At 58.3% G+C, this 57,671-nt stretch carries 47 protein-coding genes and 1 tRNA gene (1 of these 48 running past the window's edge); 22 read left to right on the top strand and 26 right to left on the bottom strand.

What is annotated here, in order from left to right:
* Positions 1–720: the 5' portion of a leucine--tRNA ligase gene (gene leuS, locus GSQ80_RS21630; protein WP_158789712.1), read on the bottom strand. Its footprint begins 1,929 nt before the window's first position; 720 of the gene's 2,649 nt are visible here — the first part of the coding sequence; it begins with the start codon at positions 718–720; its stop codon lies beyond the left edge, outside the window.
* A gap of 114 nt (positions 721–834) precedes the next feature.
* Between leuS and GSQ80_RS21625 the strand changes: the two genes are divergently transcribed.
* Entirely contained in the window at positions 835–2,427 is a 1,593-nt protein-coding gene (locus GSQ80_RS21625; RefSeq protein WP_158789711.1) for a carboxylesterase/lipase family protein, read from the top strand.
* Between the two features lie 30 nt (positions 2,428–2,457).
* On the opposite strand, the gene GSQ80_RS21620 is transcribed toward GSQ80_RS21625, so the two are convergent.
* Both GSQ80_RS21620 and GSQ80_RS21615 read right to left on the bottom strand, forming a co-directional pair.
* A complete protein-coding gene (locus GSQ80_RS21620) occupies positions 2,458–3,255 on the bottom strand; it encodes a hypothetical protein (protein ID WP_158789710.1) in 798 nt (265 codons plus the stop codon).
* Positions 3,256–3,387: 132 nt separating this feature from the next.
* Positions 3,388–4,263: a deoxyribonuclease IV gene (locus GSQ80_RS21615; protein WP_158789709.1), complete on the bottom strand. Its 876-nt coding sequence runs from the start codon at positions 4,261–4,263 to the stop codon at positions 3,388–3,390.
* Positions 4,264–4,324: 61 nt separating this feature from the next.
* Here GSQ80_RS21615 and GSQ80_RS21610 point away from each other — a divergent pair, with 61 nt between their 5' ends.
* Positions 4,325–4,765, top strand: a complete 441-nt coding sequence (locus GSQ80_RS21610; protein ID WP_158789708.1) for a DUF6526 family protein — start codon at positions 4,325–4,327, stop codon at positions 4,763–4,765.
* A 66-nt stretch (positions 4,766–4,831) separates the two neighbouring features.
* Here the strand turns inward: GSQ80_RS21610 and GSQ80_RS21605 are convergent, their stop codons facing one another.
* The 3 genes from GSQ80_RS21605 to sppA form a co-directional block, all read right to left on the bottom strand.
* Entirely contained in the window at positions 4,832–6,031 is a 1,200-nt protein-coding gene (locus GSQ80_RS21605) for a sulfite reductase flavoprotein subunit alpha (protein WP_158789707.1), read from the bottom strand.
* 105 nt (positions 6,032–6,136) lie between these two features.
* Positions 6,137–6,496: an HU family DNA-binding protein gene (locus GSQ80_RS21600; RefSeq protein WP_158789706.1), complete on the bottom strand. Its 360-nt coding sequence runs from the start codon at positions 6,494–6,496 to the stop codon at positions 6,137–6,139.
* Between the two features lie 212 nt (positions 6,497–6,708).
* Positions 6,709–7,788 carry a signal peptide peptidase SppA gene (gene sppA / locus GSQ80_RS21595; RefSeq protein WP_158789705.1) on the bottom strand — a complete coding sequence of 360 codons (1,080 nt, stop codon included), beginning with the start codon at positions 7,786–7,788 and terminating at the stop codon, positions 6,709–6,711.
* A 236-nt stretch (positions 7,789–8,024) separates the two neighbouring features.
* Between sppA and GSQ80_RS21590 the strand changes: the two genes are divergently transcribed.
* From GSQ80_RS21590 to GSQ80_RS21575, 4 genes are all read left to right on the top strand, one after another.
* Positions 8,025–8,831, top strand: coding sequence for a dolichyl-phosphate beta-glucosyltransferase (locus GSQ80_RS21590; protein WP_158789948.1), 807 nt, complete (start codon positions 8,025–8,027; stop codon positions 8,829–8,831).
* Between the two features lie 349 nt (positions 8,832–9,180).
* Positions 9,181–10,341 carry a ferritin-like domain-containing protein gene (locus tag GSQ80_RS21585; protein ID WP_158789704.1) on the top strand — a complete coding sequence of 387 codons (1,161 nt, stop codon included), beginning with the start codon at positions 9,181–9,183 and terminating at the stop codon, positions 10,339–10,341.
* Between the two features lie 154 nt (positions 10,342–10,495).
* A complete protein-coding gene (locus tag GSQ80_RS21580; protein WP_158789703.1) occupies positions 10,496–11,425 on the top strand; it encodes a DUF1684 domain-containing protein in 930 nt (309 codons plus the stop codon).
* A 171-nt stretch (positions 11,426–11,596) separates the two neighbouring features.
* Positions 11,597–12,058 (top strand): VOC family protein, encoded by a 462-nt coding sequence (locus GSQ80_RS21575; protein ID WP_158789702.1) that lies wholly within the window; start codon positions 11,597–11,599, stop codon positions 12,056–12,058.
* A 33-nt stretch (positions 12,059–12,091) separates the two neighbouring features.
* Here the strand turns inward: GSQ80_RS21575 and GSQ80_RS21570 are convergent, their stop codons facing one another.
* Both GSQ80_RS21570 and GSQ80_RS21565 read right to left on the bottom strand, forming a co-directional pair.
* A complete protein-coding gene (locus tag GSQ80_RS21570; protein WP_158789701.1) occupies positions 12,092–12,805 on the bottom strand; it encodes a Crp/Fnr family transcriptional regulator in 714 nt (237 codons plus the stop codon).
* 164 nt (positions 12,806–12,969) lie between these two features.
* The gene (locus tag GSQ80_RS21565; RefSeq protein WP_158789947.1) at positions 12,970–13,698 is read right to left on the bottom strand and encodes an SDR family oxidoreductase; all 729 of its coding nucleotides are present in this window, start codon (positions 13,696–13,698) and stop codon (positions 12,970–12,972) included.
* Between the two features lie 61 nt (positions 13,699–13,759).
* On the opposite strand from GSQ80_RS21565, the gene GSQ80_RS21560 reads away from it, so the two are divergent.
* The gene (locus tag GSQ80_RS21560) at positions 13,760–14,206 is read left to right on the top strand and encodes a MarR family winged helix-turn-helix transcriptional regulator (RefSeq protein ID WP_254059842.1); all 447 of its coding nucleotides are present in this window, start codon (positions 13,760–13,762) and stop codon (positions 14,204–14,206) included.
* Positions 14,207–14,292: 86 nt separating this feature from the next.
* Positions 14,293–16,188, top strand: coding sequence for a PDZ domain-containing protein (locus GSQ80_RS21555; protein ID WP_158789700.1), 1,896 nt, complete (start codon positions 14,293–14,295; stop codon positions 16,186–16,188).
* A gap of 51 nt (positions 16,189–16,239) precedes the next feature.
* On the opposite strand, the gene GSQ80_RS21550 is transcribed toward GSQ80_RS21555, so the two are convergent.
* Positions 16,240–16,728: a cupin domain-containing protein gene (locus GSQ80_RS21550; RefSeq protein ID WP_158789699.1), complete on the bottom strand. Its 489-nt coding sequence runs from the start codon at positions 16,726–16,728 to the stop codon at positions 16,240–16,242.
* Positions 16,729–16,964: 236 nt separating this feature from the next.
* Here GSQ80_RS21550 and GSQ80_RS21545 point away from each other — a divergent pair, with 236 nt between their 5' ends.
* From GSQ80_RS21545 to GSQ80_RS21535, 3 genes are all read left to right on the top strand, one after another.
* Positions 16,965–17,693 (top strand): PadR family transcriptional regulator, encoded by a 729-nt coding sequence (locus GSQ80_RS21545; protein ID WP_371315752.1) that lies wholly within the window; start codon positions 16,965–16,967, stop codon positions 17,691–17,693.
* 3 nt (positions 17,694–17,696) lie between these two features.
* Positions 17,697–18,749 (top strand): hypothetical protein, encoded by a 1,053-nt coding sequence (locus tag GSQ80_RS21540; protein ID WP_158789697.1) that lies wholly within the window; start codon positions 17,697–17,699, stop codon positions 18,747–18,749.
* 933 nt (positions 18,750–19,682) lie between these two features.
* Positions 19,683–20,648, top strand: a complete 966-nt coding sequence (locus tag GSQ80_RS21535; protein WP_254059841.1) for a proline dehydrogenase family protein — start codon at positions 19,683–19,685, stop codon at positions 20,646–20,648.
* An 8-nt stretch (positions 20,649–20,656) separates the two neighbouring features.
* Here GSQ80_RS21535 and GSQ80_RS21530 read toward each other — a convergent pair whose 3' ends face one another.
* The 3 genes from GSQ80_RS21530 to GSQ80_RS21520 form a co-directional block, all read right to left on the bottom strand.
* The gene (locus GSQ80_RS21530) at positions 20,657–21,355 is read right to left on the bottom strand and encodes a DUF3106 domain-containing protein (protein ID WP_158789696.1); all 699 of its coding nucleotides are present in this window, start codon (positions 21,353–21,355) and stop codon (positions 20,657–20,659) included.
* A 55-nt stretch (positions 21,356–21,410) separates the two neighbouring features.
* Positions 21,411–21,935 carry an anti-sigma factor gene (locus GSQ80_RS21525; protein ID WP_254059840.1) on the bottom strand — a complete coding sequence of 175 codons (525 nt, stop codon included), beginning with the start codon at positions 21,933–21,935 and terminating at the stop codon, positions 21,411–21,413.
* A 78-nt stretch (positions 21,936–22,013) separates the two neighbouring features.
* A complete protein-coding gene (locus tag GSQ80_RS21520; protein WP_158789695.1) occupies positions 22,014–22,721 on the bottom strand; it encodes an RNA polymerase sigma factor in 708 nt (235 codons plus the stop codon).
* 302 nt (positions 22,722–23,023) lie between these two features.
* Between GSQ80_RS21520 and GSQ80_RS21515 the strand changes: the two genes are divergently transcribed.
* Positions 23,024–23,098 (top strand) — tRNA-Val (locus tag GSQ80_RS21515).
* 100 nt (positions 23,099–23,198) lie between these two features.
* On the opposite strand, the gene GSQ80_RS21510 is transcribed toward GSQ80_RS21515, so the two are convergent.
* The 10 genes from GSQ80_RS21510 to GSQ80_RS21465 all read right to left on the bottom strand — a co-directional run bounded on the left by GSQ80_RS21510 (position 23,199) and on the right by GSQ80_RS21465 (position 39,597).
* Positions 23,199–24,971 (bottom strand): ABC transporter permease subunit, encoded by a 1,773-nt coding sequence (locus GSQ80_RS21510; protein ID WP_158789694.1) that lies wholly within the window; start codon positions 24,969–24,971, stop codon positions 23,199–23,201.
* On the bottom strand, positions 24,968–26,305 hold the full coding sequence (locus GSQ80_RS21505; RefSeq protein ID WP_158789693.1) for a nitrate/sulfonate/bicarbonate ABC transporter ATP-binding protein: 1,338 nt from the start codon (positions 26,303–26,305) through the stop codon (positions 24,968–24,970). The genes GSQ80_RS21510 and GSQ80_RS21505 overlap by 4 nt, the downstream gene beginning before the upstream one ends.
* Positions 26,306–26,347: 42 nt before the next feature.
* Positions 26,348–28,549, bottom strand: coding sequence for an amylo-alpha-1,6-glucosidase (locus GSQ80_RS21500; protein WP_216850511.1), 2,202 nt, complete (start codon positions 28,547–28,549; stop codon positions 26,348–26,350).
* Positions 28,546–29,622 (bottom strand): glycosyltransferase family 4 protein, encoded by a 1,077-nt coding sequence (locus tag GSQ80_RS21495; RefSeq protein WP_158789692.1) that lies wholly within the window; start codon positions 29,620–29,622, stop codon positions 28,546–28,548. Before GSQ80_RS21495 ends, GSQ80_RS21500 begins: the two co-directional genes overlap by 4 nt.
* 5 nt (positions 29,623–29,627) lie before the next feature.
* The gene (locus GSQ80_RS21490) at positions 29,628–31,046 is read right to left on the bottom strand and encodes a hypothetical protein (protein ID WP_158789691.1); all 1,419 of its coding nucleotides are present in this window, start codon (positions 31,044–31,046) and stop codon (positions 29,628–29,630) included.
* 273 nt (positions 31,047–31,319) lie between these two features.
* Positions 31,320–32,606 (bottom strand): TolC family protein, encoded by a 1,287-nt coding sequence (locus GSQ80_RS21485; protein WP_158789942.1) that lies wholly within the window; start codon positions 32,604–32,606, stop codon positions 31,320–31,322.
* 22 nt (positions 32,607–32,628) lie between these two features.
* Complete coding sequence (locus tag GSQ80_RS21480; protein WP_158789690.1) at positions 32,629–33,288, bottom strand: bifunctional 4-hydroxy-2-oxoglutarate aldolase/2-dehydro-3-deoxy-phosphogluconate aldolase; 660 nt, start codon at positions 33,286–33,288, stop codon at positions 32,629–32,631.
* A gap of 44 nt (positions 33,289–33,332) precedes the next feature.
* Positions 33,333–36,494, bottom strand: coding sequence for an efflux RND transporter permease subunit (locus GSQ80_RS21475; protein ID WP_158789689.1), 3,162 nt, complete (start codon positions 36,492–36,494; stop codon positions 33,333–33,335).
* A 27-nt stretch (positions 36,495–36,521) separates the two neighbouring features.
* Positions 36,522–37,655 carry an efflux RND transporter periplasmic adaptor subunit gene (locus GSQ80_RS21470; RefSeq protein ID WP_158789688.1) on the bottom strand — a complete coding sequence of 378 codons (1,134 nt, stop codon included), beginning with the start codon at positions 37,653–37,655 and terminating at the stop codon, positions 36,522–36,524.
* A 142-nt stretch (positions 37,656–37,797) separates the two neighbouring features.
* A complete protein-coding gene (locus tag GSQ80_RS21465) occupies positions 37,798–39,597 on the bottom strand; it encodes an outer membrane beta-barrel protein (protein ID WP_254059839.1) in 1,800 nt (599 codons plus the stop codon).
* Positions 39,598–39,964: 367 nt separating this feature from the next.
* On the opposite strand from GSQ80_RS21465, the gene GSQ80_RS21460 reads away from it, so the two are divergent.
* From GSQ80_RS21460 to GSQ80_RS21440, 5 genes are all read left to right on the top strand, one after another.
* Complete coding sequence (locus tag GSQ80_RS21460) at positions 39,965–40,540, top strand: cadmium resistance transporter (protein ID WP_158789687.1); 576 nt, start codon at positions 39,965–39,967, stop codon at positions 40,538–40,540.
* Between the two features lie 298 nt (positions 40,541–40,838).
* On the top strand, positions 40,839–43,385 hold the full coding sequence (locus GSQ80_RS21455) for a protein kinase (RefSeq protein WP_158789686.1): 2,547 nt from the start codon (positions 40,839–40,841) through the stop codon (positions 43,383–43,385).
* A 13-nt stretch (positions 43,386–43,398) separates the two neighbouring features.
* Positions 43,399–43,716, top strand: coding sequence for a hypothetical protein (locus GSQ80_RS21450; protein ID WP_158789685.1), 318 nt, complete (start codon positions 43,399–43,401; stop codon positions 43,714–43,716).
* Positions 43,717–43,741: 25 nt separating this feature from the next.
* Positions 43,742–44,971 (top strand): YcaO-like family protein, encoded by a 1,230-nt coding sequence (locus GSQ80_RS21445; RefSeq protein WP_158789684.1) that lies wholly within the window; start codon positions 43,742–43,744, stop codon positions 44,969–44,971.
* Positions 44,964–45,638, top strand: a complete 675-nt coding sequence (locus tag GSQ80_RS21440; RefSeq protein WP_158789683.1) for a TfuA-like protein — start codon at positions 44,964–44,966, stop codon at positions 45,636–45,638. Before GSQ80_RS21445 ends, GSQ80_RS21440 begins: the two co-directional genes overlap by 8 nt.
* 55 nt (positions 45,639–45,693) lie before the next feature.
* Here GSQ80_RS21440 and GSQ80_RS21435 read toward each other — a convergent pair whose 3' ends face one another.
* Positions 45,694–47,433 carry a SpoIIE family protein phosphatase gene (locus GSQ80_RS21435; RefSeq protein WP_158789682.1) on the bottom strand — a complete coding sequence of 580 codons (1,740 nt, stop codon included), beginning with the start codon at positions 47,431–47,433 and terminating at the stop codon, positions 45,694–45,696.
* 240 nt (positions 47,434–47,673) lie between these two features.
* On the opposite strand from GSQ80_RS21435, the gene GSQ80_RS21430 reads away from it, so the two are divergent.
* Positions 47,674–47,871 (top strand): hypothetical protein, encoded by a 198-nt coding sequence (locus tag GSQ80_RS21430; protein ID WP_158789681.1) that lies wholly within the window; start codon positions 47,674–47,676, stop codon positions 47,869–47,871.
* A gap of 65 nt (positions 47,872–47,936) precedes the next feature.
* Here GSQ80_RS21430 and GSQ80_RS21425 read toward each other — a convergent pair whose 3' ends face one another.
* Positions 47,937–48,734: a hypothetical protein gene (locus GSQ80_RS21425; RefSeq protein WP_254059838.1), complete on the bottom strand. Its 798-nt coding sequence runs from the start codon at positions 48,732–48,734 to the stop codon at positions 47,937–47,939.
* 177 nt (positions 48,735–48,911) lie between these two features.
* Between GSQ80_RS21425 and dinB the strand changes: the two genes are divergently transcribed.
* From dinB to GSQ80_RS21410, 3 genes are all read left to right on the top strand, one after another.
* Positions 48,912–50,084 carry a DNA polymerase IV gene (gene dinB, locus GSQ80_RS21420; protein ID WP_254059837.1) on the top strand — a complete coding sequence of 391 codons (1,173 nt, stop codon included), beginning with the start codon at positions 48,912–48,914 and terminating at the stop codon, positions 50,082–50,084.
* A 125-nt stretch (positions 50,085–50,209) separates the two neighbouring features.
* Positions 50,210–51,802, top strand: coding sequence for a long-chain-fatty-acid--CoA ligase (locus GSQ80_RS21415; RefSeq protein ID WP_158789680.1), 1,593 nt, complete (start codon positions 50,210–50,212; stop codon positions 51,800–51,802).
* A 22-nt stretch (positions 51,803–51,824) separates the two neighbouring features.
* A complete protein-coding gene (locus tag GSQ80_RS21410; protein ID WP_254059836.1) occupies positions 51,825–52,400 on the top strand; it encodes a DUF2062 domain-containing protein in 576 nt (191 codons plus the stop codon).
* 280 nt (positions 52,401–52,680) lie between these two features.
* Here GSQ80_RS21410 and GSQ80_RS21405 read toward each other — a convergent pair whose 3' ends face one another.
* Positions 52,681–54,246 (bottom strand): hydantoinase B/oxoprolinase family protein, encoded by a 1,566-nt coding sequence (locus tag GSQ80_RS21405; RefSeq protein WP_158789679.1) that lies wholly within the window; start codon positions 54,244–54,246, stop codon positions 52,681–52,683.
* Complete coding sequence (locus GSQ80_RS21400) at positions 54,243–56,270, bottom strand: hydantoinase/oxoprolinase family protein (protein WP_254059835.1); 2,028 nt, start codon at positions 56,268–56,270, stop codon at positions 54,243–54,245. The genes GSQ80_RS21405 and GSQ80_RS21400 overlap by 4 nt, the downstream gene beginning before the upstream one ends.
* Before the next feature lie 25 nt (positions 56,271–56,295).
* Here GSQ80_RS21400 and GSQ80_RS21395 point away from each other — a divergent pair, with 25 nt between their 5' ends.
* Entirely contained in the window at positions 56,296–57,501 is a 1,206-nt protein-coding gene (locus GSQ80_RS21395; protein ID WP_174241374.1) for an MFS transporter, read from the top strand.
* Positions 57,502–57,671 lie beyond the last annotated feature (170 nt).

The raw sequence follows: 57,671 nt of genomic DNA, 5'->3' as shown, positions 1-57,671 counted from the left end.
CTTCTCAGGCCAGCCTGGCATCGTATCCAAACCATCCAGCAACTCATCAGCATACTTCGTGATGCGCAGAAACCACTGCTCCAACTCGCGCTGCTCCACGATCTGGTCTTCATGCCGCCAGCAACACCCGCCAATCACCTGCTCGTTCGCCAGCACCGTCGCGCACTGCGGACACCAGTTCACCTTGCTCGATCGCCGATACGCCAGCCCACGCTCCACCATCTTCAAAAAGAACCACTGGTTCCAGCGGTAGTACTCCGGCAGACACGTAGCGATCTCTGTCCCGGCCCAGTCATAGCTGTAGCCGATCCGCTGCATCTGCACCTTCATCTGCGCAATATTCTTCAGCGTCCACTCGCGCGGAGGCGTATTGTTCTTCAGCGCCGCATTCTCCGCCGGCAATCCAAACGCGTCCCACCCCATTGGGTGCAGGACGTTGTATCCGCGCATCCGCATAAACCGCGCCAGCGCATCGCCAATCGCGTAGTTCCGCACATGCCCCATGTGCAGCTGGCCGCTCGGATACGGCAGCATCTCCAGGCAATAAAACTTCGGCTTCCCACTCGTATGCGGCTCCGCAGCATAAAGATTCGGCTGCGCATCCCACTTCGCCTGCCAGCGCGGCTCTATCTCCGCTGGGTTATAGCGTTGCACTTCGTTCTTATCCGAACCGCTTCCATCCGAAGCCACAGCGGCTTTTGTTGTCCCTGACTCGTCCATACCTCATTGTAAAGAAAAATAAATCCATGGCCCCACCGCGCGAAGCAGCCTGCCGTCCGCGCAGGACCTCGCCGTCCACGTGGGACCATGGTAGCTTGTCTCTCTGGAGAAACCATGCGCTTGTCCTGCCGTCTACCCCTTGCACTCGCCGCTCTCACCCTCGTCACCAGCACCGCCTTCGCCTCCGACCCCCTCAAAATCAAAACCGACAAAGGCGGCGTAGAGGGCACCTATACCACCGACCACCAGGTCCGCGCTTTCAAGGGCATTCCCTACGCCGCACCGCCCGTCGGCGACCTTCGCTGGCAGCCGCCGCAGCCCGCCGCCAAGTGGTTCGGCACCCTCGTCGCCAAAGACTTCGGCCACCACTGCTACCAGACCAACCCCTACCCCGACATGACCTTCGCCGACGCCGGTCCCAGCGAAGACTGCCTCACCCTCAATATCTGGTCTCCCGCCAAAGCCGCGCCCGGCTCGCTCCCCGTCATGGTCTGGTTCCACGGTGGCGGCTACAACTCAGGCTCCGCCTCCGAGCCCCGCCACGACGGCCAGTTCCTCGCCCACCGCAACGTCGTCATCGTCACCCTCAACTACCGCCTCGGCATCTTCGGCTTCTTTACCCATCCCGACCTCGCCGCCGAATCGCCACACCACGCCGCCGGCAACTACGGCCTCCTCGACCAGGCCGCCGCCCTCGCCTGGGTCTCCCGCAACATCACCGCCTTCGGTGGCGACCCCAACAACATCACCCTCTTCGGCGAGTCGGCAGGCTCCTTCTCCGTCAGCGCACAGATGGCCTCGCCCCTCTCCAAGACCCTCATCGCTAAAGCCATCGGAGAAAGCGGCGGTGCCTTCCACTCCAGCGGCGTCCCCTATCCCAGCCTCGCCAAAACTGAGCAGGAGGACGCAGCCTTCGCGCAGACCGCCTTCAATGCCTCCACCATCGCCGACCTCCGCAAGATCTCCGCCGACGACCTCATCAAAGCCGCCAGCGCCCACACGACCCCGCCCCCGCCCCATTTCGGTCCCGACATCGACGGCTACTTCCTCCCTCAATCCGTCCCCGAAATCTACGCCGCCGGCAACCAGGCCAAAATTCCTCTCCTCGCCGGTTGGAACGCTGACGAAGTCCGCTCCATGATCACCATGAGCCCCGTCCCAACTACCGTCGCGACCTTCACCGCGCAAGCCACCAAAGACTTCGGCGCCCGCGCGCCTGACTTCCTCGCCGTCTACCCGGCTACTACTGATGCGGAAGCCGTCCAATCCGCCGGCGACTTCGTCAGCGACCGCTTCATCGCCTACTCCACCTGGGCCTGGCTCGAAGCGCAGGTCAAAACCGGCCAGGCCCCCGTCTACCGTTACCGCTTCGACCTCGCCGCCCCCGGCGACAAGTTCCATCCAGCCGGCACCGGCGCCTTCCACTCCGACGACATCGAGTACGTCTTCGGCACTCTCGACTCTCGCCAGCAAGCCACCATCCGTCCCGAGGACCGCACCCTCTCCGACCAGGTCCAGCAGTACTGGACCAACTTCGCCCGCAACGGCAACCCCAACTCACCGAACCTTCCCACCTGGCCGACCTACAAGCCCGCCACCGACTGGCAAGTCATGCACTTAAGCGTCCCCTCCGAGGCCAAACCCGACATCCAGCGCAACCGCTACCTCTTCCTGGACAGCGTCTGGTCCCAACCAGTAGCCCAATAACTCGCCCCGACCAAGCCCGTTACGAAGCACCTAGGGCTTGGTCGCGTTATCTACTGGCGGGTTCTGATCCACGATCTTGTACCCAGCCGGCGGCACAAACAAAGTAGGATCGGGCTCACCCTGAGTCAGTTCCTCAATCTCAAACGTCGTCTTCCCGCGCCTGGGATCATCCCTCATTCCAAGTAGAATCAGCCCAAGCTCTTTCGAATTCCACGTCTCACTCACGATCACCAGTGGAAGCTCATTGCCCTCCGCACCCGCAGGAATCGTCTGCGTCACTCTTGATCCGTGCGCGTCCACGCCTGCAATCGTTCTCATTCCAAGGTCTTCCCTCTTCGACGAATAACGCGGAGGTTGCTGCTGTGCGAATCTCTTCCGTTGCGCAGCCAATTCTTCCGCCGTCAACGGCTTCGGAGGATCCCCCATATGGAAAATCCGGACGACATCATCCGCACCGACGCCAATCTCCCAACTGATCGACACCCTCTTCGTTTGATCGATAACCCCCACACCGAACTTCGGTTGCGGCACACCGTTCTCGTCGCGTTGGCAGCCACGTTCTGATTCGGACATTGTCTTCCCAGCCGAATCGCGCGCCTGATGTGTCCGCACAGAACCGCGCACGTAACTGCCATCCGGCAGCCGCTGCTCGAAGCTCTGCTTCGCCGTCGCCGTATAGGGGCCGCCGTGCGTTCCCCCCGCGCTATAGACGGAATAGCTTTGAACCCCCACGGTGCATGCAGGCTCCGCACTCTGCGCCCCGGCCACGCCACCCAACACCATCACTCCGAGCACACCCACTACCCAACGATACGTCGCAGTTCGCATCGGTCGTCTCCGTAAAACTCAATAGCCACAGGTACGGTAGATCGCCCTCCACGATATCAAATTCCACCCAGCCTGAGCATCAACTTTCCCATCGACTTTCTACCCCGCCATGCGAAGCCACTGGCCGTCCGCCTAGGACCCCGCCGACAGCGCTCGCAACGCCATCACATTCCGCATCTCGTCCCCCGGATCATCCACCGGCGTCTCCGCAATAAACGCCGCATGCTCAAACCGCGCATCATGCAACAGCCGCTTAAACGCGGCCGCCCCAATCGTCCCCTCCCCGATATGTTCATGCCGATCCAGCTTCGACCCCATCGGCGCCTTCGCATCATTGCAATGCCACACCTTCACCGCGTCGAACCCCATCGTCTCTCCCACCTGCCGCATCGTCGCCTCATACCCTTCGGTCGTAACAATGTCATACCCGGCGACATGCGTATGACACGTATCCAGACAAACCCCCATCGGCGCGCAAGCCTGCAGCGTCGCCACCAACTCCGCCACCTGGTCAAAGCTTCCACCCAACGAGAACTCCGCCCCCGCAGTGTTCTCAATCAGGATCCTGAAGTTATGGTCCTGCCACTTCACCCCGCCGCCCAACGTTCCAATCGCACGCTCGATCCCTTGCGCCGCCAGCCTTAGCCCCTCCTCGCGAGTCAGTCCCTTCCAGCTCCCCGGATGCAGCACCAAATACTCCGCGCCCAGCGCCAGCGCCCGCTCCACCTCTCCCCGAAACGCGTCCACCGAATTCTCCCGCACGCTTTCCGTCTGCGAGCACAAATTAATCAAGTAACTCGCATGGATCGATACCGGGTTCACATCCAGCCGCGCCCGCGCCTCCCGCATCTTTGCGGCATCTTCTGCCTTTACCGGAGCCGCCTTCCACTGCCGCGGACTCGAGCTGAAGATCTGAAACGTATTCGCCCCCGCATCCGCCGCCCGCTGCACCGCCGTAAAACATCCCCCCGCCGTCCCTACATGCACGCCAATCCGTTTCTTTGCCATAAAATCAAGACTACCGCAGCAGGATGCAGACGATCACGCCCACCGCGCGCTATCATCGCCTATGGCTCAACCACAGTCTTTCAAGAATCACGCGCGATTCGACCCGCAGTTTCACTTCTTCATCATTCCACTGCTGTTGCTCAATTTGATCTTCTCAATCTACACGACCGTCCATTACTGGCCGCGCCACATGTACCACTACCTCTGGTGGATCGTGATGTCGATCGTGCTCTTCGTCATAGCTGGCCTCTGCCGCGGCTACGCCCTGAAGAATCAAGACCGCATCATCCGTCTGGAAGAGCAGCTTCGCCTCGCCGACCTCCTCTCCGAAGATCAGCTCGGTCTCATCGACACCCTCACCGTCGATCAGTACGTCGGCCTCCGCTTCGCCTCGGATGCCGAAGTCGCGGCCCTCGCTCAACGCGCCATCACTGAGCACCTCGACCGCAAGCAAATCAAGCAAGCCATCGTCACTTGGCGCCCCGACAACCAGCGCATCTAACCATCTCGCACCCAAAAACAAAGGCCGCCCACCCGGGCGGCCTTTGCTGTTGCCTTCCAATAATCTCTAGTACACGTCGCGCTGATACCGCTGGTCTGCCTTCATCTTCTTGAGATACTCAGCCGCCTGCTCTGGCGATCCATTGATCCCCTTGGCAATCGACTCGAGCAGCACCTGCTCAACATCCTTGGCCATCCGGCTCGCGTCACCGCACACATAAAAGTGCGCCCCGCGCTCCAGCCATGCGAAGAGCTCATCGCTGGCTTCGCGCAGACGATCCTGCACATAAATCTTCGTCGCCTGGTCGCGCGAGAACGCCGTCTGCAGCTTGGTCAACAAGCCGCTCTTCTGCATTCCCTCGAACTGATCCTTGTACAAGTAGTCCGAAGCCGCGCGCTGATCGCCAAACACCAGCCAATTGTCGCCCTTGTGGCCCCGCGTCTCACGTTCCTCAAGAAACGCACGGAACGGCGCAATACCCGTGCCCGGTCCAATCATGATCACCGGCAGATTCGTATCCACGGGCAAACGGAATTTGTCATTCTTCTCAAGAAACACCGGCAGCTTACCGTTGACCGGCGCGCGATGCCCAAGCAGACTCGAGCACACGCCCTGGCGATGCCGCCCGTGCGCGTCATACAACACCACGCGCACCGTCAGGTGCACTTGCCCCGGATGCGCTGTCTGGCTCGATGCAATTGAGTACATCCGCGGCATCAACCGCTGCAAAATGTTGAAGAGATCCTGCGGGTCTTTCACCACGCCCGGGAAGTCCGTCACCAGGTCAACAAACTCACGGCCCCACACATACGCCTCAGCCGCGACCTTATTCTCTGTCCCCAACAGCGCCTTCAGGCCTTCCGGAGTATTCTCGCCCGCCAGCTTCGCATACTGATTCACGGCGCCGCGCGCCAGCTTGCCAATACCCAGCTTTGAGGTCAAAGCCTCGCGCACCGTGATCTTATTGCCGTCCGTGCCCTTCACCGGCTCAATCACCGTCTCGTCGCCGCTGAATCCCAACGCCTTCAGCGCATCGTTAACGGCCTCTTCGCAATACGCCGGAACCACGCCCAACGCATCACCCGGCGTATACGTCATGCCCTCGGCGAGCTCCATCTCGATGTGGATGGTCTCCTTCTCCGACTGGGGCCCAGTGAGAAGATCATTCACCAACACGGTCGCAGGGTAGGGGTTAGTTTTGCTGTAAACGATAACCGTGCTATCGGTGGTGGTCTCTGGAGGGGCAGTCAACGTGGATTCGCTCATATTTCTAAAATTATAGTGAATCAGGCGCGGCGCGGTGTGACCAAAAACACCAACGCCCGATAAACGTTCCGCCAACATTAATCCCCGCTCTGTCGCCAGAAACGGCTACATCGCGGGAGGATGATGCGGATCAACGACATGCGCCTCGTGTGCGGCCGCCGTCTTCTTCTTCCCCGCGCCATTCGCTTCGCCCGGATTCACCAGGTCGCGAAGCTCTTTGCTCGGTTTGAAGTACGGCACCCGCTTGGCTGGCACCGCGACCGATTCCCCGGTCTTCGGATTGCGCCCAGTCCGCGGCTTGCGTTGCCGTGAACGGAAACTCCCGAATCCACGAACCTCAACCTTATCGTTGCTCTTCAATGCTTCGATGATGGAGTCGAACAGCGTCTCGACAATCACCTCGCCATCGCGGCGAGTAAGATCCCCTAGGGCAGTCACGTGATCGACTAATTCCGCTTTCGTCATGTACCCTCCTGCAGTAACGTGTTGGCACTAGCTCAACCTGTTGACGTGTGCCGTCCCCGGAAGGACGCGGCAAACTGGGAGAAACCGCATTCACTACCGCAAAGCCCGCATTTGCTTCACTATAGCACCATATCGTAACCCGACTATTCTGTCCTTCTGTGAACATTCCCCGCTACGACGTCCGTCCCTCTGCCGCCAATCGACGGCGCAGCCTATTTCCAGAGGAAATAAAAACCGGGCGAACGATTGAGCATCTGCGTAGGGTTTGTGAAGATTCCGTCCGCGTCATCATTCAGCAGACCCAAAACGCCCCGCTTCTCTTTAGACGGACGAACTACGTTTGGCTCCCCCGAAATTCCCACCGATCGTGCCGTATCCATTAACGCCATACGAAATCCACCCTGCGCGTCAATCAATCCCAGCGGCTGAGACTGCTGTCCCGTCCACACCTGGCCGGTCGCCAGCGGTGTAATCTTCGCATCCGTCGTGTGCCGTCCCACCGCGACATCATGCACAAACTGCCCGTACATGTTGTCCACCAGCGATTGAAAATACGCCTGCTCCTGGGGCGTCATATCGCGCGTCGGATCGCCCGCATCCTTCAGTTCTCCATGCGAAATCACCACCGGCTTCAGCCTTGCCCACTTCATCAGGTCGCCATAGTTGGTCCATTCCATGATCACCCCAATCGATCCCACCACCGACGCTGGATTCGCATAGATCTTGTCGCAAGCCGAAGCGATATAGTACGCACCCGAAGCCCCGACCGACTCCACCGACGCGATCACTTTCTTATGCTTCTGCTCCCGAATCCGCAGCACCTCGTGGTAAATCTCCTGCGACGCCGCCGCCCCACCGCCCGGCGAATCGATGTGCAGGATGATCGCCTTGATGCTGCCGTTGTTTCCGTACCGCTCCAACTGCTTGCTGATCTTCTCCGTGTCTGCATCGGTAATCACACCGGAGATGTCGATCACGGCAATCGAGTCATTGCCAAAATTCATATTGCTGCCGCCGGCATCCATATTGAAGGTCTTCGCCAGCGACGCAAAGAAGATGCTCAGGGCAATCAATCCTAGCGCGAAGATCCCGAGGGTGAGCACCACCCATGGCCACGCCGAGTTCCTCGGCGGATAGCCAGCCGGCACTCCCTGCCCATACGCATAGCCCGCCGGATACGGTCCGCGAAACTCCGGCCGCGGCGCCTGGTACGGCGTCTGATACGGCGCTTGGCCTTGTGTTTGGCGAGGATCCTGCTGCGGGGCTGGTGGCGGGGTGAACGGCTCCGACATGGCCTTGAGTCTATCAGTTACGCCGCGCCACCGTCCCGGCGTGCCACCCGCGCCACATATTTTCGACGCTCCCCACCCGTGCGCCCGTCTAACAAATATCATAGGATGGAAGGCGACCCGGGCTCAGTGTTCCAGTGCATCTTTTCTGTCGTGATCCCGCGGCTGCATGCCATCCGCCAACCGCCCGCAGAGGACATCGCATGGAACTCCCCCACCCGGATCGGCCACCCAACTCTATGCCTCCTCCGCGCCTCAGCATCGTCATCCCCGCCTACAACGAGAGCGCTCGCATCGAAGCGGCCCTCGCCAGTGTGCTCGCTTGCGTGGATGCCCGCTCCTGGGATGCCGACATCCTCGTCGTCGATGACGGTTCCACCGACAACACTCCAGCAATCGTCCAGCAATGGATGGCCTCGCACCCCCGCCTCCATCTCATTCAGAATCCCGGCAACCGCGGCAAAGGCTACTCGGTCCGCAACGGCCTCCTCCAGTCCTCCGGCGACATCGTCATGTTCACCGACGCCGACCTCTCCGCCCCCATCGAAGAAGCCGAGCGCCTCATCGCCGCAATCGACGCCGGCGCCGACGTAGCCATCGGCTCCCGCTGGCTCGACAAGCAAAAGCAGACCGTCCATCAGCCTCTCTACCGCCGCTTCTTCGGCCGATGTTTCAACTGGGTCACCCGCAAAGTAATGGGCCTTCCCTTCAAGGACACGCAGTGTGGCTTCAAGGCTTTCAAGCGTGACGCTGCGCAAACCATCTTCCGCCTTCAGACTATCGAGCGCTGGGGCTTCGACCCCGAAATCCTCTTCATCGCGCGCAAGCTCAAATACACCATCGTCGAAGTCCCCGTAACCTGGGGCCACGATGAGCGCAGCCGCATCAGCTACCTCAAAGACGGCACGCAGATGCTGAAAGAGATGGGTCAAATCCGCACCAACTCCGTCCGCGGCCGCTACGACGAAGCCATCGCCGCGATGAAAGACACCAGCAAGATGGTCACCGCGCCCGTAGAACGCGTAGACCATGCCGAAGCCAGCTAAACCTTCCACAGAACCGGGTGCCCCATTCTCGTCTGCCGGTCTTGACCGCCGGACAGGGTAGGTATCGCGCAAAGCGCGACCGCCCCGCCCCTCTCCATCCCCACCACAAAAACTCTCGCCGTCCGCGCAGGACCATCGTCAGCCTTGCCTTGGACGTAGAAAACTTCCGCCGCGATGACATAAAACGAATCAATTTATCGCAAATAAATCAGCTGGTTTTCACACGCGCGGAAAGACATTCGTTTGACATTTCCGCGACACGCACGGCTCTCTCGCGCGCCTATTGTGAACCGCGGGTCACTTCCAAAACAAGCGACTCGCTTCACAACATCACGACAGGCAGACACCGATGAAAAATTCAGTGATCAACACCAAGCGTCCAGTCGACCGCCGTTCATTTATGAAGAGCGGCATACTGGCAGGAGGCGCAGCAGCAGTGGGCGCCGGTTTGTTAACCAATGGAACTTCTGCTCGTGCACAAGAGCGCGGCAGACTCAATGAGGGGGACATCGCCATCCTCCGTTTTCTGGCGGCTGCAGAACTGATCGAGTCTGACCTTTGGACGCAGTATGCGGAACTCGGCGGCATCGGCAACAACCAGCCCATCGAGGTCAATCCAACCCCAACCCCGCCGCTCAACAACTATCAAGTCGCGTTATCGAACCTCGATACCGACGGCCCGCAGTACATCACCAGCAACACCCTCGATGAAGTCAGCCACGCTAATTTCCTCAATGCCTATCTCGAATCCAGGGGTGCCGAGCCCGTCAACCTCAGCCAGTTCGCAACCTTGCCAGGCAGCACCGCGCAAGGCTCCTCCCTCAAGCCGCGCCTCACCAACCTCATGCACCTCAATGTTGATACTAGCTGGTTCGTTCGCTACCGCAGCACAACCAATCCCGACCTCGGCGCCTCCTTTCCGCAGGCCATCACCCTCAACAACGTAACCGCCATCCCCAGAAACGATGCCGACTTCAATGGCGCAGCCAACTCCAACTTCCAAGGCAACGAGCACATCCAGGCCATCGCCAATGTAGCCGCCTTCCACTTCGGCATGATTGAACAAGGTGGATCGAGCCTCTACGCCGCGATGAGTCAAAAAGTGACTGACCCGGAGGTGCTGCAAATCACCCTCGGTATTGGCGGTGACGAAATCGCTCACTTCCTCGAATGGGTCGACTTCGCCGGCAATGGTGTCCAGCAACCTGTCGCGCCCTTCAAGGACCCCATTTCCGGCCTATCGTTTCCCGACTTCTTCAACAATCCTCCACTCAAACCAGCTACACTCGTTCAACCCAGCCTCATCTTCCCCGTCCCCTGCGAATTCATCAGCCCTGACCTCCCTCATGTCGCGATCATTCGTCCCTTGACCGATAGATTTGCGGGCGCTGTTGCGGCTGTCGCAAGCCTCACCGCCGATGGCCTCTTCACCGGCCAAAGCAAGCTGTTCCTCAACACCCTGCAAGGCCTGGCCGAACGAGCCGATGCCGCAATCCGCCTGGCGTTCTAACTTTTTCTCTCCGAGTTTCTATTGCATCTCTCCCAGGTTTGTACGCCCCACTAATCGCACCCTTTGCGATGAGTGGGGCATCGCGCAAAGCAGGTGTCCCCAACCCAGATTCCTTGAAGACGCCCACCCCCTCGCCCCTCCGCGCCGCGCCCGCATGTCGTACGCTTTAGTCATGACCTCTCGCGCCGCCATCCGCGCCTCCCTCGCCGCCTTCACGCTCTGCCTCTCGTCCCTCATCCCCGCGACAACGCACGCCCAAACCACCGCCGACCTCGACCACTGGCGCAAGGCCTACGCCGACAACCTCGCTCAGCCCGACGGCTGGCTCACCCTCGTCGCCCTCCAATGGCTCCCCGAAGGCAACATCACCGCAGGCTCCGCGTCCGACAACAAGCTCCAACTCCAGCATGTCCCTGTGCACCTCGGCATCTTCCAGCAGCACAACGGACACGTCGCCCTCCTCCCCCCAACCGAAGGCTTCTCCCCCTCCGTCCTCCTCGACGGCAAACCCGCGCCCAGCCCCGCCGCCCTCGCCGCCGACGACACACCCCACCCCTCCGATCTATTCTCCGGCGACGTCCACATCACCGTCATCCATCGCGGCGACCGCTACTATCTCCGCATCAAGGACGCCTACGCCCCCACCCGCGTCCACTTCCGCGGCCTCAACTGGTACGCCCCCAACCCGGCCCTCCGCATCACCGCCAGGTGGGTCCCCTACACCCCCGCGAAGACCGTGCACATCCTCAACGTCCTCGGCCAGTCCAGCGACGAGCAAGCTCCCGGCTACGCTGAATTCCAGATCGCCGGCAAGACCTACAAGCTCGAACCCCTGGTCGAAGACAACTCTCTCTTCTTCGACTTCCGCGACCTCACCAGCCGCACCACCACCGACGGCGCCGGCCGCTTCCTAAACACCGCCTTCCCCTCTAACGGCCTCGCCAAACCCGGCACAGTTGTCCTCGACTTCAACTATGCCCACAACCCACCCTGCGGCTACACCCCCTACGCCACCTGCCCGCTCCCCACCGAAGCCAACCGCCTCCCGGTAGCCATCCCCGCCGGCGAAAAACGCTACGACTAGTCCGCCCCCCACCAACTCCCGGGTGCCCCATTCATACGCGTTTTTGCGGATGGGTGGGAGAACGAGGTGCCCGCTCACCCATAAAACCCTGGCCACCGTCATAAATTCAGCAGTAGAATTCTGCGCAGAAAGTATGCGCGCCACACGAAGCTCGCCGTCCGCGGAGGACACATGAACAAAATCACTCCCTTCCTCTGGTTCAACGACAACGCCGAAACCGCCGCCGACTTCTACCTCTCCGCCTTCCCCAACAGCCGCAAGCTCCGCGAGCTTCGCTGCAACGAAGCCGGCCCTCTCCCTGTCGGCGCCCTGCTCGTCCTCGACCTCGAGCTCAATGGCCAGCAAGTCACCTTCATGAACGGCGGCCCCGGCCACCCGCCCACCGACGCCTTCTCCTTCAGCGTCCAATGCGAAACCCAGGCCGAGATCGACAACTACTGGTCCCAGCTCACCGCCGACGGCGGCAGCGAAATCATGTGCGGCTGGCTCAAGGACAAGTTCGGCCTCCACTGGCAGATCGTCCCCACCGACGTCTACAAGTACATCAACCACCCCGCCGGCATGCGCGCCATGATGACCATGAAAAAAATGGACATCGCCACCCTCCAGCAAGCCGCCAACCAGCCAGCCTAGTCCGCACTTAAACTCTCGCCGTCCGCGCAGGACCTAGGCGCCGTACGCCTCGTCACGGTCCGCAAGACTGCGCAAGTGATCGCGCACCACCCGGTAGCACTCACAGGAAATTGCTTCCAGCCCGGCCAGATCGACCAGCGTAATCTTGCCGCGCGTGTAATGGATGAGACCCCGTTCCTGTAGATGCCCAGCCACCACCGTCACGCTCGACCGCGTAACACCCAACATGTCGGCCATATACTCATGCGACAGTGGGAGCACCCGGTCCCCCACTCGATCGGAACAAAGCAGAAGCCACCGAGCCATCCGCTGCTCCACGCTGTGCCGCGCATTGCAACCCGCCGTCTGCGCGGACTGAATAAACTGCGCCTGCAGATAGCGCAACGTCAGATCATGAAATTGTTCGGCGCGCTTGAACTCCCTGGTCGCCACAGACATTACCGACGAGTACCCATAGCCACCAATCTGCATATAGACCCGATTGAGGCTCCGGCGCGTCCCCATCATGCACGATGTTCCGAGAATCGCCTCCGGCCCAGCCAGCGCAACCTCCACCTCGAAGCCGTCCTTGAACGTCACCGTCATCGAAGCGATGCCCTCTTCGATGAAGAACAGATTTGCGATGCCACTCCCCGGAAATTCAATCTCCCGGCCCACCGGCAGCTCGACCCGCTGCAGTTCCAGCCGGTCGATCACCTCAGGATGCAGCCGCTGGAGAACGATGTTCTTGAATGTCTGCATACTCATGAGCCCAACTTTCTCAAGGCATGGAAGACGTACACCGCAAGACGCCATCGGACAGGCAATCCTTCGCGGTTGAATCATAATACTCGCCTCGATTACGAAGCATCTTCGTCCAGCCCCGCAGCCGACAACAGGATGTATCGCGGCCTGTCAGTTGCCAGGCAGCATCACCACGCCAGCTGCGTCTCGTCTTCAAACACAAGTCCGCTCGGGCCCTCACTCCCCAACTTCGCCAATCGAATCGCCACCGCTGCTCCTTCTTCGGGGGTGCGCGTTCCCCGAAACCCGTTGAAGTCTGTCGCAACATGACCCGGAGCCGCGCCGTTTACTTTCACCGTCGTCTCCGCAAGACTCCGTGCATAATGAACCGTGATGGCATTCAGCGCCGTCTTCGAGCTCGAGTACGCCATGTTCGGCCGCCCAACCCACGCGCCCTCTTCGCCAATCGATCCCCGCTTGCTGGTCACATTGACAATACGCCCGGCCGTCGACTTCAACAGCAGCGGGATGAACGCATTGGTGACCGTCACCACCGCAAACACGTTCGTCTCGTAAACGGCGCGCATATTTTCCGCAGTTTCCACCATCGGCACACTGAACCTCGATCCCGGTGCAGAACTGATGCCGGCGTTATTCACCAGTACGTCGAGTTGACCGGCCTCCAACTCGATCGTCTGCCGCGCCGCCGTCACCGATCTGGCATCCGCCACATCCAGTGCAATAACTCGCACCTCTCCCTCCTCCCGTAACTCCTCTGCCGCGGCCTTTCCTTTCTCCAAATCGCGCGCTCCCAGGTAGACCACAAAGCCATCCCTCGCCAGCCCTCGCGCGATCGCCTTCCCAATCCCTTTGTTTGCGCCCGTTACTAAAGCTACCTTCCCATTGTTGGTTGTCATGTCAACCACAATACCTCGATTATGGTTGTCACGTCAACCCGCTGCTGCTACTCTTTTCTCCATGCCGACCAAATTGCTTTCGCCCCAGGAACTCCGCGTCTGGCACGCTTTTAAATTGATGGGGGAAGACGTCATGGACCGCGTCGGCCGCGATATCGCTCAGGCCACCGGGCTCTCCGGTCCGGACTTCGGCGTCCTCTCCCGCCTCGCCCTCCGAACCAACGGAGAGATGCGCCAGCAGACCCTGGCCGAGTCCATGGGCTGGGACAAGAGCCGCCTCTCCCACCACCTCACCCGCATGCAGCGCAAAAAACTCATCGAGCGTCGCGACGCCGACAACCGCACCGTCCTCGTAGTCCTCACCAAACTAGGCCGCCAGAAGCTCCACGCCGCACACCCCGTCCACGCCGAATCCGTGCGCCGCAACCTGCTTTCACGCCTCAGCCCACAGCAAATCGAAACCATCGTCCGCGTCAGCAATCTTCTCGGCGACGAAGAAGACTTTTAGATTCTCGCCCGCGCCACCCGCATAGAATGATGCAAGCAATACCGTTCCCCACCACAGCGTCCCGTCCAGAAAGGTCCATCTCGGCCATGAACCAAATCCGTCGGCGTCTCCCGCTCCTCTCGCTCTTGCTAGCCTCCACTCTCCTCGCCGCCAACGCGCAGCAAACGCCCATCCAAATCCACGCAGATCTCACCGACGCCCCGCGCAAGCTCTTCCACGCCGACGTCGACATCCCCGTCCACCCCGGCCCCCTCGACCTCATCACCCCCGAATGGATTCCCGGCGCGCACGGCCCCGACGGCCCCGTACACGACATCACCGGCATTCGCTTCGAAGTCGACGGCAAGACCATTCCCTGGCACCGCGACCCGGTCAACACATACGAGTATCACGTCGACATTCCCGCCGGCGCCACCACGCTCCACGCGCATCTGGACAACATCTACAGCCGCGCCACTCGCACCGCCGCAACCCTCGAGTGGGAACACCTGATGCTCTACCCCGCGCACATTCCTGTCCGCGAGATCGCCATCCAGCCCACCGTCACCGTACCCGCCCACTGGGGCATCGGCACCTCCCTAAAACCCATCACGCCGTACGATCCGCAACACCCAGCCGGCGGCACAATTAAGTACGCGCCCACCACCGTCGAGATGCTGGAAGATTCCCCCATCATGACCGGCCTCTACTTCCACGAGTACGCCCTCGCTCCCGGCATCACGCCCCAGCACTACATGGACGTCATCGGCCCCACCGCCGACTCCATCGTTGCCAGCCCCGAAACCATCGGCCAGATGTCGCGTCTCATCACAGAATCCTTCGCGATGTATGGTCCCCCGCACTACACCAGCTACCACTTCCTCATCCTTCTGCAAGGAGCCCACGGGGGCGGCGGCCTCGAACACCACGAGTCCTCCGACAACACGATGCAAAGGGATTTCTTCACCGGCTATAAACCCTCCGTCGGCATGGCCGGCCTCCTCCCCCACGAGTTCACGCACTCCTGGAACGGCAAGTATCGCCGCCCCGACGGCCTCTCCACCCCCGACTACGCCACCCCCATGCAGGACAACCTCCTCTGGGTCTACGAGGGCCTCACCGACTACCTCGGCAACCTCATGGGCGAGCGCATCGGCATGGTCTCTGCCGACCAGTACAAGCAGGACATCGCCCTCACCGCAGCCGAAATGGACGCCACCAGCGGCCGCGCCTGGCGCAGCATCGAAGACACCACCTTCGACTCCGCCATGCCTCGCAACGGCGGCGGCAGAGGTAGCAACGCCTGGAGCAGCTGGAAACGTGGCACCGATTACTACCCCGAAGGCGACCTCTTCTGGCTCAACGTCGACACCACCATCCGCAAACTCACCAACAACAAAAAGTCCCTCCGCGACTTCCTCCAGATCTTCCTCCAGAAAGGCGGCAATGGCGTCCCCCGCGTAGAGCCCTACAGCCTCGACGAAATCACAGCCGATCTCAACCACGTCGTAAAAAATGACTGGGCCGCCTTCATCCAGACCCGCCTCTACGACGTCCAGCCCCACGTCAATACCGAAGGCATCGAGCAGGCAGGCTATCGCCTCGAGTACACCCCTGACCTCACCCCTGGTATGGCCCGCGAACTCACCGAAAATCCCTCCCTCGTCCCCTGGTTCTCCATCGGCCTCGACCTCGGCGAGGACGGCACCATCTCCGACGTCGGCGTCGGCAGCATCGCCGACAAGGCAGGCTTCGCTCCCGGCCAGAAGATCACCGCCATCAACGGCCGGGTCTTCGACCTCGATCTCTTCACCGAAACCCTCAAGGCCTCCAAAGGCAAATCCACGCCCATCCAGCTCCTCGTCCAGGACGAAGACACCCTCACTCCCGTAACCTTCACCTACAGCGACGGCCTCCGCTACCCCCACCTCACCCGCATCCCCAACACCCCGGATCTCCTAACCGAAATCCTCGCGCCCTCAACCCCCGCAACCAAGCCCTAGCTAATCCCGTTACCGAAGACGTGACTTTCCTAAAAAGATAGGGTCCTTCATTTAGATCGGGAGAGGCCCGAGAATACTGATCTCGTTTTGTTCGCAAAGCGCGTTCAGTTTCTTGAGATCGGGTGGCGTCGCTTCGGGTAATTTGTGACGATCACGAATTGGCACTGCCATTTCGAGCATCATTCCCACGAACCCAACCTTACCGCCGGGAATCACATGAATTAGAACTCGGGAAGTTTTGTCACCACTGTTTCGAAATCCATGCGGCACTCCGCGCTGGAGGAAAACATAGCCTCCCGGCCCGGCCACGAACTTCTCTCCATCGCGAATAACAGTAAGTTCACCCTCCAATACGTAAAACGCTTCGTCTTCCGTTTGATGAAGATGGTAAGGAGTCTCGAAGCCGGGAGGCGCTGTCAGATGAATCAGGGAGTACGCACCGTCCCCCGATTGATTCTGCGCCAGCAGGATGTGGAGAGCATTGAGAAACCAGTACGCGGGCGCGGTGTCTAGATTAACGCTGACGGATTCAGAGAGCATCACTTTGTTCCTACCTGACATGGTTAAAGTTGTGAAGATGAACCTCAGGCCAACTGATCAGAGTCGAGGCCGACACCATGTGGCATCCGAGGATTCTAAGAATAAGGATATCTTTCTGAGCAGAATGGGAAATAGCGGACGCTACACGAACTAGGGTGTAGAAACGCACAGATCTTCCTACCTAAGCAACGACTGATGGATGATCGATTTCGTCACTGCGGTGGACAGGACGTGGAATGAGAGCCAGCAGCCAGTTTTTGTGGCCAATCCGTGACCTCTCCGGTCCGGCCCACGATTCCCCTCCCTTGTGTTGGATTAGATCATACGATATAGTTCATTTGAACTATATGACAAAGAACCTCGGAATTTGGGAAATTGCCGTCCTCGCCCTTCTCCGCGAAGCTCCTATGCACCCTTACCAGATGCAGAGCCTGCTCCGCGAACGCCACAAGGACGAAATCCTCGCACTGAAAAAGGGCTCGCTCTATCACGCCATCGGACGCCTCGTGCGTGCTGAGTTCATCGTCGCAAAAGACACCAGCCGCAATGGCCGACGCCCGGAACGCACTACCTACGCCATTACGCCCGCAGGTCGCAAAGAACTTATTCGAGCCCTCCGCCAGATCGTCGCAGTTCCCCAGCGCGAATCTTCTGAATTCATGGCGGCGATGAGTTTCCTCGTTCACCTCACGCCTGCAGAAGCCATTCCGCGACTCGAAGAGCGCTGCCATCACCTCGAACAACAAATCGCCGCATTCAGCAATTCGATGGCCGCGGTAACCGAGCGTGTCGGGCGAATCAATCTGGTCGAAAGCGAATATCTTGTCGCCATGCTCAAGGCCGAACTCACCTGGGTTCGCAATCTCATCGCCGAAATGCGAAGCGAACAATTCACGTGGGATCTCAAGACGGTTTTCAAAGCGGCCAGCATCAGCGCAAGAGCGGCCGGGCATCTGGAGGAATAATCCATGCAACTCGAAGTCCGCAGTCCGATCTTGCCGCCAACTCCCATACAGCGCTACCGAGGCCCCATCTGGACCCTGCTCCTTCTCGCACCGTTCATCGCAGAGGTGTTAAGCGGCTCCACACGCCTCAGCTTCCTGTTCGTCCTCATCCCCGAGGTGATGGTGTGGGGTTGCGGCGCGCTCCTCTGCCGTGAATTGATTCGTCGTTGGCGCGCGGGTGCAACAAGCCTGCTCATGCTTGGCCTCGCTCTTTCCATCGCAGAAGAATTCATCATTCAACAAACATCGATCGCCCCGCTTCCGTTCCCGGGAGTCAACGCGACCTTTGGCCGCTACTACGGCGTCAACTGGCTCTACCTTCTCTTCATGCTGGGATTTGAAAGCGTGTGGGTAGTCCTCGTCCCGGTCCAGGTTGTCGAGCTTGTTTTCCCCGATCGCCGCGAACAACCCTGGCTCCGCAAGCGCGGCCTTATCGCCACATGCATCGCATTCCTCGTAGGCTGCCGCATCGCCTGGTTTGGCTGGACCCAGAAGGCGCGCCCCAGACTTCATGCAGCACCCTACCATCCTCCAATGCTCGCCATCCTGCTGGGCGTCGCGGCGATAGCGCTTCTCATCGCCTCAGCGTGGCTCTTGCGCGGTTACGGACATTCCGGTCGAGTCGCTTTCCGCCAGCCACCAAGTCCCTGGCTGCTCGGATTGGCGGCCTTCATCTTGAGCACACCCTGGTTTTGGCTCATCGGCCTCCTCTTCGTTCCCCATCACAGCTTCGCCGTGTGGGTTCCTATCAGCGCCGGCGTCCTCTGGTCGATCTTGGCGTTCGCGCTCGTTCGTTACTGGTCGGCCGCGAGCGGTTGGCGCGACATCCACCGTTGGGCGATCTCCTTTGGAGCCGTTCTTGGAAGTATGGCGCTCGGCGACTCCAGCGCCGCCGGCTGGACACGCCTCGACCTGATCGGAAAATTCGTCTTCCAATTGTTGGCAGTCGTCGGGTTCATACTCCTGGCGAGAAAAGTCTGGCAACGCGAAGCCGCCGATCACACGCAGGGCCTGTGACCATGTGTCCAGCGCGATTCAAACCTAAGGTATAGAGTGCGCGGAATCCTCCGGCCAGGGCACGCGGATCCATCTCCTTTCCGAGTGATCGGGTCTGCACACCTGGCTCCCGCGAAACGGCGTTTGCGGCAACTACGATTTCGGGAACGCTCACACTGCATTAGCGGTCACCTTGCGGCATGGATCACCTGTCAGTGGCTGGTAGATCCCCTATCTGATCGAAAGATTCGCCTTGCCGGATCGAAAGATAGTCTGCATGCAGCCTGGAGCTTGAGATTATCGAACGGGGGAAGTCGGCAGGCTTCCCCTAGCTGCTCCCCGCAAAACGGCGTTTGCGCCAACTCCAAATAACTATGACCCATCTCACCCCGCCCAACCCCGACGCCCACCTACGCCTTTGCGGACGGGTGAGAAGGAGGATGCCTGCGCCCCTTTCCAACCACAACCCCAGGAAGCTCCCGCCGTCCACTTAAAACCTGTCAAGCCCCCAGCAGCACCCAAAACCCACCAAACCCCTATCAACACTGGCGATTTATATTTTCAAAACTTGGCATAGTTACCCCCTCCAAATCACTACAATTTAAGTAGAGAACCTTATTAAGAGAGAACCAGCATTCCGGCCAACGGCCAGGGCTAGGATGTCGTCACTGCCAGACACAGGAGGATCACCTCCAGGCAACGACCCGTTGACCGTCAAAAGTCTCCATAACTCGTTTGGATGGCCTACTTTAGCGATCTAGTATCTGAACATGGTACTTATCGCGTAACCTCAATCCCATCAACGAGATACACCCACAATTTGCAACTACCCAAGTCATACTTTGGCGCGTAACCGGTCTGGTTGCCATACTTTACGGGAAACACCCCCGTGTAGGGGGGGAGGGGGGTACCCCTGTGCGACTACCGAACCCGGCATTCGCCCAGGATGCGAAAATGAAACGTCGCGTTTCTCGCCGCAGAGGTACCATTTTGCTTCGCTCGTTTTTCATTGGTCTCTCGACCAACAAGGCCTTCCGCGCCTTCTCGGAACAGTCCTCGATCGGCCGCCGTGTCTCCCGCCGCTTCGTCGCCGGCATGTCCATTGACGAGGCCATCGCCGCCGCCGCTCAGCTCAACGCCGAAGGCATCGACGTCACCCTCGACTCCCTCGGCGAAAGCGTCCTCGACGTCGCCCACGCCGAAGCCAGCGCCGCCATCTACCACCAGCTACTCGACGCCATCCAGGCTCGCCATCTCCGCGCCAACGTCAGCGTCAAGCTCACCCAGGTCGGCATGGACATCGGCGGCCCCAGCCAGGGCCCAGCCCTCGCCGAGCGCATCGTCGGCGAAATGGTCGCGCACGCCGCACATACCGGCAGCTTCGTCCGCATCGACATGGAAGGCTCCGAGTACACCGAGCCCACCCTCCTCCTCACCGAGCGCCTCCACCAGCAGTACCCCGGCGCCGTAGGCACAGTCCTGCAAGCCTATCTTTTTCGCACCGAAAATGACGTAGAACGCCTATTAACGCAGGGGATTCGCATTCGCCTCTGCAAAGGCGCCTACAAAGAACCACCCGAAATCGCCTTCCCCGCCAAGGCCGACGTCGACGCAAACTACGTCAAGCTGATGAAGCGCGTCGTCAGCAGTCCCGTCTTCTGCGGCATCGCCACGCACGACGAAGCCATTGTCGACGAACTGCGCCGCTTCGTCGCGAGCAACAACATCGACAAACGCGCGTTTGAGTTTCAGATGCTCTACGGAATCCGCCGCGACCTGCAGCGCAAGCTGGTCGCCGAAGGCTTCGGCGTCCGCGTCTACGTCCCCTTTGGCGCCGAATGGTATCCCTACTTCATGCGCCGCCTTGCCGAACGCCCCGCCAACGTCCTCTTCCTCGCGAAGAACTTCTTCAAGAGCTAGCTCGAGCCTTAATCCGGCGGAAGCATCGGCGCAATGAAGATCAGGTTCGTCAGAACTGTTCGCTGCGCATAGTTCAGCCAGCCATAGCGCGGAGAGTTCATCATCGCGAACCGCTGCTCCGGCGGCACCATGCGTAACTCCCGAAAGCTGCGGATCACCTGGCGTCGCTGGTCCTGTGGCAGCGATCCCAGCTGCTCCATCACACCTCGCACCTGCGAGCGCTGCGCCGGGCTCAGCCGCTCCATCGCCTCCGTATGCGCCAGCGTTCTCGCCCGCATCTCCGGAGTCATCGCATTCAGCTGCGCCAGCCGCTGATGCATCTGGATCTGGGTCTGCAGCGGAAGCTCCCTGAATCCCGGCTCGCGGTCCAACGCCGCCTGCTGCTGCTCCAGCGTCATGCCCCGGTGCTGTTCCATCCACTCGGGCAGATGTTCTCCCCCGCGCCGCCCATTCGGCCCCACCAAATGCGGCTGACTTCCCGGCACCATCGCCCCGGTCGGCGGTGGCCGCCGTTCGATAGGAGCCGGCTGCTCCTGCTGCCCGCCAAACCTGTGGCTTCCACTCGCAGCCACCAATACGTACGAAGGCGATTGCTGAAAGCTCGGACCCGCATGCCGCTCCGCAAACACACTCCCGCTCAAGCCTGCGAGCAGACCGACAAGTAGCGCTCGAACGATCGAGCTGCGGGATTTGACTGCCTTACGCATACGTCAACTTGCTGATAGATTGCTCCGGCAAATACTTTCCTTGGTCATTCGGTTGTTAGCTGCTCGGCGGACCCGAGTTGTCATCACTCGCATCCAGCAGCTGGTCCATCTGCTGCACGGCCTGCGCATTGTTATCGAGAAGCTTGAGATCATTCACGGTCGGCGAAGCTTGTACGGCAACCACGCCGTTGTGCTGGTAGAACCCGGCAAACGTTCCACCCCCCGCCAGCATCACCGCCAACACCATCGCCCCAGCCAGCGCCGGCCGCAACCGGTGCCCGGTGCTGTACGTCAGAAACGCGCGCGTGCGAGCCCAAAAGCCCTCCGGCTCCGAAGCCTGTGCCTCGCGCAGCCGCGCATGCAGCTTCGTATCGAAGTACGCTGAAGGCTCCGGCGCCTTCCACTCGCCGAGCAGCGCAAACGTAGCCTGCAACTCCTCCAGCTCCTTACGGCACTCCGCACAAGCAGCCATGTGCTCGGCCACCTCAGGGTGTGCAACAGCGTACGACTCGTCCAGCAATAAATCAGCGAGAGCTGCGCGGCAGGTCTTGCAATCAATCTTCATGTCTATCTTCTTCATATCATCCCCTCTGGTTCGACTCCGGGATCGCACCTTCGCTTATAACGTCAACGCTTACGGTGCCAACTCACAGTGCTCCTATACAAACTCTTTCAACTTCTCCCGCAGCGTCTGATACGCTCGGAACAACAACGACTTCGTAGCAGATTCGGACAACTTCAGTACTTCGCCGATCTGCTTGTAATCCATCCCTTCATACTTGTGCATCAACACGGCGATCTTCTGCCGCTCGGGCAAGGCCATCACATGCTGCCGGATGGCGTTCATGCGCTCCTTCTGCAGCAAATCGGCCTCCGCGGAAGGCGTGTCGTCCGCCACATCTGGAGTAGTTCCCGTCTCCGCGTCGACGGCGTCTAGATAAATCGTCGAAGCCGTCCGCTCATGCCGTGTATCGCGCGCATGATTCACTCCCAGGTTCGTCGCAATCCGGTAAAGCCACGTGCTAAACCGAGCCTCCGCTCGATACGTCTCCCGCGAACGGTAGACCCGCAGAAACACCTCCTGCGCCAACTCCTCCGCAACGGCCTGGTTGTGCACCATGCGAAACATAAAGTGCACAATCGGCTTCCGATACTTGCCCAGCAACACGTCAAACGCATCCATGTTGCCAGCCTTCAGCTCGAGCATCACTTCGGCATCGGTAAGCTGGGAAAAATCTCCCCGCGCTACGGCAACCCGCCTCGCCTCTACCTGCTCCGGGGTCAGATCGATGGCCACCAAAGGGGCACTTTCCAGCCGCGGCTCCGCAGTTTCCACGAGGCCGGGATGGAGCGCAAGTGTGCCCATATCTTCCGAAACCCCATCTTGGCTCTCAGGTTGCGTTAAATCCTCATATTCGCCAGATTTTGGCGAAATGGGCGGATCCCCCGGCTGCAATCTGTGCGAAGTCGGCATCAGGCCGTAATTGTACCTTTCAGAATCTTGTTGTTGGACGCAAACCCTCGCCCAGACGGTGTCCAACCAGCGCCCAAGCGATGCCCCGTCGGTTGGCGCACCTGCCCCTCAGTGTTATCCTACCTAAGCTGCAAAGGCCTGGAAGAAGCGTATCCACTATGCGCATCCGCATCGATTCTCGCCTCCCAGCCCATGGGCGCATAACTCAGCGGTAGAGTGCCACCTTCACACGGTGGAAGTCGTAGGTTCGAATCCTGCTGTGCCCACCATCAAATCAACAACATACAAAGAATCGAGCTCTCGCAAGTAACAAGCGAAGGGACAGTAGGCTGCAAGCGCGCCAATAGCCTCCGACGAGTATTCATTGATTCAGCCTTCCAGTTTGAATCGCGTCTCGGATAGCCGGAATAAGGGCCTCCACACCATCCGATTGATCGTTACCACCATCAACGCCATGACAACGGTCGATAGCAACAGTAATTGAAACTGGCCATGATCGGTCGCCGAACTGATCTGCTCTCCCAATCCCACCGTCTGCATCGTTTGGTTTTTCAGATGAAAGTATTCGGCGATAATACTCGCGTTCCAGGCTCCACCCGATGCCGTTACCATTCCCGTTATCAAGAATGGAAATATCCCCGGAAGGATGACGGTGCGCCACCGTTGTATCGTCGTGAAGTGGAATAGCTGCGCTACCTCTCGAAGATCGGATGGAATCGCCATCGCGCCGGCAATCACATTGAACAATATGTACCATTGGGTTCCGATCAGCATCAGCAGGATCGACGCAATGCCCATTCCCCCGCCCACGCGAATGAGTGCCAGAAGAATAATCGGAAACAATGCAGTTGCTGGAACGGAAGCCGCAATCTGCGCCAGCGGTTGAGCAATGCGTGCCAGGCGTGGATTGAACCCAATGGCGACGCCAACAGGAATCGTCCAGCAAGCTGCGATTGCTAAAGACACGTTGACTCGCAGAAACGTAGCGCCGGCCCCGCGCATCACCGCCCAGAACTGTGGTGTCGTTACTTCGCGCAACAGCGCTAAGGCCTGGCTTGCAAGATAGACAACTCCAGCGATAAGGATCGCCGCGATCACCCATCGCATCCAGCCCCCGCTCGCCGGTACGGCAACCCCGTCCGCCCGAACCATCCGCCGCGCGCGTCGCTCCGCCAACGAGCAGTAGATCTTCTCGGACATCGGTGCCAGCGTATGCCTTCGCAACGAATGCAGCGCCCCCGAATGCGTCAAAAGATGCAGCAGCGGCGAGCGACTACGCGACGCTCCCTCCACTTGTTCAAACTTGAATTTGTTACTCCATGTGATCGCAGGCCGCCAGACCAACTGATCAATTGCAACGATGATCCCAATCATCACCGCGAGACCCCATAAAATCGCACGTGTGTCATCGTCGCTTGCGGCAGTCTGCAGATAGGAGCCCAACCCCGGTAGCCGAAAGTCTCGCGAACCAAGCACGAACATCTCGCAGGCCATCAGGAAAAACCATCCTCCGGCGACTGACACCATGGAGTTCCACACCAGACCGATTGCTCCGTAGGGCAACTCGAGTTGCCATAGCCGTTGCCACCGTGAAAATCGATAGATGGTTGCTGCTTCGTTCAGCTCTCTCGGAATACTTTTGATCGACGAGTAGAAGCTGAATGCCATATTCCACACCTCCCCCGTAAAAATTAGGAGAATGGCACCCATCTCTACCCCAATCTGCCGGGTCGGAAACAATGCAACCATGGCGAGCATCACACCTGGCAAGAAGCTCAGTACCGGGATGGATTGACAGATGTCCAGGCCCGCCACCATCAAGGGTTCAAGCCGCCGGCTGTGTGCCGCAACATACCCGTAGCCAACAGCAAATACCAGGCTGATTCCATACGCCAACCCAATGCGCACCACAGAGTAAAACGCATAAACGGGAAGCGCACGCGGACTCAAAGAGATCACAATCGCGGGCTCGGCATGCCCCATCCAGTAATGTGCAATCCGCACCACGCCATAAAAACACGCAAGCCCGATCGCCGCTATGCAGAGGTCCATCACCACTGGCCAGGTGCGTTTCAGTGCCTGCGCACGTGCCAGCGTCTCGCGTCCCCGAATGGAACTCAGGCTGCCCGGAAGCCCTATCAAGCGACACTCTCCGTGCTCGATGGCGCCTGCGACCGCCGCTTCTCCAATCGGATAAAGCACCGACGCGAAGCATCGAAATCAAACAGCTGAGCATACCGGCCCCAGCTTACGGCCGTCTCGAGCTGCATAACAGTCTCATCCTCGGTAAACTGTTCATCCAGCATGTCGTGAAACAGATCTTCCGAAACGGTATGGTCGCTCTTCGCTTCTATGGCGCGGCTGATCTGATCCAGCAGAAGCACATGGTTGGTTGCCGCCTCGCGGAACAAATCGCTCCGACGTGAAATTTCAGAGTTCGCGTAATCAATCCCCGAGTCTGTAATTACGGCCGTTCCTTCGCTCACATTCAGGAAACCCAGCAACTGCGCCGCATCCACAATGGGCAGAAGGTGATCGATCTCGAACAGTAAATCATCTGCGAGACGATACATGTCATACCTGCCTCCATGATCCCGCAAAAGTTCCAAAAGCCCAGCCACCCCGCCAGGCCGCGCGTGGGGTAACATCTGGTACTTCCGCGCATGCCGAGCCTCACCATGAAGAGCCTGCGGCAGGTCCGGCGGCTGCGCCTCTGGCTCGGTCAATACCTTATAGATGTAGTCAACCAGTTGGGAAAAGGCCGCTTCCTTCCGGTTGCGGGGATGCGCCAGATTTACACAGAAGTCCGTGCGAATCCGACCCGGATTCCGCCCTAACACAATGATCCGATCGGCTAGTAGCACCGCCTCTTCAATGTTGTGCGTCACCAAGAAGATTGCCTTCGTCGGAATCGTCTTCTTCTGCCAAAGCTCCAATAACTCACCCCGCAAATTCTCCGCAGTGAGAACGTCCAGCGCCGAGAACGGCTCGTCCATGAACAATACCTCCGGCTCGACCACCAAAGCGCGCGCAAAACCCACGCGCTGCCTCATGCCGCCGGAAAGTTCCTTCGGATACGCCGCTTGAAACCCATCCAATCCCACCGTGTCGAGAATCGCCAGGCTCCGTCGCCTGCGCTCATCTTCTTGCATTCCGCGTGCCTTAAGCGGTGCCTCGACATTCTCCAACACACTCAGCCAGGGGAACAAAGCAAAACTCTGGAAGACAATCGATACATTCACATCTGTTGTCGCCACAGGCTTTTCGTGCCAATACACTTGTCCAGCCGACGGCACCGAAAGCCCCGTCAACATGCGCAGGAGCGTCGACTTCCCCGATCCGGACGGCCCCAGTAGCGCTACGATCTGGCCCTCCGCAATCTCCAGATCGGTAGGTGCAATCACCTGGATCTTGTTTTCGCTGGGCTGGGCATAGTACTTCTCGACTTTTTCCGCTCGAATGATCGGAGTCTGCATCTTTCCTCTACCTCCGAAAAGCAACATGATTCACATACAGTTTCATCTCACAAGTACTACCGCTAAGTTATTCGTGGCATTTCTCACAGTAATCCCAACATCATCCCCCTGCCGGATTACATCGATGTCAATGGACCCATCGCCCACCTGCAGGTTGACGATATGGAACTCTCCCAAAAACTCCGGCAGCGAGGGCCTCACGAACCGGACCTGCTTCTTCTCCGCGTTTACTTGTACCCCAAGACACGCCTGGCACAGCAGAAATACCGACGCAGCGGACCACGCTTGCGGTGCGCACGCCACCGGATAGAGCACGGGCCCTTCCCCTGCCTCTCGCGAAAATCCACAAAACAATTCCGGCATCCGATGCAGATCGAAGTACATCGCCGCTTCAAACAGTCCCGTGAAAATGCGGTTAGCCTGTTTTGTCAACCCGTAGCGCGCCATACCGTAGGCAATGAGCGCATTATCGTGCGGCCAGATGCTGCCATTGTGATAGGACATCGGATTGAATCGCGACGCAGAGTTCGCCACCGTACGTACACCCCACCCGGAGTAAGCTTCATCCGAAAGCACCGCATTTGCTACACACGCGGCCCTTTCAGCTGTCGCAATACCCGTAAACAGACACTGTCCGCCGTTAGAGGTCACGATGCGGCAGGCCCGCTTGTCACCGTCCAGCGCCATCGCATAAGTGGACAACTCCGCACACCAGAACATCTCGTTGAACTGTATTCGAAGCGTCCTGGCCTTCTCCGCAAATCGTGCAACCTCCGCGTCATGTCCCAGGACCGCCGCAAGCTTACTGGCCGCGTTGTAAGCGGCATACACATATCCCTGCACTTCACACATGGCGATCGCACCTTGCACAGCTGTGCCGTCTGCATGAAACACAGCATCATCTGCATCCTTCCAACCTTGGTGCAGAAGCCCATCCTCGGACCGACGCTCATACTCCACGAATCCATCCCCATCGCGATCGCCGGACGTCGTTATCCACTCCAACGCTGCTTGAATATTGGGCCAGATGCTTTCAATGAACACTGCATCAGCCGTTCGCTCGTAGTACGCGCCTGCCAGCGCAACAAACAGAGGCGTAGCGTCCACACTGCCGTAATAGAGCCCGAACGGCATCTCTCTTAGTGCGGCCATCTCTCCACTGCGCGTCTCGTGCAGGATCTTCCCAGGTTCTGCATCCTGCTCTGGAATAAATTCTGTCGCTTGGGTCGACGCCAGATACGCCAGCACACCTTTGGCCAGATCCGGCCTCACCCAAAGGCACTCCCAGGCCGTGATCATTCCGTCTCTGCCAAACGGAGTGTTGAACCACGGAATTCCGGCGTACGGATAAGGTCCCGTCGGCAGGTTTGTAATCAGCATGTGTAGATCGGACACGGACCGATTGATCCAGGCATTGAACTGGCCATTAGAAGATTGCAACGAACAAGCCCTCGCTTTGTCCTGCCCAATCCCCGCCAGCACCGCAGCTCGCGCTTCATCGAGAGGCAGAGGCACGCTTCCGTTCCGCCGCGACCGCCTGCACGACACCGTTACCAGCAACTTCGCGCTCTCTTTCGGCTGCAGCGAAAGAACATACTTCGCTTCGTCGGGCTCGATCCTGTCCGGCCGCGGCGTAAACTCAATCGAAGTGACGCGCTCCTCATCATCCAAGCCCCCATAGCCCAGCATGATCGTGTCGTCTCCCACCAGCGGTTCGCGAATCTCTCCGTGCTTCTCTCTCGCCATACCGCGTACTTCGTAGATATCCTTGAAATCCGCCGCGACCCGAAGCGTCAGCGCGGAATCCACCACTTGCATCGAGTAGTTCTCGATACCAATCTCCACATAACAAACCGCGTCCAACAAGAATGCTCGCTTGGAGATATGCAGAGAATTCGCCGGCAAACATAACTCGCCATCGACAAATAAATCCGGATTCGTAAGCGTCACAATCAGTTGATCGTTGTCGTCTCGAACCGTCGAGCCGAGCAGCAATGGCCGGAACCCATCCAGGTATAGCGTGAACATCGATAAAAATCGTGTCCCATCCAGATAAAGACCTTCTTCGCCCGAAGGAATCGGGCGCATGTCGCCGAAGTGATTGAAGACTGCAAACGTATCTCCGTACTTCAGGGAGCGAATTTTTTCAGCGGACCGATCCGCGTGCACCAGGATATGTTGAGCTTCGGTGAAATGGTTCTCAACACCCATTTGCCCGCCCCCGCCGATAGAGGCGCTCGTCACCGCATCACCTCCATCGGGCGCTCTGGCGTCGTCCCCTCGGACATCGCGTGAATTGCCTTTTCGTACATCTTCAGATAATCCGCCGTCATCCTCTCCACAGGAAACCTGGCCTCGAAGATCTCACGGCACACATCGCGCCGCACTCTCGAAAGATTTCCGACACCCTCGACAGCCTCCTCCACACTGCTCACCACAAAGCCATTCACCCCGTGCTCTATCACCTCAGGCACGGACCCCTTTCTCCAACCAATCACTGGGGTTCCGCAAGCCATTGCTTCAATCATCACCAGTCCAAACGGCTCCGGCCAGTCCACAGGAAACAGCAGCGCCTTCGCCTTTCCCAAAAATTCATTCTTAGCGGCGCCCCCCAACTCACCGACGAACTCCACGAACGACGCACTCTTCTCCAGCAGAGGCTTAATCTCCTGCTCGAAGTAGCTGCGATCCTCCTCATAAATCTTCGCCGCTATCTTCAGCGGCACCCCTGTCCGACGGGCGATCTCGATCGCACGCTCCAGCCCCTTCTCCCGCGAGATACGTCCCAAAAATGCAAGATACTCTCCGCCCACCGGAGAGAAGGTATGCAGGCCTCGCGGCAACCCATGATGAATCGTTCCCTGCCAGTTCGCTTCCGGTGTCGATGCTCGCTGATTGTCTGAGATAGATACCAGCGGAACATCCCGATATTCCTCGAGGAGGTCCCGTAAATCGTGGGTGTGTACAAAGCCATGCAGCGTCGTGAGTGACGGGCGCCCATAGCGGCGAACCAAAGGAAAATGAATGTAGTCGCAATGAAAATGAATGATGTCGAACTGTGCCGCGTCCTGGAAAACTAACTCCAGCATTCGCACGTGCTGCGGCAATGTTTCGCGGCAATCCGTGTCCCGCCAAAGCGACTTCTCGCATGCCGGCACCAGCCGCGCCGCTGTCTTCGAGTCACCGCTCGCAAATAGCGTCACCTCATGGCCCTGGCGAACCGGCTCTTCCGTGAGCCACGAAACAACCCGCTCCGACCCGCCGTATAGGGCGGGAGGAACACTTTCAAACAGCGGAGCTACCTGCGCAATTCTCATAGTGACTATGTTTCAATCTCACCCAGCCGCAACATCGGAAGTCCATTTCGTACCTTTTGGAAGTAGCAGATCTCCACCAATGTGGGCCAGAGCTCGATGGACGCACGGATAACTGCTATCGCATCATCAACAATGCGCAACAGATTGTGCTGAAAGAAATCTGGCTCAAATCCATAGAACGCCTTCTCCAGATTCGCCGCGAAAAGCCGAAGCGCATCAATTCGGTCTGGGCTCTTTGCTTTTTCGGCAGCGTGCAGGGCCCGGCGATGCAGGCTCGTGATCTTCTCGAGGACTTCCTCCGCATCCTGCGCCGTCACTTCTCCCGTGTAATCGAACGTGATTCCCAGCTCATCCACGCTTGTGAGCGAAGACTTAATCTTCCGTTTCAGGAAGTTGGCGATCTCTTCGTTTAGCACTTCGGACGCCGGCGGATTGCGCATGTAGTTGCTCTTCGTGTGGTGCTGCGCGGCATCGACATGGGCAGCCACAATTCCCTCCTGCTGAATCCAGAGCCTGTAGATATAGTCCTCGAAGCGAAGTCTTGTTGGAAAGAAGGGTGGCAAGCCAAAGGTATTGTCGTAACCCGCAACACCACAGTCCATCCGCCAGTTCATATTCGTTACGGCTGGCCGAAAGTTCACCAGGACGTAAAGGTCATTCAGCTCGTCCAGGCTGACCTGGTTGTCGTCGTTCAGAAACATATCCACAAAGTCGATCGCATCGATATCGTTAGTCCCCGAACGGAACGTCTGCGCTATCTTGACGATTGCGTCCTTACCAACGCGCCCATGCTGCAGGATCATGGTGTTGTCTTCGACCAGTCCCTTGGTCGCGTTTGTCTCAAGATCCATTGCGGTATCGATTAGGAATTCGCCCTGCTCGTAGTTCTCCGGAATCTCCGAAACCTTCTTGCCCAACACATCGGAAAAGGCCGACATGATGTCGAATGATTTTCGCGCGTATCCGTTCTTGCCCACCTTATGCAGCCGTCCGCGGCTGATCTCATCACTCTCCAACGATTCCGGGCTATCCTCCATCAATGCATACGGCCGCATGTCATCGTCGGAGCTGACCATCAACCCACCCAGGGAATACATCAGCGTGAAGTTCCTGTTGCCTCCATAACTCGGACGGAACAAGTTCTTAACGAGCGGCTCCAGACGCTTATTCCGAAGCCGCGAGTTGAGATAGCCGAGAAATTCCTCTTTTTGACGGGGACCCACATAGAACAGATCTGAACGAGTCTTCAGCTGCTCAAGTTGCGTGAAGTATTTTTCGACATTGCTGGGAGTTGAATCGTCGAACACGATCATTTGTGGGGAATGACCGTTGCGCCAAAAGTGCTCGTCGTAATCGTGAATCGTTTCGCTGACATCACGCAATCGGTGCGTCGGGATGACAAAGTAAGTTTCTGGGTCGTTCATAAAGATGCGGGGGCCCTCTACGTGCTTTGCATGAACCAAACCTCGGCAGCGCCTTCGGGTCTTCGGAGTCGTCCGCGAGATTTGGCCATAAAAAGCATCTCTACGATTCTAGGAAGGCCGCCATAAAGAAGGCGTAAGGATTCAAGTAAAAGTTCGTTAGTCATCCGGTCGCACAAAGCTGGACGCTTCGGTACACGAATTCCGCGCAACACATCAATCACTGTGTACACAGCTGGTCCACACCCGAGCGTCCCTCGAAACCCCCACTAACGCTTACGGTATGACTTCCCTGCCCACAGCCAAGTTAAGTTGGCTCGCAGAAGTCAGATAAGAGCCAATATGCTGCACATATGCCAATTGCACGACCCTATAGTCGCTTTGGGCATTCAGGAAATCCATCAACGAGGCACCGCCGCGCTGGTACGCATAGGTCACCGTATCGCGCACCCTCGTGGCTTGATCCATATACTTTGTGCGATAGGGGGTTACTAAGGCGATGTTGCTGCGCACCTGTTCGTACGCGGAATCCACGTCGCTAAATACCTGCCCCGTTGCCGTTTCCGTCAGCTGTACATTCCGGTCAATATCAATCGACGTACGCGCCTTCTCACCCTGGTTTCGGTCAAAGATGCGTAAAGGTATGCTGACACTCAAGCCAAGTGTCTGGTGTGCATATGGATTAGCGAAGGATGGGTTGTAAGTGTACCAGATGCCAAACGTCGGGTCCGTGGAACCGTCCGCAATCGCAAGCTTGTGGTTAGTCTTTGCCTGCTCGATGGATTGGAGGGCCGCCCGCAAGTCAGGCCGTGCATCCAGTGCAATCTTATGAAAGGCCTCAAGCGGCTGCAAGTCCGGCGAGAAATCATAAGGACCAGTTACATCAAATTTATCGACAGCTGTCCTGTCATCGAGAAGCTGCAACAACTGGATTTTCTGTGTGCGGAGGTTGACCACCGCATTCTCAATCTCTGACTCGTATTGCACCCGCAGTAACTCAATTCGATCCAGATCTACCTGCGCGAGGCTGCCAGCGTTGAAACGCGCACGACTTATCTCAATGATCTTGTCATAGTACACAAGGTCGGCCCTGGCGAGGTCGAGGACTGTCTTCGCTTCGAGCGTTTGCACAAAGGCCGACCGCAGACTGAAGATCATGTTGCGTTCGAGGTCTTCGTGCAGCGAACCTCCAATCTGCGTGGCCTCCTGTGCACTCTTGAGTCGCAATTCCCGCTTATGTTCACGCTCATGTAGATAGCTGAAGTTAGGTTCGGCCTCCGTACCAGACGTTGGGGTCCAGTGGCCCTGGTACGGAGCGATCTGTGTACCATCAGCGCTCAACGTGAACTGCGGATTCGGACGTAGATATGCCGTGATCTCCGCCGCCTTTAGTTCGTCAACACTCATTTGGTCTGCGCGTAACGCGGGATTTACTGCCTCAAATTTGGTCTTCACCTGATCCCATGTAAGAGCCTGTGTCGCAGTTTGCCCATGCGCCATCACCGGTGGCAAAATGCCCGCGAACAAGCCAATGGCTATCGAGATACGTAAATGTGGCGTCATCTTGCTCAAGAACATAACCACCTCAAATCGGCTCCATCTGGGCACGCGCTTCGCGGACTATTGTTGTAAATCTCCTTGCAAGCTCATAAATCCACTGCTTCTGATGGGTTTGTAGCGCTGCTCTCGGTGTTAGCTCAGACCGAATCCCGAGCGCCGAGGCGCCGGCATAAATGAAATCTCTCGCCGTCAATTGCGTTACACCTCCCGATGCAATCAACGGAATCTGCGGCAAGGGAACCTTCAAGGCTCGGATATAGGCATCGCCACCCAGCGGAGCGCATGGAAAAATCTTGACCATGTCGGCTCCCCCCTTCCACGCCGCAATCACTTCGCTTGGTGTCATCGCACCGGGGATAGCGACTATATTTCGGCGCAGAGTAAATTCCAGAACCTCCATAATCAATCCCGGACTAGTCACAAACCGAGCGCCCGCATCGATGCAACGCTGTGCTGTCTCGGCATCGAGTACTGTGCCGCCGCCTACAATGCAGTCCGGGTAAGCTCTTGCGATTTGCGAGATAACACCGACGGCATCTGGAACAGTCATTGTTATTTCCACGATGGGAATTCCCGCTTCATACAATGTTTCCGCGGCGAAAAGTGCTAGCTCCTTCTCGGGAACGCGAACGCCCGGAACGATGCCAATCTCCCCGATACAACGAAGGATCTCTTCTCTTGTCATCAGACTTGCCTCCCTCCTCGTCTTTAGCGCCAAGGTTCTTGGAACTAGAATTCTTCATTGGCCGATTCAGCCAGCGGTAGAGCATCACCTTCTCTTGCAATCCATACGTAAAATGTAGGTAACAAGAAGATGCTGAGAATCAAATCCGAAATCAGGCCGCCAACAATGACGATCGCAAACGGCCGCTGAGAATCCGAACCGATATTGTGCGACAGCGCGGCCGGCAGCAAGCCAAGTGTTGCCACCAGCATTGTCATCATGATCGGTCGAAGCCTGAGAACCGCGCCCTCAACAGCGGAGTCCACAATCGTGTTGCCGCGAGCTCGCAATTGGTTCATGTATTCGACCATAATGACACCCGTCTGAACCGACACGCCGAAGAGCGCCAACATGCCCACACCCGAGGACACACTGAGATACGTTCCCGTGATCAGCAAGGCAAGAAGGCCGCCGATACGTGCCATGCCCACGTTGAGAAGAATCAAAAACGCCCATTTGTACGACCGGAACATCGAAAAAAGAATAATGAAGATGACCAGAATTGTTATCGGCACAATGAGGGCAAGGCGCGCCTCAGCTCTCTTCTCGCTCTCATATTCTCCGGACCAGTCGACCCTGTAATCACGAGGAAGCGTGATTTTATCTTTGATCTGCTTGATCGCATCCTCTACGGTCGATCCAAGATCCCTACCGCGAACGTTAAAGGTGATTGCGATGTAACGAGTATTTCCCTCACGGTAGATGTCGTATGCCCCATCGCGCACTTCCAGCTTGCACAGTTGCGCCAGCGATACGCGCTCTCCAGAAGGTCCCAACAATCGAATGCTGCCAATGGCACGCTGGTTGTTGCGATATTGTCCTTGATAACGCACCGTCAAGTCATAGCGTTGTTCGCCGATCAACACCTGGCTTACTGCATTTCCGCCGACTGCGGTTTGCACAGCGTCCTGTATATCGGCCATGTTGATTCCATATCGAGCCGCCATCTTCCGGTCGATAGAAACATCAAGATTTGGTTGACCGAAGTCGCGCAGAAGCTTCACGTCATGCATCCCTGGGATGGTAGACATAAGAGACGCAACCTCTTCACCCTTCTGTTCGAGGACGTTGAGATCGTCACCAAAGATCTTGAGCGCCAGCGAGCCCTTGGTGCCTGTCATGGTCTCGCCGACGTTATCCTCAATCGGTTGCGAGAAGTTCCACACGGCGCCCGGATACCGCCGCACCGCAAGGTTCATGGCAGCGATAAGTTCTTCTTTGTTCTCATGGAATACCGGACGCCACTGCTCATGCGGCTTCAGATCAACGAAGTATTCCGTGTTTCCGAACCCCCCGGTGTCGGTGCCGTCATCAGGGCGACCTGCCTGGGAAACCACCGTCTTCACTTCCGGAAATGCCGCGAAGACCAAACGCTCCTTGGCCGCAAAGTTCTCACCCTCCGAGAGACTGGTGCTATTAGCCAGCGTGCCGCGCGCCCAGATAGCGCCTTCGTCCAGATGCGGTAGGAACTCAGCACCAATTACGCCGCCAAATCCCAGATAAATCGTTCCCGCCAGTGACAGAACCGCCACACCAACGACGACCCAGCGATGCCCAACGGCCCAGCGCAACTGCTTGCGATAGCCGTCGGTAAGCCATTCCATCACTCGGTTGCGTCTTTCCTTAAAGCCACCGCGGAAAAAGATGTTAGCGAGGACAGGAACAATGAAGATCGAAAACAGCATCGCGCCCAGCAAAGCAAACGCAACTGTCCACGCCATAGGCCGAAACAATCTTCCCTCGACGCGTTGCAGCGTGAAGATCGGCATGTACGCAGTGATGATGATCGCGATGGCATAAAACACCGGCCGCTGCACTTCGTGGCACGCATCGCGAATGATCTCGCTGACAGTCTTCGGAGCTACTCCAGGCCTCCGCTCGCGTGCATGTGCAAGATGTCGAATGATGTTTTCCATCATCACCACAGCGCCGTCAACGACCATCCCAAAGTCCAGCGCCCCCAGCGAAAGCAAGTTGGCCGGGATGTGGGCAGACTGCAGGCATATCGATGCGAACAGCAAGGAGAACGGTATCGTCAGCGCAACGATGAAAGCCGCCCGTGCGTTCAGCAGAAACAGGAGAAGGATGATGGCGACCAGGACCATCCCCTCGGTGAGATTGTGCATGACGGTATGCAGCGTAAAGTGCAGCAGGTCACTGCGATCCAGCATCGGGATGATTTTCACCCCAGGCGGCAAAATCCCATTGTTGAGCTGGTCGACCTTTTTGTGGATCGCATCCAGCGTCGGTTGTTCCTCCGCCCCTTTGCGCATCAGGACACCACCCTGGATGATGTCCGGCTCATCGACGATGTGGCCATCTTCCATATGGTTGGCACGAGCCATATGGCCAAGCCGGATCATGGGTCCCTGCTCGACTTGGGCAATATCCCTCACCCGAAGTGCTGTGCCATTCTTTGTCGTGAGCACAGTATTTTCGATGTCTTGAACACTCTTGTACAGACCAAGCGCACGAACATTCATCTGCTGCATGCCGAGCTCGACAAAGCTGCCGCCGGCATTATTGTTATTGTTCGACAGTTGCTGTTCAACCTGGCCAATACTTAGCCCGTACGACACCAGCTTGTCGGGATCCACACGCACCTGGTACTCGCGGACCGTGCCACCAAAGTCAGAGACGTCGACAACATTCAGGACGGATTTGAATTGCTTCAGCAGCGTCCAATCCTCAATCCCTCGCAACTGCATGAGATCGTAGCGCGGATCCGTGCTGCGTATGGTGTACCAATAGATCTGGCCTGTAGTGCTCCAATCCGTCCCGATCTGAGGCTGCAGATTCTGCCCGCTCGGAAGATTGACCTGCGTGAGGCGCTCGAGCACCTTCTGACGGTTCCAATCGTTTTGAGAACTGTCGTCGAATATCATGATGACGAACGAAAGTCCGAAGATGGACTCAGACCGCAAGTACGTCATGTGCGGCATGCCAGCCATCTGAACTTCAATCGGAATCGTTACCTGCTGTTCCACCTCTTCAGCAGATCGGCCCGGCCATTGCGTGATTACCGTTACATAATTGTCCGCAATGTCTGGATAAGCCTCTACGGGCAACTGATGAAAAGAAATGGCTCCCCACACAATTAAAAGCAGCGCGACCGCAAGCACCACAATGCGATTGTTCAGTGCGAAATCTACGAGTGCGCGGATCATACCTTCTCCCTCAGGTCTCTTCGGCGGTTACTGGGTGTCGACAGTGTTTTGCAAAGGCAGTGGATTGATCACCACCTGTTGGCCAACCGATAAACCCGACAGAACCTCCTGCATGTTCCCTGGTAAGAGGTCCCCCCCAACGATCATGATTCGCTTGAATCGCTTGTTTGCCACCGGCACGTAGACCCAGTCGCGATCATGCAAATGCAAGATGGCCGACGAGGGTACCGCCGCGTATGCCTGCTCAGTCTTTCCTTCAAACGTCGCGGTCACGAACATGCCGATCTTCATCATTCCGGGATTCGCGACCTCGATACGCACCTTGCCGGTACGGATGTTCGGATCGAGTATCGGAAAAATATCGCTGACTTTTCCCCTGAACACACGGCCCGGATACGCATTCAATGTGATCTCTGCCGGATCCCCGGTGTGCACATTCGCCAGGTCGTTCTCGTATACATCGCAAACGACCCAAACCGTCGAGAGATCGGAGATGGTGAACGGGCTTGTTCCCAAACTTTGTACGCCAGCGGCATTCGTCACTTCTTGATCGGTAATCACGCCGGAGACGGGTGCGATGATGTCCACGATGCCGCTTGGATGGTTGATACTGCTGCCCAACAGGCGCAGATGTTCCGCATCGGTATCCATTGCGACTTTAGCTTTTTCCTCTGTATCCCTCGTGACCTCAAGATCGGCGACAGCGATGGCTCCATGTTTTAGAAGATCTTGTGCTCGGTCCCACTGCGCTTTTGCCAATACCTCATCGGACACAGCCATCTGATAGTTCGCAAACGCGTTTGAGATATCGTCACTCCGAACGCGAAGAAGGAGTTGGCCCTTTCTCACCACCTCCCCGAGCCGCGCGTAAATGCCGACAATACGTCCTGAGGCTAGTGAGATCACCGGTACGGTGCGAGAAACGTCTGGATTAATGGATCCCGTAACGGCCAGTTGTGCTGCTGCGCGGTGTTCGGTGGCAGCAACCAGCGGGAATTGCTCCGGATGTTCAGGAGCAAACTCCTGCGCTTCGTAGGCCTGCGTCACTTTCGCTGCGGGCGGCAGACCGGCCGCTGGGTCGGGGGGCTTTGAATTGCACCCCGCCATCACCACCACGAAGGACAATGTAACAATTGGAATTCTCACGAGGGTGGCTTTCATGGACAGGGCTGGACCACTACGGAAGCGCATAAGGCGTTCACCGGATAGTGTGGCGAATAAGGTTTAGCTAAGGCAGAGTGCCAGAAGAAAGCTCTGGGCACTCTGCCCATTCATCCATAGATGCGATGTGCGTAAGCTGGGCTTAGAACCTCACCATGATGGCCGTAGTCCACGCCAACTGGTCCCTGCGAAGGTCGGGGAACCAGATGGACGAGGTAGAGCCAGCAGGTCCGCCGCAAGCTGCTTGCGCGGCAGCAAGTCCTCCGCTAAAACCTACCCCGGAAGACGCACCGGTACTGCAGGCGTAGTCCGCGGGAGACCCATTGTTTCCACCCGGAGGCGTAATTCCGCCACGCCCCGTCCAGTAAGGAACACTCGCGTGCCGATACCCTACCTCGGTGCGGAATGTGATGAATTGGTTCGGCATGTAGTCGATCGTTCCTGTGGTATCCCACGCCGTGTACTTATCGCCAGGGTTCTCCGTGAAGTAAGGCGTTCCGCTGGTCGCGGTCGCTCCGTTGATTGGCGGCAACAACGTCAAGTAGCGGCCGGGATTGCTCATTTGACCGCCGCCCAAGGTGAAGGCGTACTTGTCCTTGTCCCACCACACGCGGTTGTATTCCATATAGCCGATGAAGTATTGCTTATAGGCTGTCCCGCCGCCGGCCGATGCGGGTGCCGGCTTATCGCCATGGCATGCTACGTTTGTGCCGGCGTCCACAGGATTGGTTCCCACACCCACTTCGCAACCGGCGTCAGCTGTAAAGGTAAATGCCGCCTTATCGATGAAGTGGCTCTTGTTGTCGTAATACTTAACCTGGATACTGTCGTCCGTGTGATAACGATGGCGATATGGGACACCGAGAGCATCTTCCCCCAGACCGTAATTATTGAAGACCAGGTCAAGCCAGTCCCCGTGATGCCAGAGAATCTGTCCGCCCAATCCCGGCTTTCCGTTAGAGCGTGCATACGATTGCCAGCCATTGATAAACCACGGCTCTATCTTCAGATTTTTCGTCACAAAAACCTGTCCGCGCACACCCGTGAAGAACCACGGTGTATTGGAAGAAACAAACGAAGGCTGATAGGCCCAGTTATCGGCGTTGTAGTAGCTGAACAACCCGATATAAGAAACAAAGATTCCGGCATCAAGATTAATGCCATGCAACTTGTCCCAGTGATATCCGCCCCACGCTTCCGAAACATACCGATACGCATCGGCGAGATCCCATTGACCGCGGCTATAACTGGCGTCATTGCGCGGAGTCGTTGTGGCAAACTCGCCAAACATAGTAAGAAACCGACCGCGCACATTTTGAACGCGAATGTCGCCGCCAAAGCTCAACTGCTCTAACTGGAACTCATTCGAGCGAAATGATTCGGTCGACCCACCCATGGTGTCATCCTCAGGGTGGTTGAAGTCGAGAATGTAATTCACGTCCGACCGAAACTCAGGAGTGAAGTATTTTGTGGCCAGCGGAAAATCAACCACGCGGCCTTGGGCATTCAGCCACGACCAGTCGCCAGGAAACGGCGCTCCCTCGGTGGTCGTCTCCGCAGGAAAATCTGTAGCTGCTGGTGCAGCCGCTACGACCGCTACAGCGGGGGCTTCTTTCGTCGTGGCTGCTGGAACTACCGTGTTCTGCGCAGGGGCCACTGCATTTTGTGCAGGGGCCGCCGTCTTCTGCGGAGGTGCGGTCGCATTCTGCCCAGCTCCCGCCTTTATCTCCGCTTCGATTTGCGCAATCTTTGCCTTGAGCTCATCCAACTCCGCCTGCAACGACGTCATCTGCTGGCTCGATAAGCCGTTGGTTGTCGACTGAGGCGTGCCTTGCGTCGATCCCGCGGGTTGTTTTGCACCCGACGTCGTATCCTGCGCCCGGCATGTCATAGGTATCGTAATGGCTAAGCCGATCATCGCCATCTTTAGTGCGTTCTTCATTGAGGCCTCTCTTGTCCAGGCAATGCGCTGCAGACCTTTGATTTGTGTTGCATCGTCGCTCGCATGGCTCGGCATTTGAGCGCAGTTTTCAGGCAACAAGCCACCCTTCCGAATCAAATGCAATTCAGGTTCGTGGCGTCATCGTTCTTCCCTGCAATAACCGTTGACTTACGGCTCAAATCACAATCGCGGTCCCCCTCGCATCGCTTGGAGTACGTTCAATTTAGAGCAGGCTGTGTAAGGAATCTGTATGGAATGGGATAAAGAATTCATAAGGACGATCACAATTTCCCGACACGCAGACCATCTCGAAGCACGACATTCGCCCCGCAATGCTAAGCTGGGTCGTCACCTGTCCTGATGGCGAATGATCACGCTAGTTAGCTTGAGCCTCGTGCTCTTTGTTGCAACCCACGTGGATGACCTCTTTCTGCTGCTCAGCCTGTACGCTGAACGTAGGACAGCAAAGGTCGCAATCCTTCTTGGCCAGTACCTCGGCGTAATAGCGTTGCTTGCCGCAGGCCTGCTTTGCTCTCGAATTGCCGTGGCCATCCCCGCCTCGTATCTGCGATGGCTCGGACTCATACCTATAGTCCTTGGGCTGCAAAAGCTTGTCGCTCTGTTCCGGCATTCCGAGGATCGCGCCGGGATATCTCCCGCGCAACCTCTCCGGCATTCACAAACATTGAGCGTGGCTGCCTTGACCATTGCCAGCGGAGGAGACAACCTCGGCGTCTATCTCCCGCTCTTCGCCAACTGGCCGTGGCATAACTGCGCCATCCTCATCCTGGTCTTCCTGATCATGACGGCTGCCTGGTGCTTCTTCGCTCACTGGTTAGCCCACCATCGCTCTTTGCGCGCGCCGGTTGCCAAATGGGGCGCTTGGCTCTTCCCTGTGGTGCTCCTGATCCTGGGTCTTCGCATTCTATTTCCAGCGCGCTGATCCCCGTCGTACCGGCATCTTTACGAGGTCGCAAAGCAGCTTCTAGATGCTGTGAGGTGCGCTTCGCAGTACTGATAAAACACTTCTTGTTGTCTGTGTTCAAATGCGCGCGGCTTAGCGATCGTCTGCCGCACAAACGCCCCAACGTGTACGCTTATACCTTCAAGTCGCCGTCTCCCGAGTATGCCAGCTGCTTATCTATCTCATTCCTGAAGGGGTCCATTGCACGCGTAAGTGGATGTTTTTGTCGCTTTTTGCTTGCTAGCTTGGCCTGGTTCGGAGATAATTTTCGCGACTCATGGGTTCTGACATGTCTACTCAGGGAGACCCGGCTGAGGAAATCTTCGCTGCGGCCCTGCCCTTAACGCGCGAGGAGCGTATCTCGTTCCTTGATCGCACATGTGAGGGTGACCCCGAGCTGCGCCACGCCGTGGAGGCATTACTTGCGGCGAGGGACGAGAAGCCGCTTTTTACAGCTGCACAAATGGAAGTGCCGGAAGACGCGACAGCCTCTTTCGCTGCGGAACGTTCCGGTTTGGAAGCGGATGGCCCGTTCCAAATAGACAAGGTTATCTTCAACCGTTTCAAAATTCTTCGATTCATCGCCCGCGGCGGAATGGGAGAGGTTTGGGAGGCTTGGGACAGCCAGTTGCAGGAACGCGTAGCCCTCAAGACGATTCGTGCAGACATGGTGCAGAATCCTGAGGTGGTAGAGCGTTTCCGGCGCGAAGTACGACAGGCCCGAGCCATCTCTCATCCCAACATCTGTCGGATTCACGAGCTGTTTACCTACGAAACGGCTTCTCACGCCACGGGAATATTCCTTTGTATGGAGTTCCTTGACGGCCCTACGCTCAGTGAGTATCTGCGTCACCACGGTCCGTTTGAACCTGGTGCTGCACTCAACCTCGTGCAACAGTTAGTTCAGGGTTTGAACAGCGCACATTCTCTCGGCGTTGTTCACCGTGACCTCAAATCCAGAAACATCATGCTGGTGAGCGCGGGGCCCGGAAAACTGCGCGCGGTGATCACAGATTTTGGACTGGCGCTAAACGTCCTCACGCCAAACGGCGGTTTGCAGGAGGGCAGAGGGCAAGGTACGCCTGATTACATGGCGCCTGAACAAAGGCTCACGGGCAATGTTACCGCGCTGGCCGACCAATATGCCTTGGGTGTGGTCATGTGCGAAATGATCACCGGTTCCCTTCCCGTCCGCACGGAGAGCAATTCTTCGGGGCAGGCAGCGGGAATAAAGCTTCCCGCGAAATCGATCCCCGTTCGGTGGGCGGTCGTCATCCAACGCAGCTTGGCGACGCGCCCGGGAGATCGATTTCCGAGGCTTGACGATATCCTGTCGGATCTTAGGCCCCCCGCACGTAAATGGTTATTTTGGGCCGCGGGTATAACCATCGCCTGCTTGCTGCTGGGAACAATGGGTTGGAAGTGGCGCCATCGTCCAACCGACCCGACCAGTCTGGCGGTGTTACCGCTTCACAACGCCAGCGGAGACAGTGGGCTCGATTACGTAGGCTCTGGTTTCACCGAAGCGCTCACCAATGACCTGGCCGGGATGCCAGGCTTGCAGGTAAAAGCCGCTGGCATCGCCGAACGCTATCCTTCACAAAGTAGCGATCCCAGTGAATCCGGCAGACGTCTGAAGGTGAAATCCGTGGTGAGCGGGTCATTCTCCGAAGCCGGTGGCCATGTGCGCATTCCCATTGAAATCATCGACGTAAGCAGCGGTTCGCAAATATGGGGTCAGACCTACGAGGGCGAAATTTCCGATCTTGCCGGGCTGCAAAACGAGATATCCACGGACGTGGCCTACCATCTCAAGGTCCGCCTGAATCCCGACCAGAAGGCCCGGCTCAAACGTCAATACACCACCAACCCGGCAGCCTACACCGCGTATCTCAAGGGCCGCTATAGTCTCACACAGCGGACGGATGCAGCTCTGCTTGCTGCGGTCACGGAATTTCAAAGTGCACTCACTGCGGATCCACACTATGCTCCGGCCTATGCAGGTTTGGCCGACAGTTACATCCTGCTCGCTGCCTATCGTTCCGGGAACCAGATTCCATTGATGAAGAATGCCCTCAAAACGGCGGACCAGGCGCTTGCCTTGGATCCCACTTTGGGTGAAGCCTATGGCTCGCGCGCCTCGGCTCGCGCCATGTTGAATTATGACTGGAAAGGGGCAGAAAGTGACTATCAGCGCGCTCTGGAACTAAACCCCAACGATCTGAACGCTCATATTCAGTATGCCGTCTCCGTCTTGACCCCCCTGGGGAGAGATGCGGAAGCGCAGGCGCAGATTGCCTATGTACAGGTGGTGGATCCGAATTCGCTACTTACGACCATGTCCCGAGCCTGGGTGGCGCAATGCGGGGGGCGAATGGCCGAGTCGTCCCACTTGTTGGAAGAGCAACTCAAAACAACGCCGAACTTTGAGCAGGCGATCGAATTACTCGCCGTTGATTACGTTGAGCTCAAGCGGCCGACGGATGCCATCTATCTTCTACGGACAGCACCTGTTGATCCCGGAACAGAGGCTGATAGGGCCATCATGTTGGGCATCGTCTATGCCCTCGTCGGAGACCGTGCTAGTGCCGCGAAATGGCTCAAGCAAGCTTCAGAAAAGGGCGATGCGCAAGATTCTTTTCCGTATCAGGCTGCGGTCTACTATACTTCTCTCAGAAATTACCGCAAAGCACTGGATTTGCTGGACTTGGCCTACGCGCGGCGAGACAGCGACCTCCTTTCCGTGAATGTAGATCCCCTTTTAATGCCGCTGCATTCTGATCCTCGCTTTCATAAGCTGCTTGGTCAAATGAATATCGAATGAAGGAGGTGGCTACATGACAAAACAAGAGTTTCTGCATGAGCTGGGATTAAGTAGAGAGGAATTCCGCGACCTTATGGAAAGGTTCGTTTACTTCCTGGAACCCCTCAATGAAGCTCAGAGGGATGCCGTACGCCGCTCCATGCCGACGATTTCCGAAGCGTCCAGGTCTTTCGGGCCGCACGTAGATGAAGTGCAACTCGGCGAGATTTTGGTAGAAATTCTCGAGGGGATTAATTTCGTCGTGTTAGGTTGCCATTCCTTCAAAGTGATGAACCGCAATCCCGGGAGTTCCAGTGCCCCTCATCCACACGAGCCTGAGAAACCTAAATAGCCAAAAAGTTGATGGCCTGGATCGCGTGATCGCCGCCTCCGAAACCTTCGCGCGGCTAAGAGAGGTCGGGAACACACTAGGCGTTACACGCATAGCAGATATCACCGGCCTTGATCGAGTCGGCATCCCTGTCTACTCCGCGATCGTGCCATCTTCTGACGATGGCATCTCTGTTTATAACGGAAAAGGATTGCGCCCCATCGATGCGAAGGTGGGAGCGCTGATGGAGTCTATCGAGCGGCAAACAGCACTGAAGACCAGGTTGCCATACATCGAAGCTACCTACAGTCAGCTATCGCAACAGGCCCGGACCCTGGATCCCCGGAAGATTAACCAAGCCTTGTTTGAAGACTTCACAGCGGAAAGCCTCTGCAGTTGGGTGCGCGGAACGGAGCTGTTTTCAGGAGAAAAGGTTTGGGTCCCCGCACATTTGGCAGGATATCTTTGGAATGATGTGCCCCATGGTTCACCGTTCACGGTAAGCGACAGCAATGGGCTTGCGTCTGGCAATAACCGCCTGGAAGCCATCTACCATGCGCTCTGCGAACTCATCGAGCGCGACGCCTGGACTTTCGCTGAACTCGGCGCAAGCTTCCTGCCCGCGGCAAGACGTCGAGTCATCGGCGGCACCGCAGGTCAAAGCGATGATCTCGAACATTGTCCTTGCATTGAAATACCCGAACAGAATGAGTTGTTCCGCGCCTTTCAGGAGGCAGGCCTAAATTTGCAGGTTCGGGATATGACCTCCGCTCTTCAGGTACCGGCATTTCTTGCCTCCGTAGGAGATGAGAGCATCTTCGGTTTTCCTATGGCCCACGTCGGCTTCGGATGCAGCCCAAACGCCCATGTGGCATTGCGCCGGGCAATTAGTGAAGTCGCGCAGTCGCGTTGCGTCGACATTCAAGCCGTTCGCGAAGATATCGTAGACTCAAACGCACCCAAAGAAACGTTTGCGCCCCACACCAAGCGGATCGCGGTCGTAAATCGGAGAAGTTGGGTACTCGGAGAGTCGCGGAGTCGCCGCCCCTTTGAAGCGATCGAGTCTCACAGCTTCGATGACCTTAATCAAGATGTCCGGTGGCTGATGGACCGGCTAGAGACTGCCGGTTTGTCCGAAGCGATTGTCGTCGACTTCACACCTGACTGCACAACCCATTCCGTGGTGCGAGTCATTGTTCCCGGGATTGAGTTGTGGGCTAGCGACCACGGGCGTGTCGGCCCACGTGCTGTCGAGTTCTGGAACCAACATGCATGACACCGTTGTCTTTCTGGGCCCGAGCCTGCCTGTGGAGGAAGCCCGGCGCCTGCTGGATGCGGAGTTCCTTCCACCGATTTGCCGGGGCGACATAGCCCGTCTGCCTGCCAGCATTCGCTTCATAGGAATCATCGATGGGGAATTCTTCCAAAAACTAGCAGTCTCTCCAAAGGAAATCATCCAGGCGCTGGATCGCGGCATCAAAGTTTTCGGCTCTTCCAGCATGGGTGCACTTCGAGCCGCGGAGACGCACACCTTCGGCATGGTGGGGATTGGACGCATCTTTGAGCAGTTTCGCGATGGGATTCTCGATGCGGACGACGAGGTTGCCGTCGCTTATGAGCCGGGCACCTACCGAGCGCTCTCCGATCCAATGGTTAACCTTCGGGAAGCCCTAGCGCTCGCGCGCATTGCAGGAGTAATCACTGAAAGCCAACACCATGAGCTGATCTCTGTAATTAAGGCTCGCTACTTCCCGCATCGATCATGGCGCGCGCTCGAGGAGATCTGCCCTCCGCTGAGGAAGTTTGCCGAGACGCAACCTCTCCCGGATTTGAAGCGTGACGATGCATGTGCGCTGCTGACTGCCATGGCATGTGCGCGGAAGAGCGAAGCAGCGAAAGAACAGACACCTCCGCTGACTGCATGCGAAGTAATTACCCAATGACGACGGCTCAAAGACCCAGGGCCGTTGTCTGCCGCCGTCTTCTTCAAGGCGAAAGCTAACTGCTTTCGCGCCGCCCCAGTCGCAGACCCGCCGCACCGTCATGAATAGGTCCGCTATACGTCGCCTGAACGATCGTGCAGTCGTCGCTAGCGGGTTGCCCCGCACAGAATTCGGTCATGCTCTGCAGCATTTCCTCCAGGCCCCCGCAGAGTGCAGCCGAATCCAGCCGCCCCTCCCCAAAGAATTCTCCTTGCGGATCTTCCGCCTCCGTGAACCCATCGCTCACCAAAACCACGCGCTCGCCGATACCAAGCTTCGTGATTCCGGTCGAATATTCGGCGCCAACGATGAGGCCCACAGGAAGATTTGCGGTGTCCAGCCGCGAAATGATACCGCCTGAACACACCCGAGGTTGTATATGGCCACAGTTCATGTACTCCAGCTGGCCGTCCTCATGCAGCCGCAGCAACAGCATCGTCGCGTACTTTCCTATATCCTTCTGGCATAAATATCGATTGGTCGCGGACGCGATCGTCTCGAGCGGCTGCTGCGCCTGCAGTTGAACATACAGCATTCCCTGCAGTGTTGCGGCCAGGATAGCAGCAGAGATTCCCTTGCCCGAGACATCCACAAGCGCAACATTGAGGATGCCGTCGCCGGAAATAACATCGAAGAAATCGCCGCCTACATCCCTACATGGAACACTCTTCGCTTGCACGTTGGCGAATGGAAGGACGGGGATATGCATGGCCATTAAACCCTGTTGGATGGCCGCTGCAATCTGCAACTCCTCTTTATGCTGTCGGGCCTGATCTTCAATCGCGGCCAGCTGCGCGTTGTCCACGAGAGCCGCAGCCTCCCGTGCAATCGTTCTCATCAGCTCATGGTCTACATCGGAGTCTTGCTCTGGGGGGAGGTGGCTCTCGAGATACAGCACCCCGAATACACATCGGGCCTGATCCTCAGCGCGGGAGCCCCGTCCCGGTTCTCTCAACCGGCGAAGAGGAATGCAGATGATCTTGTGGATGTTTTGTGCGAGGATGCTCTCCGGAACAGCGCTTACCGCCGCCAAAGTATCCGTCACCAGGAACTGATCCGCGCCTTCGATCGCCTGGCGCATTACGGTCTGAGATACCGCAGGCGTCTCTGCCAGGACATGTCCTGCCGCGTCCCTGCCGAGCGCCAGCTCCAGAACGCCTTCGGTGTTCGCCAGAAAGACATAGCCACGCTCCACTTTGGCCAACGCCAAGGTCGACTCCAGTAACGATGCCAGAACGCGCTCCACCCCGCCCGCGCTGTTGAGGTCCCGGGCGGCCTGCAGAAACCAGCGCAGTTTTTCCAGGTCCGACGGCTGCGCATGAATCCCCTGCATCTGCTCCAGGATGGTCAGGTTCGTCGAACCTTTCCGGTCGTCAGCCTCAAACCGCAGTTCCGGCCCCTCGACAGATCCGAACCGGATGGAGTCTCGCGGTCGCAGGGTGCGCCTCCTGATCCGCTCCCCATTTACAAAAGTTCCGTGGCTGCTTTTGGTGTCTTCAAGAACAACCTCTTCGCCCTCAAGAGTAATCTTTGCGTGGCTGCGGGAGATATAGGACTGAGACAACATCAGGTCGGACTGCGCTGAACGCCCAACCAGGAACGGAAATCGTTCGATCGTTATGGTCCGGCGGCTGGCTCCGTCAAGAAGCTGCAGTGAGAACTTTCGAAGATTGGGAAACTCTGGGTTGTCCATCGCGGCCTGTACCTCAGCATCCGGTGTTCTCGGTATTTGTCCGGCTGCGTCTGGACCTGTCATGCGGACCAACACCATCGAAGTGCCGTTGTCTGGAATATTACATTTACGAAACGATACTGTCGGCCTAACGAACTCAACAATCTTGTGAAAATAAGCGACTTCGCGAGCGATGACGTCTAAATAGCGATGTTTGGGCTAGTCGAGCGTACAAACTTGTGGATTCTAATGATCCTCCCACGCCCTATTAGAGTCAAACAAGGTTAAAGCGCTGTTCCAACCAGCAAATCGACAGGAGAGCAAATGTTCATCACCGTCGTATACAAGACGCAAACCGGAGAAAGTTTCACTCTCGCTGAAGGCGACGGGTTTTTGCCCGTCCCCAATGTGGGAGACCAGTTCTCCTATAAGGACGGACCGTTTACGGTGAAGGCAAGGAGCTTCGAATATTACGATGACGACAATGGCGAGCTTTCAGTGACCGTAACGCTGTCCATTTAGAAATGTAGATTTTGCGCGCCGATTGATATTCGGCCGGCGATCAGAATCTCGCCTTTGAATGCCATCTACGGAACGATGCCATACTTCAGCGCAAGGAACTCCTGTAAATCGCGTGGGACAACCTCCGCTAGTTCTTGCCAGGTCAGCAGTTTGAGTCTGCAGCGCAGATCGTAGAGCCGCACCGCACGCATCACGCGATACCAGCATTCGGAGAGATCCGGGCGACGAGCATCGCAAAAGACGCAGAAGCTGCCCTCAGCAGCATAGGCCGCAAGAATGCCGCGGATTAACTGATACCCAACGTGCTTCCCATTCCGAAGCGGAAGTTCAGACGTATCAAAGACAGTCTCAAGATCACGATATCGCCGCACCAACCGAGGGTCAGCGACTTGAAAGTCGGACTCTGTGAGCTTGGCTTCGACCAACAGATCTCCAAGCCTCATATCGATTTCCGTGTTGTCCTTCCCGCCATTAGAGAACGGCGTACGCGGCTTAATCCCAAACTCCGGAAGTTCTGTACGATCACTGCCCAACAAAGCCCGAACGGCAGGCACAACTGTAAGGGCCGGATAGCAAAAAACATTCATCAACAGCGCGTCCGAGCTGTTCGAACAATCCAACTCCTTCCACGCCCAGTTAGCCCGGACGCGAACCCGCCGATGCGCGGTATGAACCTTCTCCAGGCGCTTCGACCAGGCCGGCGTCGCGCAGATGCTTCGGTACGATGCGGGATGAAAGTTGCCATGTCGTCCATGTTCATCGCAGGCGAATAAAATACTCGGGATCGTTCCGTCGGTGCGCTCGTGCAGGTAGCCATGTATCAATGCATGCTTCAGGCTCCGCGCACTGAGTTCAGTGCGCAAACGTAGACCCGTAGGCAGATCTCCCTTACATGGGCTATCCGCGAAAATCGGTTCGAAGCTCCTATCGGTCATAGACGCTGGGTCCCATTTCCCGCTTCGCTATCTTTCTCCGCGGCGAAGTATGTCGGTCGAATTTCTTCTCCGCAGTATAGGCGAACAATTAGCGAATATGCCAGAATGAATGAACACGTTTTGCGCGAGTCGTCCGAAGCATCCATTCCGTCCATGGACACCCTCATCTCAACCTCGGCAGACCCCCTCGCCAGTTCCATCCAACTGCGCAAGATCGTTCACATCGATATGGACGCGTTTTATGCATCGGTTGAACAGAGAGACGACCCTGCCCTACGCGGCAAACCTGTTGTCGTCGCATGGCAGGGCAAGCGGTCAGTCGTCTGCGCCGCATCCTACGAAGCGCGTCGTTATGGAGTGCGCTCGGCCCTGCCCGCATTGACCGCAGAGCGCCTCTGCCCCGATGCCATCTTCATCAAGCCGGACTTCGTTCGCTATAAGGCGGCCTCGCTGGCCGCGCGCGCCATCTTCGAACGTCATACCGCGATGATCGAGCCGCTCTCTCTCGATGAAGCCTATCTAGACGTGACTGAAAATCTGACAGGCCTCCCCACCGCAACCCGCGTAGCCAAAGCCATTCGAGAACAGATTCAGGATGAGCTGAAACTCACCGCCTCAGCCGGAGTCGCTCCCAATAAATTCCTCGCCAAGATCGCTTCCGACTGGAAGAAGCCCAACGGCCTCTTCGTCATTCAGCCGCACGAAATCCAGGCCTTCCTTCTTCCCCTGCCAGTCGGTCGTATTCCTGGCGTTGGCAAAGTCACCGAAGAACGAATGAAGCAGGCCGGTATCAAGACCGTCGGCGACATCCACGCGATGGACCTAACCACGCTCGAAAACTACTTTGGTCGTTATGGCGTGCGTCTCTACGAACTCGCACGAGGCATCGATCACAACCCAGTAGTAGCCAATCGCTTGAGCAAGCAAATCTCCGCCGAAGATACCTTCCCCGAAGACATTCCCCTTGCAGAAACCGGACCGGCCATTCGACAACTCGCCGAAAAAGTTTGGAACGCCTCCCGCAACAATCAGCGCGGTGCAAGAACCGTCGTCCTCAAGTTGAAAACCAAAGAATTCCGTTCCCTCACCCGCAGCCTAACGTCTCCTGTGCTTCCTTCATCCTCCGAAGAGCTGGCCACCATTGCTCTCTCCCTCCGTGACCGCGTCGAACTCGATCCGTCCCAACTCTTTCGCCTCGTAGGAGTCGGCCTCAGCAACTTCCAAAGCGACGAGGAAGACCACTCAGCGCCGTCGGAGCCTGTGCTGAACTTGGAGTAAGACAAGCCAACCGTAACTGGACAGACCTTGCTGTCGCCACCTACACTGCCCCCATCTTGTGCCCTCTCTCGCCCAACCACCTGAAAGAGCAGCTGGCCAACAACTAATCCCGAGGCTCCCACCCGATGCATGTTCCTCTCACTCCCCTGCGTTGTCTCCTTCGCGCCCTGGATCTCTACCCTGGGAAGATCGGCGTGGTCGAAGGAGAAACCCGTACCACCTACGCCCAGTTCGCTGACCGCTGCCGCCGCATAGCCGCAGGCCTGGTCGCCAACGGCGTTGCCCCCGACGACCGTATCGGCGTCCTCAGCTTCAACAGCAGCGCGCTGCTCGAAAGCTACTATGCGATACCGCTCGCCGACGCCATTGTCATGCCGCTCAACGTACGTCTCCACCCCACCGAGCTCGAAGTCATCCTCCGCCACGCGCAGCCCACCGTCCTCCTCTACGAGAACGACTTCTCCGCCATCGTCGAACAGCTTCGCCACGCCGTCCCCGACTGCCTCTTCATCGCCATCAACGACTCCACCACGGACCTCACGCTTGCCTCGCTCCTCCAGCACGCCCCCATCCCCATGCCCGACCTCATGGCCATCGACGAAACCGCCATCACCGAACTCTTCTATACCAGCGGCAGCACTGGCGCACCCAAAGGCGTCATGCTCTCGCACCGCACCCTTTACCTGCACGCCCTGTCGCTCGCCGCCTCGCTCGATCACGACGACGGCCACGTCCTCCTCCACACCATCCCGCTCTTCCACGCCAATGGATGGGGCTTCCCGCAATTCGGCACCATGTGCGGCTTCAAACATGTCATGCTGCGCCGCTTCGACCCTCCCACCATCTTCCGCCTCATCGAAGAGGAGCGCGTCTCTTACGTGATCCTGGTGCCCACGATGGCAGCAGCCCTGCTCTCCTGCCCCACACGTACGCAACACGATCTCTCCAGCCTCAAATACGTCATCCTCGGCGGCGCAGCCTCTTCACCCGAGCTCATCGCGCAACTCGAAGCTTTCCTTCCGCACACCAGCATCACCGTCGGCTACGGTCTTACCGAGACCTCGCCCGTCGTCAGTACAGCTCGTCCGAAAGGCACCAACCACTTCGCCGACGACAACCAGCGCCTCCGCTTCTCCGCCTCCGCCGGTTGGCCCGTCATCGGCACCGACGTTCGCGTCGTCGACAGCCAGGGTTGCGACGTCCCCCAGGACAACACCACCGTCGGCGAACTAGTCGTCCGCGGCGACCAGGTCATGGACGGCTACTATCGTTCCCCCAAGCTCACCCGCGAAGCCCTCATCGAGGGCTGGCTGCACACCGGCGACATGGCCGTCTGGAGTCCCGAAAAGTTCTTCCGCATCGTCGACCGCAAGAAGGACATCATCATCAGCGGCGGCGAAAACATCGCCTCCATCGAAGTCGAACATGCTCTCCTCACCCACCACGGCGTCCTCGAGTGCGTAGTGGTCGCCGCCCCCGACCCTCGCTGGGGAGAAATTCCCGTCGCCATCGTCGTCGTCGCCGCGAATTCCGCCATCACCGAAGAGCAACTCCTCGAAACCGCCCGCAAGCACTTAGGCAAATTCAAACTCCCCCGCCGCTTCGTCATCCAGACCGAGCCTCTCCCCAAAGGAGGCACGGGCAAGATCCTAAAAGGCCAACTCCGTGCGCAGTTCTGGACCACCAACCATTCGCACGAAAAAGTCCTAACCAAGTGACCCAACCTCGCATCGGCCAAGGGTGCGGAGCAGCAACCAGCCTTCCCGCAACGCCCTGGCACCCCCAATCGGCATCCAACCTCTCATGCTGGTGCCTGAGTCGCTACGCGAGACGTTTCGCTGTAAAGTTCTGCGGCCGCTCCTCCGTCTTCTGCGCGGCGGCGTCACACCGCGACGTCTAGCCTGGAGTCTCGCCCTGGGCATCGTCATTGGCATCAATCCTTCCGTAGGACTCACCACCTTCATCGTCATCTTGCTCGCCTGGGCCTTCGGTCTCAGCCAGGTCGCATCACAAATTGGCGCACACTCAATGACTCCCATTCACCTGGTGCTATTCCTTCCGTTCATTGAACTCGGCGTGCATCTATTCCACACGCGAAGCCTTCCGCTTAATCGCCGCCAAATCGAGCACCTGAGCCGGCATCCCCTGCGACTGCTTCACAACATCTGGCAATGGGAGTGGCATGCGCTGATCGTATGGGGCGTTGTGGCCGCAATTGCGATGCCGCTACTCGCCCTCTATCTGCGACGTGCGCTGGTCTTGCTAATGCGCCACAACAAGGCGCTCATCTCCTCACGCCCCGCGCTACACGAGTAGGCTCCGTCCCAGACTTTTCGAGAACCGCTCCAATCCGGTGACCTCGCATAGCCTATGGACCGCAAGGCTCGAATGTTGAGTTTGAAATATCTAAGGCCGCGCATACCTCGGAGCCAGTGTTCCTAGAAATCTGTTTGAGCATTGATCCCCAAAGGCGGCGTTATAGACAACTCCACTCCACGGAAAGACAACGGCCGGGTGCCCCATCCGTACGCGCTTTTTGCGGACGGGTGGGCGGCCGACAACGCCCATCGGAGCCAGTGAAAACAATCTCACCGCGCTACCGGCCCCAACCGCCACCACCCGGAGTCTCCAGCCGCAACACCGCACCACGCTTCACCCGTGCGCTACACTTCCCGCGCAACTCCCGCTCTTCATCTCCCTCGCGCAACACAGCGCGTCCCGCCGCGCCTTCCGCACCACCCTCCAACCCATAAGGCCTCACCATCCGACGATCCGCCAGCAACGTCACCTCCGCATCGCACAACATCTCCACCTCCTTCACCAACCCGTCGCCACCGCGATGCATCCCCTCGCCACCCGACCCGCGCCGATACCCATACCGCCTCATCCGCAGCGGATACGCAAACTCCAGCGCCTCCACCGGAGTATTCAGCGAGTTTGTCATGTGCGTCTGCACCCCTGACAGCCCGTCCCCCGCAGCACTTGCACCCATCCCTCCCGCAGTCGTCTCGTAGTATGTAAATACCGAACCCGTCTGAGCATCCACCCCTCCAATCGTAAGATTGCTCATAGTCCCCGCACTCGCCGCCGGAACTCTCTCCGGCGCAGCCTTCGCCAACGCCCGCAGCAGCGTATCCACCATGCGCTGCGACGTCTCGACATTCCCTCCTGCCACCGCAGCCGGCGGCCAGGCGTCCACCACACTCCCTGCTTCTGTTACCAACGTCAACGGCCGTAGAATCCCCGCAGTAGCCGGAGCATCCTCCCCCAGCAAACACCGCAGCACATAAAAGCAAGCCGACAGCGTAATAGCCCGCACCGCATTCACGCTCCCCGCCACCTGCCGCGAAGTCCCCGCAAAATCAACCGTCATCGCCCCCGCATCAACCGAAATCTTCACCGCAATCCTTATCCGCTCATCCGTCACGCCATCATCATCCAGAAAATCCTCCGCCTCATACGTCCCCGAAGGCAGCATCCGCAACTCCGCCTTTACCAGCCGTTCCGAATAATCCAGCAACTCCTCTCCCAATACACCAAGCCGCTCCACGCCATACCGCTCAACCAATCCCAACAATCTCTGCTCCCCCACGCGGCAAGCGCCAATCTGCGCCGCCAAATCCCCTTCCCGCTCCTGTGGCGTCCGCACATTCAGCAACACCATCGCCATCAACCCCTCATCCACCACCCCACCCCGCACCAGCTTCACCGGAGGAATCCTCAGCCCCTCCTGAAAGATTTCCCGCGCCGGTCCCATCGACCCCGCAAACATCCCACCCACATCCGCATGATGCGCCCGCGCCGCCACAAAAAAACTAGCCTCATCTTTGCCTTCACAAAACACTGGCATCACCATCGTGATATCCGGCAGATGCGTCCCCCCCGCATAGGGATCATTCAATATCGCCACATCCCCGCGCTCCAACCGCAGTGCGCTCACCGCAGCCTCCACACTCATCGGCATCGACCCCAAATGCACCGGCATATGATCGCCCATCGCAATCACCCGATGCGCCGCATCAAACACAGCGCAAGAATAATCCTGCCGCTCCTTGATATTCGGAGAGATCGCCGTCCGCCTTAGCGCCGCCCCCATCTCCTCCGCAATCGAGTGCATCGCACTCTGAAACACCGCCAGCTCCACCGCATCCACACCGCTCATGCGCCCACCCCAATCACCAAATTCCGAAATTCATCCACCACCAACCGCGCCCCCGGCGGCACCACCGTAGCCGACGTATACTCCGCCACCAGCGCCGGCCCCTCGAACTCATCCCCCGCCCGCAACTTCTCCCGATCAAACACCCGAGCCCTTACCCACGCCCCATCAAAATAAACTTGCTTCTCCCTCCGCAGCGCCTCCGCTCCATCCCCGGCGCGCATTTTCTCCCGCACCGGCTCATACTTCTCACTCCGAACCCTCAACCGCACGCGCACATTCACAATCTCCAACCCGCGCTCGCGATTCGCAAACCCATACCGCTGCTCATGCATCAGGTGAAACCTCTCCGCCGCATCCACCCCATGCACCACGTTCAACTCATACCCCTGTCCGACGTACCGAACATCCACCGTCCTCTCCACCTCAAACTTCTTCCCCGCAAACTCCCGCACCCCCACCTCCTCCATCGCTGCAAACTCCGCCTCCAACTCGCCCATCCGTGCGCCCGGAAGCATCACCGTCCGCGAGTAATCCCGCACCGCATCCGCTAGCAAAATCCCCACCGCGCTCAGCGCACCCGGCATCGCCGGAATCATCACCGTCGGCACACGGAGAGCTCGCGCCACGGCACAAGCATGCAGCGGCCCGCCGCCACCGAACGCCACCAGCGCAAACCTCCGCGGGTCATGCCCCCTCTCCACCGAAATCACGCGAATCGCTCGGTCCATCTGCGTCTCCACCACCCGCAGAATCCCCGCCGCAAACGCCTCCACGCTCTTCAGCCCGCCGCGCCGAGCCGCAAAGCACTCCCGCGCCCGCTCCGCATCCAACTTCACCCCTCCACCCATAAACTGCTCTTCATCCAAACGCCCCAGCAGCAAATTCGCATCTGTCACCGTCGGCAAATCACCGCGCCCAAAGCAAATCGGCCCCGGCTCCGCGCCAGCAGACTCTGGCCCCACCCACAATAGTCCGCCCGCATCAAACCTCGCCAGCGACCCACCCCCCGCGCCCGCGGTATGAATATCCAGCATCGGCACGCTCACCGGCACACCCGCCACAACGCTTTCATTCGTTCGCCGCACGCCGCCAGTCTCCGCATCCGCCAGAAAAACATCGGTAGACGTCCCACCCATATCGAACCCAATCACCCGCTCAAACCCCGCGGCCTTCGCCATCTCCCACGCGCCAATCACCCCGCCCGCCGGCCCACTCAGCACTGTCCGCACCGGCTCCCGCGCCGCCAGCCCCGCCCCCACAATTCCGCCCGACGACTGCATCACCTCCACCGTCCCCCCCGCGTACTTCTTCGCCACCTCACTCTCCAGCCCCAGCAAATACCCCTGCATCAACGGTGCCAGATAAGCATTCACCACCAACGTCGATCCTCGCTCGTACTCCCGAAACTCCGGCAGCATCCGATGCCCCACCGACAGCGGCAGCCCCAACGCCTCCAGAGCCCCCACCACCCGCGCCTCATTCTCCGCATTCAAAAACGCAAACAGCAGCGACACCGCCACCGTCTCCGCCCCACTAGCCCGCACCCTCTCCACCAACTCTTCCAACTCCGCATCGGAAGGCCGCTGCAACACCTCTCCCTCAGCGCTAACCCTCTCCGGCACTCCAAATCTCAACTCCTCCGGCACCAGGCAAACCGCCGCGGGCTGTGTCCACGCATAAAGCTTCGGCCGCGTCTGCCGCCCAATCGCAATCGTGTCCTCAAACCCCGCCGTAGTAACAAACGCCACCCGAGCCCCCGTCCGCTCCAACATTGCATTCGTCCCAACAGTAGTCCCATGCCTCAACTCAACGCCCGCACCCGCCCCCAGCAACCCCACCCCCTCCATCACCGCCCGTCCCGGATCACCCGGCGTAGACCGCACCTTCACCACGCGCATCTCCCCATCCACCATCGCAACGCAATCCGTGAACGTCCCCCCCGTGTCGACCGCAATCCGCAAAGCTTCCCCCACAATCCGCCCTCCGCAAACCAATCCCCACCAGTATGCTTGAACCAACCGCACCGAGCGTCTCCCTATCCCTGCCCTTATGTCCTGGCTAACCAACGCATCCCCCGCCCAGCGCCGAGCCCTAGCCGCCGCCGCTCTCGGCTGGATGCTCGACAGCATGGACGTCATGCTCTACGCCATGATCCTCCCCGCCGTACAGCGCGACCTTCACCTATCCTCCGCGCTCTCCGGCGCAATGATGTCCGCCACACTTATTTCCGCGGCCGTCGGCGGCCTCTTCTTTGGCTGGTTCGCCGACCGCCTCGGCCGCACCCGAGCCCTCAACGCCAGCCTCCTCATCTACTCCATCGCCACCGCCGCCTGCGGACTCACGCACACCGCTCTCGCCCTAGCCGCCTGCCGCATCGTTCTCGGCCTAGGCATGGGTGGCGAGTGGGCCTCCGGAGCCGCTCTCGTAGCCGAAACCTTCCCCGCCGCCGCGCGAGGCAAGGCCCTCGCCTTCGTACAAAGTTTCTGGGCCATAGGCTACGCGCTAGGAGCCGCCATCACCGCCCTCATCCTCCCGCGTTTCGGCTGGCGCGCCGTCTTCTTCGCCGGAATCCTCCCCGCGCTCCTAACTCTCTGGATCCGCCGCAGCGTTCCCGAACCAGCCCTCTTCCAGCGCGACCGCCTTTCCAACCCGTCGCCCCTGCAACTCTTCCTCGGCCCACTAGCCCGCCCCACCCTCATCTGCTCCACCATGAACGCCGCCACCCTCTTCGCCTGGTGGGGCCTATTCACCTGGACCCCCCGCTTCCTCTCTCTCCCTATCGCACAAGGCGGCCACGGCCTCTCCATCGTCAACACCTCCACCTGGACCATAGTCATGCAGCTCGGAACCTTCGCCGGCTACATCAGCTTCGGCAGCATCGCCGAGCGTTTCGGAGCCAAGCGCACCTACATCAGCTATCTCCTTATCGCGGCCGCAGTAGTCCCCCTCTTCGCCGCGGTCGCCAACCCCTGGCTGCTGCTGGTCATCGGTCCCATCGTAGGCTTCTTCGGCACCGGTTACTTCAGCGGCTTCGCAGTAATCGCCGCCGACCTATTCCCCACCCCCATCCGAGCCACGGCCATGGGCTTCGTCTACAACATAGGCCGCATAGCCAGCGCCGCCGCCCCCTACCTCATCGGCCTAATCTCCGAACATCACGGCCTAGCCTCGGCCCTCCTCATTACCAGCGCAGCTTTCCTATTAGCGGCCCTAATCGCCACCGCCTTAAGACCCACCTCCCAACCAGCAACCTAACCGACGGCATTGCCGTTGCTGTTGCTTGTTTCTGCCATTGCCGTTGCTTGTTTTTCGCCGTCATCCTCGAGCAAAGCGAAGGATCCCTGTATTGGTTCTTGCCTTGCCTTTGCAGTTGCCCTTGCCTCTGCTGTTGCCTTTCTTCTGTCATTCCCTCTGGGAATCTGCTT

The sequence above is a fragment of the Granulicella sp. L46 genome (assembly GCF_009765785.1).
Classification (GTDB): domain Bacteria; phylum Acidobacteriota; class Terriglobia; order Terriglobales; family Acidobacteriaceae; genus Granulicella.
Note: the sequence above shows the minus strand (reverse complement) of the source record. Positions and strands in the feature narration are given on the sequence as shown.

Coding starts and splice junctions, on each gene's coding strand:
- GSQ80_RS21625 (WP_158789711.1), top strand. CDS start 835: ATGCGCTTGTCCTGCCGTCTACCCCTTGCACTCGCCGCTCTCACCCTC.
- GSQ80_RS21620 (WP_158789710.1), bottom strand. CDS start 3,255: ATGCGAACTGCGACGTATCGTTGGGTAGTGGGTGTGCTCGGAGTGATG.
- GSQ80_RS21615 (WP_158789709.1), bottom strand. CDS start 4,263: ATGGCAAAGAAACGGATTGGCGTGCATGTAGGGACGGCGGGGGGATGT.
- GSQ80_RS21610 (WP_158789708.1), top strand. CDS start 4,325: ATGGCTCAACCACAGTCTTTCAAGAATCACGCGCGATTCGACCCGCAG.
- GSQ80_RS21605 (WP_158789707.1), bottom strand. CDS start 6,031: ATGAGCGAATCCACGTTGACTGCCCCTCCAGAGACCACCACCGATAGC.
- GSQ80_RS21600 (WP_158789706.1), bottom strand. CDS start 6,496: ATGACGAAAGCGGAATTAGTCGATCACGTGACTGCCCTAGGGGATCTT.
- sppA (WP_158789705.1), bottom strand. CDS start 7,788: ATGTCGGAGCCGTTCACCCCGCCACCAGCCCCGCAGCAGGATCCTCGC.
- GSQ80_RS21590 (WP_158789948.1), top strand. CDS start 8,025: ATGCCTCCTCCGCGCCTCAGCATCGTCATCCCCGCCTACAACGAGAGC.
- GSQ80_RS21585 (WP_158789704.1), top strand. CDS start 9,181: ATGAAAAATTCAGTGATCAACACCAAGCGTCCAGTCGACCGCCGTTCA.
- GSQ80_RS21580 (WP_158789703.1), top strand. CDS start 10,496: ATGTCGTACGCTTTAGTCATGACCTCTCGCGCCGCCATCCGCGCCTCC.
- GSQ80_RS21575 (WP_158789702.1), top strand. CDS start 11,597: ATGAACAAAATCACTCCCTTCCTCTGGTTCAACGACAACGCCGAAACC.
- GSQ80_RS21570 (WP_158789701.1), bottom strand. CDS start 12,805: ATGAGTATGCAGACATTCAAGAACATCGTTCTCCAGCGGCTGCATCCT.
- GSQ80_RS21565 (WP_158789947.1), bottom strand. CDS start 13,698: ATGACAACCAACAATGGGAAGGTAGCTTTAGTAACGGGCGCAAACAAA.
- GSQ80_RS21560 (WP_254059842.1), top strand. CDS start 13,760: ATGCCGACCAAATTGCTTTCGCCCCAGGAACTCCGCGTCTGGCACGCT.
- GSQ80_RS21555 (WP_158789700.1), top strand. CDS start 14,293: ATGAACCAAATCCGTCGGCGTCTCCCGCTCCTCTCGCTCTTGCTAGCC.
- GSQ80_RS21550 (WP_158789699.1), bottom strand. CDS start 16,728: ATGCTCTCTGAATCCGTCAGCGTTAATCTAGACACCGCGCCCGCGTAC.
- GSQ80_RS21545 (WP_371315752.1), top strand. CDS start 16,965: ATGAGAGCCAGCAGCCAGTTTTTGTGGCCAATCCGTGACCTCTCCGGT.
- GSQ80_RS21540 (WP_158789697.1), top strand. CDS start 17,697: ATGCAACTCGAAGTCCGCAGTCCGATCTTGCCGCCAACTCCCATACAG.
- GSQ80_RS21535 (WP_254059841.1), top strand. CDS start 19,683: ATGAAACGTCGCGTTTCTCGCCGCAGAGGTACCATTTTGCTTCGCTCG.
- GSQ80_RS21530 (WP_158789696.1), bottom strand. CDS start 21,355: ATGCGTAAGGCAGTCAAATCCCGCAGCTCGATCGTTCGAGCGCTACTT.
- GSQ80_RS21525 (WP_254059840.1), bottom strand. CDS start 21,935: ATGAAGAAGATAGACATGAAGATTGATTGCAAGACCTGCCGCGCAGCT.
- GSQ80_RS21520 (WP_158789695.1), bottom strand. CDS start 22,721: ATGGGCACACTTGCGCTCCATCCCGGCCTCGTGGAAACTGCGGAGCCG.
- GSQ80_RS21505 (WP_158789693.1), bottom strand. CDS start 26,305: ATGCAGACTCCGATCATTCGAGCGGAAAAAGTCGAGAAGTACTATGCC.
- GSQ80_RS21495 (WP_158789692.1), bottom strand. CDS start 29,622: ATGAGAATTGCGCAGGTAGCTCCGCTGTTTGAAAGTGTTCCTCCCGCC.
- GSQ80_RS21490 (WP_158789691.1), bottom strand. CDS start 31,046: ATGAACGACCCAGAAACTTACTTTGTCATCCCGACGCACCGATTGCGT.
- GSQ80_RS21485 (WP_158789942.1), bottom strand. CDS start 32,606: ATGACGCCACATTTACGTATCTCGATAGCCATTGGCTTGTTCGCGGGC.
- GSQ80_RS21480 (WP_158789690.1), bottom strand. CDS start 33,288: ATGACAAGAGAAGAGATCCTTCGTTGTATCGGGGAGATTGGCATCGTT.
- GSQ80_RS21475 (WP_158789689.1), bottom strand. CDS start 36,494: ATGATCCGCGCACTCGTAGATTTCGCACTGAACAATCGCATTGTGGTG.
- GSQ80_RS21470 (WP_158789688.1), bottom strand. CDS start 37,655: ATGAAAGCCACCCTCGTGAGAATTCCAATTGTTACATTGTCCTTCGTG.
- GSQ80_RS21465 (WP_254059839.1), bottom strand. CDS start 39,597: ATGAAGAACGCACTAAAGATGGCGATGATCGGCTTAGCCATTACGATA.
- GSQ80_RS21460 (WP_158789687.1), top strand. CDS start 39,965: ATGATCACGCTAGTTAGCTTGAGCCTCGTGCTCTTTGTTGCAACCCAC.
- GSQ80_RS21455 (WP_158789686.1), top strand. CDS start 40,839: ATGGGTTCTGACATGTCTACTCAGGGAGACCCGGCTGAGGAAATCTTC.
- GSQ80_RS21450 (WP_158789685.1), top strand. CDS start 43,399: ATGACAAAACAAGAGTTTCTGCATGAGCTGGGATTAAGTAGAGAGGAA.
- GSQ80_RS21440 (WP_158789683.1), top strand. CDS start 44,964: ATGCATGACACCGTTGTCTTTCTGGGCCCGAGCCTGCCTGTGGAGGAA.
- GSQ80_RS21435 (WP_158789682.1), bottom strand. CDS start 47,433: ATGACAGGTCCAGACGCAGCCGGACAAATACCGAGAACACCGGATGCT.
- GSQ80_RS21430 (WP_158789681.1), top strand. CDS start 47,674: ATGTTCATCACCGTCGTATACAAGACGCAAACCGGAGAAAGTTTCACT.
- dinB (WP_254059837.1), top strand. CDS start 48,912: ATGAATGAACACGTTTTGCGCGAGTCGTCCGAAGCATCCATTCCGTCC.
- GSQ80_RS21415 (WP_158789680.1), top strand. CDS start 50,210: ATGCATGTTCCTCTCACTCCCCTGCGTTGTCTCCTTCGCGCCCTGGAT.
- GSQ80_RS21405 (WP_158789679.1), bottom strand. CDS start 54,246: ATGAGCGGTGTGGATGCGGTGGAGCTGGCGGTGTTTCAGAGTGCGATG.
- GSQ80_RS21395 (WP_174241374.1), top strand. CDS start 56,296: ATGTCCTGGCTAACCAACGCATCCCCCGCCCAGCGCCGAGCCCTAGCC.